The organism is Chloroflexota bacterium (assembly GCA_013152435.1).
Lineage (GTDB): Bacteria > Chloroflexota > Anaerolineae > DUEN01 > DUEN01 > DUEN01.
In genome coordinates this window covers 1-57,671 of record JAADGJ010000003.1, presented here as the reverse complement: position 1 = coordinate 57,671, position 57,671 = coordinate 1, and the positions used below count along the sequence as shown (strand labels likewise).

The window sequence follows — 57,671 nt, the reverse complement described above, 5'->3', positions numbered from 1 at the left end:
CGGGGCACGGTGAAGCCGCTGGCCCCTCGCGATGCGCCCGAGATGGGGCGTAACACGCAGGGTAAGAGCGTGCTCTCCCTGGCCCAGGGGGATGTGGTGAAGGCGCTGATGCGCCTGGAGGGGGTCGACGGGATCGTCGAGGAGCCGCCGCCGAAGCCGCGCACCCGGAAGCGAAGCGCTGCATCGAAGGCGAAGGCGGAGCCGGCGGCCAAGGCGGAGACGAAGGCCAAGAGCACCTCGCGCCGCCGATCGACGTCCACCAAGGCGAAGGCGGAGGCGAGTTCGAAGGCGAAGGCATCGACGAAGTCGAGCTCGACGCGATCCCGGGCCAAGAAGGCGATCGCTCAGAGCGAGACGGGGAAGGCCCGGAGCTCATCGAGTTCATCCCGACGACGGACCTCAGCCAAGAAGGCGGAGGCCGCATCGGCGGAGAAGAAGGGCACGGCCAAGACGACGCGACGCCGAACTGCGGAGTCATCCAGCGCGAAGGTAGAGAAGACGACGCGACGAGCGAGCAAGAAGACGACGGCCTCGAAGTCGAAGACCTCCGCCAGCGCCGAAAAGAAGACATCGACCCGCACGAGGAAGAAAGAGGCGAAGGCAGAGACGAAGCCGAAGCCCGCGGAGAAGCCTCAGGCGGAATCGGCGGAGAAATCCAAGGCGAAGACGCAGCGTACCGGTCGACGCAAGCCTATGGTGGTCACCTCGGTGCCGCTATCCCAGCGGAAAGGATGACCGCTCTGCGGAAATCAAACGGCCGCGAGAATCCCGATCGCGGCCGTATCATTTCCCCATTCAGTTCATCGGCGGGGCGACGGGATGCTTCCCTTCGCGCCGCCGAATGTATTTCCCCGGATCTACGTCAGGAAGTAAGCCAGCACGACAAGCAGGATCATCAGCGCGATGGCCAGTGTGAACAGGCGGCGCAGATCCTGGATGACGTAGTGGTACTCCTTCGCAAAGTCCACCGTCGCCGTGGACGCCGTCGCGGCGGCCTTCGGCGGCGCGGCCTGCGCGGCGGTGGCGCTGGCTGCGGGCGCGCCCGCCGGCTTCTGCTGACTCGACGCTCGTCGCTTGCTGTATCGCTGTGGCCGGGCTGCCTTGCGTGCCTTCCGTGATCGCTTGGCCATGGAGATCCTCCGCATGGGTGATGAACGATGTCGTCATTATATAGCAGAGGTCGATCCCGGTCAATCGCGACGCAGCCGGCGGGTCGCCATCTCCCACATCATCTTCGTCTCCTCCAGCCGTAGGAGCAGGGTGGTCAGCCCGTAGACGGCCACTGCCGCCAGCCCCCCCATCGCCACGATGGCGAAATCCCCCAACAGCGTCCCGGCCGGCAGGGTCGCCTCCAGCCTGTTCACCAGTTGCCACACCATCAGGCCCATCACCAGGGCGGCTCCCGCCGATCGCGTGGCGACCCGGACGACTCCCTGATTCCCGAGGCCGCCTATCCGGCGGTGCAGCAGGATGAGCATGATGGTGACGTGGGCCGCGTGTTTGGCCGAGTCGGCCAGCACGAGCCCCAGGTATCCCAACGGCTGGAGCAGGATCAGCGCGACGACCAGATACACGCCCACGGAGGCCACGCCCACGCTGGCCGGCGTCAGCGTGTCCTGTTGGGCGTAGAAGGCGTAGTTCAAAGGCCAGTCGACGGCGGCGAAGATCAGGCCGAGCAGGTAGAATCGCAGCGCGGCCACCACGGCGGCGGTATCCTCGGGCCGGAAGGCGCCGTGTTCGAAGATGAGCCGCACGATGGGAGTCGCCAGCACCCACAGCCCAACCGTGGCGGGCAGGATCAGATAGAGCAGCAGGCGCAGCGCTCGGCCCAGCGTCTGCCGATAGCCGTCCCAGTCCGCCGCGACGGCCAGCTGGGAGAGGGAGGGCAGCGAGGCGATGGAGATCGCTACGGCCACCAGACCATGCGGGAACTGGATCAGGGTGGTCGCGTTCTGCATCCAGGCCACGCTGTTGGGCCCCGTGCGGGAGGCCAGGTTCCCATCGATGGTGACCTGGATCTGGCTGATGATCATCCCGGCCCCGATGGGGAGATAGAGCCGGATGATGCGGCGCAGCGCGGGATGGCGCCAGTCCCATAGGAATTGCAGGCGGGCGTCGCGCAGCCCCAGCGTTTGGATCGCCAGTTGGCCGAGGGAGCCCAGCAGCACGCCCAGGGACAGGCTGTACACGTCCAGCCGGCCGGACAGGAGGATCACCGTGATCACGATGCCCAGGTTGAACACGGCGGCGCTGAAGGCGGGGAAGGTGAACCGTTTCAGCGCGTAGAGGACGCCCATCAAAATGCCGGCCATGCCGAAGAAGAACACGGCGGGCGCCAGGATTCGCAGCGATCGGGTGAGCACCTCCAGCAACGGGGCGTCGAACCCGCCGCCCAGGAGCCAGGCGACCTGCGGAGCGAACAGCTCCAGGATGAGCACGAACAGCGCCAGCGAGACGCCCAGGACGCTGATCAGCACCGACGCGGCCGGCCAGAGCTCGCGGCGTCGCTCGGGGCGGGCGTAGTCGCTGAGCACCGGCACCAGCGCCGCGCTGAGCATGCCGCCGATGAGCAGATCGTAGGTCATGAGGGGGACCCGGCTGGCCAGTCGGAACGCGCTCACCGGCCCCGTCGCCCCGAACAGGTCGGCGATCAGCGTCTCCCGCACCAGGCCGAGCACCCGGCTGGCCACGCTGCCCAGCGCCAGGATACTCGCCGAGCGGGCGATCTCCCCCGTCGCCGCGGGCTGAGAGGAACTCGCCGGCGCGCTGGCCAGCTCACTCACCGGCCTCGCTCCCGGACGTCATGTGCTGGATGATCCGCTGGACGAGCGCGGTGGTGGAGTAGCCGGGGAGGTAGGGGAGATAGCGGACGGCGGCGCCGACGGCCTGAGCGGCCTCCAGCTCCGGCGGGCGCTTGCCGCCCGGTTGCCCCCAGTCGCCCCCCTTGGCGTAAATATCGGGGCGTAGCGCCCGCACCAATGCGATGGCGGTGTCCTCCTCGAAGATGACGGCCAGATCCACGGAGGCCAGCGCGGCCACCAGGGCCGCGCGCTCCGTCGCGGGGACCAGGGGGCGGCCGGGCCCTTTCAGGCGGCGCACGCTGGCGTCCCCGTTGATGCCTACGATCAGCGCGTCACCCAGCGCCCGCGCCCGGGCCAGGTAATCCACATGTCCCATGTGCAGCAGGTCGAAGCAGCCGTTGGTCAGGACGACCGTCTTTCCGCGCCAGTCCTCTCGCCGCTCGATGGCCTCGGTCAGCGTCACCACGTCGCCCACGGTTGGCACCTCCGGGCGGCATTGTACCCGATGGGACGAGGGGAGGCAATTGAGAGATAGTATCCAGTCGGTTGACATGCAGCCCGACTTCCGATATACTGCTTTTCTGATAGACGGATTTACGGAGGTGCATCGTGACGGATACGATGGTGTTGCGGATCTCGAGTCGCGGGGTGGTGACTCTCCCGAAGTCCTTGCGTCAGGCTTATCATCTGCGCCCTGGTGATATGCTGACGTTGCTCGACTTGGGGGGCGTGTTCGTGCTCAGCCCGCGTCGTTCAGAGGTCGATGCGCTGGCCGATCGCATCACCCAGGCTCTTATCGAGCGTGGTGAAACCCTAGAGGGCATGTTACAGGCCTTGCGGGAGGAGCGCGAGCGATATGCCGACCAGGGTTAACGTCTTCCTCGACACGAGTGCTCTCTTCGCGGGCATTTGGTCCGCCGAGGGAGGCGCTCGCATGATCCTGAAGTTGGGCGAGGCCGAGGCTATCCGCCTGTTGGTCAGTTCCCAGGTGCTGGAAGAGATGGAGAGGGCCCTGCGTCGGAAGGCGCCCGCTTTGTTGGGCTTGTTAGCGATGCTGCTGGATCGCGGTCGAGTGGAGGTGGTCCCTTCACCTACGCCTCAGCGGGTGGAGGAGAGTCAGGCACTCATGGGACATCCAGGCGATGCTCAGGTACTGGCGGCGGCTTGGGACGCTCATACGGACTACTTCGTCACACTGGATCGGGAGCATTTCTTGGAGAACACCGCCTTGCAGGAGGCCATCCCGTTCCCAATGGGCACTCCGGGCGATTTTCTGGCCTGGTATCGGACGTATCTCTCCAAGAGGGCCGCGGACTAGTTAGAATGTGTTTGAGAAAGGCCGTCTAAGCTGTTGTTAAGCCTCAAAGATACCAAAGAACTTGGTTTTTGATAGGGGCATGGCGGCGCCGTGCCCCATTGGTATCGACTTAAGCGATATGGAAGCGTGGCTCTGCATCTCTGGGGTGGCCCGGAGGGGCGTCAGCTCCTCCGAAGAACTCTATTTTCAGCCCCTCGCCTGCCCCGTGGGGCCGGAGGCCACCGGCCGAAGCCCCAACCAGGCGGGGAAAAGACGAGAAAAAGAGTTTTCCTGCGGAGGGGAAGCCCCTCCGCACCTCCCCTTTCAGGTGCGACCGCCCGCGGAGGGAAAAGGCGACAGGTGGGGGCCTCGCCCATGCTGTTCAGTTGATGCGAATAGGGCACGGTGTCGCCGTGTCCCTTACTGATAGACAGATGTTCCGGCGATGATGAATTCTCGGACTTAGGATTGCTCATATCGCCGAAGCGGGGGAAGCCGCTGGTCAGACAACGCCCATACATGCTTGAGGAATCGGCTCTGCGGCGGATCGGGGCAGGGTGTCGAGGTCCGGACGCTCTCGTTCCCTCATGGTCCGCCAAACCTTACCGCCGCAGGATTTCCAACATTCCCATCAGTTTATGCTTACGCTGATGACGACGGATGAGTTGCTCCAGGTAATCTCGCCACTCCTCCTCGCGGCCAGCGGCCTGATAAGCCGCCTGGGCCTTCTCCAGCCAGTGTACGGCGTGGTGATAGTACCGGGACCTTCCCTCCTCGATGATGGGTTCCGCCTGCTGGAGGCAGGCGCGAATGGCCCAGTCAGGGCGGCTCTTGACGGCCGCGTTCACCACCCGTTCGATCACCGCGTAGTTTGCGCTCTTCTCCACCGCGGCGATGGCGTCGTCGATCAGTCCCTCTTGCAGGAAGATATCCACCTGGGCTTCTGAGTAACCCGGGACCTGGCGCAAGTGAGCTAGCAGCTCCGCACGCAGCTCTGGCCAGTGCTCGCTGGCCAGCTCCTGGATCGCCTGGTAATCGGCTTGGCTGGGGCTCTCCCGGAAGGCGATCAGCGCGGCGTCGAGTGCCCGCTCGGTTTCCCCGACGCTTGTGGCGAGGTCGCGCAGCCAGCGCGCCAGTGGTGCTTTCTTCCCTTGCAAGGTGAGGCCATGCTCCGCGATGCGCAGAGCTTCTTTTATGGCGCCCCGTTTTCGCAATGCCTGGGCCAGGGCCAGTGCTTCCCCGGCCGTCGATAAGTATTGCAGCCCTTCCTCTACCGCTTCCTGTATCTGCCCTAGTTGCGCCAGCATGGCCAGACCGAGTTCTATCTGGCCCTCCGCCTTGGCCAGATAGATGTACTCCTGGTGACGTCCCTGGCGGGCCAACACGTTGAGCCGGGCGATGGCCAGTTCGTCGGCGTACCAGGGCGCCTCTCCCTCCCAGGCCCCCAGTTTGGTGATCTCCCCCTGCAGCACGCGCTGGAGAGGAGGATAGTCCCAGCCTTGCAGCGCGGCCGCCTGAGCCGCGTCAAAGACCGCCTCCATGCCGTAATCATCCAGCTCGTCTTGCCACCTCGTCAGCTGATCGGCCCACTTTTTGCGCTCCTGGGGGCTCAGATCAGCGGTCAGCAGGGCCTCGATCCAGGCGGGCCCCAGGTCGTAGAAGAAGCCGCTGGCTTCACCGTTGGAATCATCCAGCATCGTCCAGTCCTTCGTGTATGCCTCGGTGATAGCCTCCAGGATGACCAGGGCACTGTGGCCGTCCCCTGCCTCGATGAAGGACCACGCCTGATCCAGGACTCGGCGTACTTGGTTTACTACCTCGCCGACATGCCAGTACGCTTCAGAGGGGCGCATATAGTCCAGGCTGTGCAAGATGGCGCGGACCTGACGGCGGAAGGCCTCCGGGTTCAGCGGGGTACGGCGCTGGCGTGGCCTGTCCTGGGAAGCCTCCCACTCCGCCTGGGCTCGGAGGCTTTGCACATGTGCTTCGACAAGGTCTACGAGCTCTGGCCGCTGTTCAGCCAGCTCCAATATCAAGGCCTGCAGCTGGTCACGGTCCAGGTCGGCCAGCAGGGTTTTGAGGGATGGTCGCTCCTCGATTGCCTCCGGCGCGTGGATACAGGTCAGCAGCGTGGCTACGATGTGCTTGCACCAGCCGCCCCAGTCGTATGGACAGCTACAGGCGGCATCCAGGATGCCGCCCGCGTCGAAAGTGATGCGCACCTGATAGGGCAGATACTGGCTGCCCTCCACCTCGGCCAGGAGCTGTTGCCCGCGGCGGATCACCGAGAGCACCGCGCCCTGCTCGTAGTAGTCTAGGCCGCGCTCGTAGGATTGAGGGGAGGCATATTCGTGGATCATGGCCTCAGTTAGTTGAGGCAGAGAACTTCTCCCATGTGCACTTCGAGTCATCGCTCATTGCTCTGTCATGGCGGGTGCAACGCACTTCCAAAGTGCGTTGCACCGCTTATCGTTCCCAGGTATTCAAAGCGTGTCTGAAAATTTACCGGCAAGATGTCTGAGATGTCTCCCTCAACGGTCAGCTCCACAGGGGGAGGTGTGGAGGGGACCTCCCCTCCATGGAAACCCCACTTTTCCGGCCTGTACCTGCCTTTCTCGACCCTTCCCGAAGGACTCGGGCCGAGGCCGGGCAGGTCAAAGGCAAAAGAAGAGCTTTTTCCGGAGGAGCGGAGCCCCTCCGAGCCTCTCCACAGCGGAAGCAACGGCATTCCTCAGGCACACTCTCAGGATAGGTCTTTAGTCCCTCTGGTAACTGTCTCTCGGCCGGGCGATCCGCTGCAAAAGGCACGAGCCCGTCTCCGACATCTGGCCCTCTCTCCCGTTTCAGTTGCGCGAATCGGGCGAGCGGGGCGGTTGCCCGCCTAGGATGGCCGTGATCCCGCCGTCCACGTAGATGGTCTGCCCGGTGATGTATTCCGCCGCCTGGCTGCACAGGAACAACACCGCGGCGGCCACGTCGATCGGCTGCCCCACCCGGCCCCAGGGGATCGGCTTGCCCCACGCCTCCGGGTCGTACGTCGGGTCCTCCCAAAACCGCTCCACCTCGATGGCGCCAGGGCTGATGTTGTTGACCGTGATCCGATACGGCGCCAGCTCCTGCGCCATGCCCATGGTGAGCAGCTTCAGCCCGCCCTTGGTGGCCGCGTAGTGGGTGAATCGGGGCACTGTGCGCGCCCCATGCACCGATCCGATGTAGATGATCCGGCCGCCTTCCCCCTGGCGCACCATCACCCGGGCGGCCGCCTGGCCGCAGAGGAAGGCCCCCTTTAAGTTGACGCCGTGGGTGATGTCCCATACCTCCTCCGTCAGCTCCAGGAATGGGGCGGGCATGGTGACGCCCGAGTTGTTCACCAGGATGTCCAACCGGCCGAACTCGGCCACGACGGCGTCCACCATGGCGTTCACCTGGGCCGACTGGGACACATCCGCCTGCACGGTCATGGCGCGGCCGCCCGCCTGCCGGATACCTTCCGCCACTTCCTCGGCTCCCTCCGCGCTGCGGTGGTAGTGCGCGGCGACCCAGGCGCCCGCCTCCCCCAGGGCTCGCGCCAGTCCCGTTCCGATCCCACGTCCCGTCCCCGTGACGAGCGCGACCTTGCCCTCAAGATTCACGTGCAGATCCATGTTCTTCCTCCGATCGGTCGGATCCCTCCGGCGATAGCCTGGCCCTCATGCGGTAGTACCACAGCCCATCATCCCCCAGAAACGTGCCGTATCGGACGAAACCGCGCTTCTGGTAGAGGCGCCACGCCCTCTCGTTGTCCGTCACTACCGTCAGGATCACCGTCGCCAGCCCACGGGCCCTTGCCTCGGCCATCACCCGGTCCATCAACGTGCTTCCCAGGCCCTTGCCCTGATACGCATCGGCGACGGCGAGCCCGAACGTGGGCTCCGGGGATTTCAGGTCCCACAGGAAGCACCAGCCGATGATCTCCCCTTCGGCCAGCGCGATCAGGTCGAACTTCTCGTCCGCCTCCGGGCGGTTGGCACGAGCGACCTCCCGACAGATCTCCGGCGTGGTCTTCGGCCCTAGCGGACGAAACATCCGCTTCGACTCCTCGCTGAGCCCGTTGTAGAATCGCGCCAGCGCCTCGGCATCCTGTGGGGTCAGCCGTCGTATCTCCATCTCGATCCCCGCAAAACGCCCGGTTTAGCCCTTCTGTCGCTGGGTCTGGAGGCGTGAGCAACCGTTGTCACCCGATCGCTCGGCCAGCGGCACGGTCATGAACCCCATTGTGTACAAACGGTAATAGGCACCTCGCCTGGCTAGAAGCTCCTCGTGGGTGCCCTTCTCCACGATGCGGCCGTGCTCCAGCACCACGATCTGGTCGGCCCGCACGATGGTGCTCAGCCGGTGGGCGATCACGAAGGCGGTCCGCCCCTTCAGCAGCCGCTTCATGGCCTCCTGGATCAGCCGCTCGGTCTGCGTGTCGATGCTGGAGGTCGCCTCGTCCAGAATGAGGATGCGCGGGTCGGCCAGCAAGGCCCGGGCGAAGGCGATCAGCTGTCGCTGCCCGACGGAGAGGATGGCGCCGCCTTCCTCCACCTGGGTGTAGTAGCCGCTGGGCAGGCGCTCGATGAACTCGTGAGCCCCGATCGCCTTGGCCGCCTCAATGACCTCCTCGTCGGTGGCGTCCAGACGGCCATAGCGGATGTTGTCCATCACCGACCCGCGGAACAGGAACGTCTCCTGGAGCACGATACCCATCTGGCGTCGCAGGGAGGCCAGATCCACATCCCGGATGTCGTATCCATCGATCAGGATCCGCCCGGAGTCGATCTCGTAAAAGCGGCCCAACAGCGAGACCAGGCTGCTCTTGCCCGCGCCGGTGGCCCCGACGAAGGCCACCATCTGGCCGGGCCGGACGTGGAGGTTGATATCCTGCAGGACGGGCACCCCTTCCTCGTAGGAGAAGGAGACATGATCGAAGATCACCTCGCCCCGGATGGGGGGGAGCTCGATGGCGCCGGGCTTGCTCTGGATCTCGGGCGGTCGATCGAGCAAGTTGAAGATGCGCTCGCCGGCGGCCATGGCCACCTGTAGCGTGTTGTAGCGCTGCGCCAGGTCGCGAATGGGGTTGAAGAACCGGTCGATGTAGAGGATGAACGCCACGAGCACGCCGGGCGTGATCTGCTCGCCCAGGACGGCCGAGCCGCCGAAGCCGATGGCCAGCGCGATGGCCATGGAGCCCAGGAAGTCCACGCCTGGGAAGAAGATGGCGGACAGTCGGGCGGCCCGGAGCTGCGCGTCCAGGTAGTTGTGGTTCACCTCCTCCACGAAGCGCTTCAGATTCAGCGCCTCCCGGGTGAACGCCTGGACCACGCGCACGCCCTGGATGTTCTCCTGCAGGTAGCCCAGCAGGCGGCCGTTATAGTAACGGACCCGCCGCCAGTTGTCCCGGGCGCGTACCCGCCAGATGGCGGTGATGAGGAACATCACCGGCAGGACGGTGAAGGTGATCATGGAGAGGTAAGCGTTCAGGGAGACCATGGCGATGATGATGCCGGCCAGCATGAACAGGTCGGCGGCCGTTCCCACGATGGCCCAGGTCACCAGGTCCTGCAACCGGTTCACGTCGGAGGTCACCCGGGACATGAGCACGCCCACGTCCGCCCGATCGAAGAAGCTGAGCGATTGCCGCTGCAGGTGCTCGAAGAGTTGCTTGCGGATCTGATAGATGCTCATCTGGCCGGCCTCGGCCACGACGGCGACCTGGGCGGCGCGGGCCAGCCAGGCGACGATGTTGACGCCCACGTAGGCGGCCACCAGCCAGCGCAGGAGCGGAAGGTTCCCCTTGGCGATAGCATTGTCCAGGGCGAACTTGATCAGATAGGGGCCGGCGAGGGTGGCGCCGGTGACCATGCCCATCAGCAGCAGCGCCAGCACCATCTGTCGCCAGTACGGCTTCACATACCCCAGCAGCCGGCGGGCGATCCGGCTATCGTACTGCTTGTGTTGCAGATGCTCCGGGATCTCGAAGTCCAGCTCCTGGGCCTCGCGTGGTCCGAATAGCCGCCTCAGCCATGCCTTCACCGTGTCCTCCCTCCCCGGGCGGGCTGTGCGGTGCGGGCGACCGCCGCCGCGGCCTCTTCCTGATCCCGTAGCTGCAGATCGTAGATCTCCCGGTAGGGGCCTGGCTCGCGCAGCAGCTCCTCGTGCGTGCCCCGCTGCACGATGCGGCCGTGGTCCAGCACCAGGATCTGATCCGCGTTCTTCACCGTGGTCAGCCGCTGCGCGATGACGAAGGAAGTGCGCCCTTTCATCAGCGTCGTCAGGGCCTGCTGGATCTTGTACTCCGTCTCCGTGTCCACGCTGGAGGTCGAGTCGTCCAGGACGAGGATGCGTGGGTTCACCAACAGCGCCCGGGCGATGGCAATCCGCTGGCGCTGTCCGCCCGACAGGGTGATGCCGCGCTCGCCCACCTCCGTATCGTATCCCTTAGGGAAGGACATGATGAACTCGTGGGCATGGGCGGCCTTGGCCGCCGCGATCACCTCCTCCTCGGTAGCATCGGGGCGGCCGTAAGCGATGTTCTCCCGGATGGTGGTGGCGAAGAGCAGCGTATCCTGAAGCACCAGGCCGATCTGGCGGCGCAGCGATTTCAAGGTGACCTTGCGCACGTCGTAGCCGTCGATGGTGACGCGGCCGGCCGTCACATCGTAGAAGCGTGGGATCAGGTTGATCAGCGTGCTCTTGCCGGAGCCCGTGTGCCCCACCAGCGCGATGATCTCCCCCGGCCGGGCGTGAAAATGGATATCCCGGAGCGCCGGGTACTTGTCATCTGGGTATTGAAAATCGACGTGCTCGAACCGCACGTGTCCCTCGACGGGGGGCAGCTCTATCGCGTCCGGGGCGTCGTGGATCTCCGGCGGGGTATCCAGCACCTCGAAGATGCGATCGCCGGCGGCCAGCGCCTCGGCCGTCAGATTGACGATGAACCCCAGCCGCTGTACCGGCATGGCCAGCATGAGGACGTATCCGTTGATGGCGACCAGGGTGCCCAGGGTGACGTCCCCCCGGGCGACCATGGGGCCGCCGAACCACAGGATGAGCGCCGTGCTGCACGAGATGAGGAACATCATGAAGGGGAAGTTCGTGCCCCAGAAGCGGATGGCGCGCAGCCGCAACTTCATGTATTCCCGGTTCGTCTCGTCGAACTTTCGCATCTCGAAGGGCTCACGGGCGAAGGCGCGCACGACTTGGGCTCCGGTGAGGTTCTCCTGCAGCACGCTGCTCACCTCGGCGAACTGTTGCTGCACCTGGCGCCACAGGGGGCGCATGTGACGGGCGAAGTAGAGCACGAAGACGGCCAGGAAGGGGATTGGGATAAGGGCGATGAGCGCCAGGCGCCAGTTCATGCGCAGCAGGATGGCGATGATGCCGAACAGGAGCAGCAGGATGTTGAGCGCGTCCAGCAGGCCCATCCCAACGAAGCGTTGCACCGAGTTGACATCCTCGGCTGTGCGCGACATGAGTTGCCCGGTCTGTGAGCGGGTGTGAAACGAGAAGCTGAGACGCTGGATGTGGTCGTAAAGCTGGTTGCGTATGTCGTATGCGACCCACTGTGATAGCGCCTGTACGCCGTAGCGCTGTCCGAAGGAGAAAATCGTCCTGACCAGGCTGATCCCGACGACGATGAGCGCTGCGTGGATCAGGTATCGGTGCTCGCCCCGGGTCAGGCCGATGTCGATGACCTGCTTGATCAGCCAGGGGATGATCAGGTTCAACCCGGTGACGGCCATGAGGCAGAAGTACGTGAGTATCAATCGCCTACGGTGGGGCCTCAGGTAGGCGATCAATCGAATCAGCGTCTCCATGGCTCCCCTTGTCCTATCGCGGCAGGGAGTGCTCCCCGCATGGAAGTGCGAAGGGCACCCGATGGCGCCCGCGCGGGCATGATAGCATCGTCTCCGGGGAGCGTCAACTGATTGTGCGAAAGCGAAGGATTTCGGCTCAGACCGGATATCCGCGATCACGCAGGAGATCCAGCGCCATGAAGATATTCGCGATGCTGGCCAGGCCGCTGATCTCGCCTGCGTGGGCCATTGCGGAGACCTTTGTTATGGGGAACAGGCTCACCTCGATCTGCTCGGTTGGGTCCAGATGTTGCGTTCCGTCTCCCGTAACGCCGAGGGCCAGGAACAGGTGAGCCTGGGTGGTGCCTCGGTTGCTGTCGATGGTCGGGCTGCCCAGGTGATGCCATTCGCCACCGTGGAAGCCCGCTTCCTCGGCCAGCTCCCGTTGTGCGCAGGCCAGGGGATCTTCGTCGTCGCTGTCCAGGTATCCGGACGGCAGGTCGTAGGCCAGCCGGCGGAGGCCATGCTTGTATTGGCGGACCAGGGGGACGTGGCCATCGTCCGTGACGGCGAAGACCATGGCGTATGGGCGGGCCTCGGCCAGCAGGTAGCCATCGATTCGATAGCCGGAGGGGAGGAGCACGTCCTCCTCCCACAATGTGAGCCATGGCCGGCGGTCGAGCAGGAGCTGCCGTCGCAGCGTCTTCCATTGGAAATCTGGGATGTGATCTGGATTACTTGACATAGGGTCGCACCTTCAGTAGAGTAGGATGGGCTTGTGTAATCGGATGGACATCATCCCCCGCACGGAGGTCGTCATGCGCTCTGTTGCCCCTCTCGTCTTAGGATTCCTCCTGGTGTTGGCGCTGGCATGGACGCCGATCGCGGGCGTGCAAGCCCAGGATGGAGTCCATGTCGTGCAGCCGGGGGAGACCCTCTCCACGATCGCGCAGCGCTATGGCGTCGACGTAGAGGATATCGTGCGGGCCAACCGCTTGGCAAATCCGAACGCCATCTATGTAGGGCAGAAGCTTCGTATCCCCAGCACTACCGGGGAAGAGGCCTCCTCTGATAACGCACCCGGGGTTCACATCGTTCAACCGGGCGAGACCCTGTCCTCCATTGCGGCGCAGTACGGGGTGACCGTTCAGGAGATCGCGGATGCGTCGGGGATCGCCGTTAGCGCTATCCTGCGGGTGGGGCAGCGGCTGACGATCCCGGGGCAGGCCCCCGCGGCGGAGTCCCCGGAGACGCAGCCTGCCGCTCCGGAGCCGGAGCTGGAGCCTCAGGTGTACGTGGTCCGGTCGGGGGACACGCTGGAGGGGATCGCCCGCCAATTCGGGACCTCCGTGGCTTCGCTGGCGCGGGCGAACAACCTGAGCAGCCCGTCGTTGATCTTCCCCGGGAGGCGATTGATCATCCCCAAGTCGAAGGTGGCTCAGCCCTATGGTGGTGGCAAACGGGTGGAGGTGAGCATCTCCCGCCAGCGATGCTACGTATATGACGGCGATACGTTGCTGTACGAGTGGGTATGCTCCACGGGACGGCGTAGCTCGCCCACGAAGCCGGGCACCTATTACGTGCAGAGCAAGATGCGCAAGGCATATGGGTCGGCCTGGAACATCTGGATGCCGTACTGGTTGGGGGTGTATTGGGCGGGTGGCACGGAGAACGGGTTTCATGGGCTGCCGTGGAACGCCACCACCGGCCTGGAGACGTGGTCGGGGCTGGTGGGAACGCCCATCACTTTTGGGTGTATCATGTTGAGCGATGAGAACGCCAGGATGCTATGGAACATGGCGTACATCGGGATGCCCGTCATCATCGACTATTGAAGGCGGAACGCTTATACGAGATGGAATGGCGACGCCCCGGCCACATGGCCGGGGCGTTTTCGTTCGGCCGTTGCGCCCGTTACCGCCGGGGGCGCCGGGCGGCGAGGGCAGCCAGCCCCGTCAGCCCGCTGGCCAGCAGGGCCAGTGTAGTGGGCTCGGGGATCTCCACCGGCGGCGACTCGGGCACCGGCGTGGGGGTGCTCTCCCAGGCGGGCGTGTAGCTCGGCGTGGGAACGGGCGAGGTGCTGGTGGGGGTGGGCGTGTATGTCGCGGTGGCCGGCGTGCCGGTCGCCGTGGGTATGGGCGTGTAAGTCGGCGTCGCGGTGGGCGGCAGGCGGGTCGTTATGGGCGTTGGTGTATTCGCAGGCGTCGTGGGTGAGGCGGTCGCCGTGGTGGTGGGCGTACCCGTCGTGGTTGCGGGGGGTGTTCCCGTTGTCACCGCCGTCGTAGTCGCGGTGGGGGTGCTCGTCGGGATGGGAGTGGGCGTGTCCGTCGCGATCGGCGTGTTCGTCCAGGTGGGCGTGGGAGTTGGCGTCGCCGTGTAGCAGATCAGCACGGGCGTGGGCGTGTTCTGGGGCGTCGGCGTGTATGTGGGCGTGGGCGTGGATTGTTGAAGCCCAAATGCCGTCTGATCGTTGAACTCGCAGGCGGCTAACGTCCAGGTGTAGGACGTGGCGGTCGTCGCCTGATAACCCTGGGGGACATCGATCCATACGGTGTACGTGCCGCCCGGCACCAGGAAGCCCCAGAAGCCGCTGGGCGTGTTGGACGTCTTGGAGCGCCCGTCGCTCAAGTGGACGGTCACGCCGCCGATGCCCGGCTCATGGAAGCGGTCGCGGACGCCGTCGCCGTTGATGTCATAGAACACGAACCCCACCAGGGAGGCGAATCCGCCCGGCGGACAGGGGGTGGGCGTCGCCGTGGGGGTGGAGGGCGTGGGCGGCGGGACGTACGGCGTGGGTGTGGGCGTCGGCGTGTCCGTGGGCGGGGGCGGCAGCGTCGGGGTGGGCGTCGCCGTGAAGCAGACGAGCGGCGGCGTCTCCTGCGGGTTGGGGGCCGCCAGGGAGGTCTCGGCGGCCGCGAGATGGGGCACGCTCAAGAGCAGGATGATCGCGAGGGCGATCAGGATCAGGCCGAGGTTCCAGGTGCGTACGGATATCAGGCGTCGACGTGGCTTCCAGTGCATCGGCAATCTCCCTAACTGGGGTGTTAAGCGGGTGATCCCGGAGCAAGGTCCTCTGCATCGGGCTCGACGAAGGTCAGGTCGAAGGCCACACGTTTATGATCCAGGAGCTTTTCCCCTTTCTCGGTGAGGATCAGCTCTGCGGTATATCGGCCGCCGGGTTGCGGCGCGCGGCGGAGGTGCAGGGTGAGCGAGACGTAGGGGTCGCGCCATTCGACCAGATACATGCTGGTCGCCACCTCCCCGTCGGGATCGTGCACGATCACTTCCAGATTAGGTGGGGTGGTGAATGGGGAGAGCTCTGCCCGCAGCCAGAGCTTGGTCAGGTCTGGATAGGGGTAGAGCCGCGCCCTCCGGATGTGCACGGATTGGGCGGCCGATGGTGTGGATGAGGCACTTGACTCGTCGAGCATGGTCTTCTCTTTACGAAGGATTCGATCGGGATGAGGCGCAGCATCCTACAACTATATTATACTGCAAACTTTTCCGGTTGCCCAACGCGGTGAGGGCGGTCGTGCATCCATTCCTCCCGCGCATGATTTTTGACAGCCCCGGGCTTGTGTGGATAATGTGTGAACGGGTGTTCATGGAATGATGCCTGGCATGGCCAGATTTCTGGAAAGGAGTGGTGGATGGGATCGCGTTCAGGTTCAGCGGCCACCGGCGGCGCGGCCGCGTTTTGCACGCAATGTGGTGCTAAGATAAAGCCGGGGGCCCGGTTTTGCACATCGTGCGGCGCCCCGGTTCGATCGGCTAGGTCCTCAAAGTCGCGCAAGCGCTCCTCTCAGCGGAGCCGGGCGCGCCGGGTGCAACGCCGTTGGTATATGACGCCCAGGACCTGGGCGTGGGTGGGCGGCGTTGTGGTGGTGTTGGTCGTGGCCCTGGTCTTCTTCAGTTTGAATCGAAGTGCGCCGACCAGTTCCGACTTGCCCGATTATCACGATGAGAGCGGCATCCCCTATCCTGATGTGCCCCGTATCTCCCTGGCGGAGGCCAAAGCCCGGTACGATGCCGGGGCGGCGTTGTTCGTAGATGTGCGCAGTCAGGAGGAGTATCGCACGGCCCACATCCCTGGGGCGGTCTCGCTGCCTTTGACGGAGCTGGACGAGCGTTATCAGGAGTTGCCTCGGGACGCGGAGATCATCACTTACTGTACCTGACCGAACGAGGAATCCAGCGCCCGTGCGGCGCTTATCCTCATGAACAAGGGATACAAGAACGTCAAAGCGATCCGGGGTGGCCTTCGCGTCTGGGAGGAGGCCGGATATCCGGTGGAGAGCGGGCCATAAGCGGTCGCTGGCCTTTAAGACGGCAAGAGAGGCAACGCCTGGCGTTGCCTCTCTTCGTTTGCGCTTGTCCGTGCGCTTCTAAGCGGGTGGAGCTTCCATGCTTCATCCGCTGTTATGGCGACCGTGGCCCCGTTAAATCCCCCTTCGCATTCCGGGGGTGGCTACGCCTCCAGGGCCTGGCGCATTTGTTCGTATTCCGCCTTGCTGATCTCGCCGCGGGCGTATCGTCGTCTCAAGACCTCCAGCGGGGTCTCCGCTGTGCTTGTGCGCGACGTGGCCCTTTCTGGCGACGCCGTGTTGGTGATCCGGGGGAAAAGCCCGCCTACCAGCCAGACCACCAGGCCGATTACCACCACCCAAAGGAACAGCATGAAAATCAATCCGAAGCCGCCTAGGCCGAATCCCATCATCATGTTCCGCCTCCTTTACACTCTCTTGCAGTGTCCCGCCGTGGCCCGTTTCGGGGCCGGGCGGGATATCTTTCTCAGGTCAGTTCCATTGTATCCGACCGTCGTGACGGGCTCTTGAAGGAAGTGTAAAGGTTTGATGAATGAGGGATCAGGCGGCGCGAGGGAGGGTGAAGGTGAAGGTGCTGCCGCGACCGGGCCCGGGGCTCTCCGCCTGGATACGCCCGCCATGGGCCTCGATCAGATGTTTGGCGATGGTCAGGCCGATCCCACTGCCGCCGCCGGCGCGGGACCGGGACTTGTCCACGCGGTAGAAGCGCTCGAAGATGTGGGGCAGATGCTCGGCTGGGATGCCGATGCCCGTGTCCTGCACGGCGATGGTCACCTCCCGGTGATCCGCGCGGCCGCGCACGGTGACGCGGCCGCCGGAGGGGGTGTACTGCAGGGCGTTTCCCAGCAGGTTGATCAACACCTGAGTGATGCGGCCGGGGTCGACCCATACCTGTGGAAGGTCTGGGGGGAGATCCAGGACGAGTTCGACGCCCTTGTCCTGAAATTGCGGCTGCAGGCGCTCGGCTGCGGAGCGCACCAGATCGGTCAGGGAGACGAGGCGAAGGTCCAGGGGGATCTGCCCGGCCTCGGCGCGGGAGAGCTCCTCCAGGTCGTGGACCAGGCGCTGGAGTCGGGCGACCTCCCGCAGGACGTTCTGGAACGTGGCGGGCTCCGGCGGCAGTACGCCGTCCATCAGCCCTTCCATAATACTCCGGATGCTGCTCAGCGGGGTACGCAGCTCATGAGCCACGTTCCCGATGAGCTCCAGCCTCCGTTGCTCCGTGCGCTCCAGGGTCTCGGCCATCTGGTTGAAGGCTTGCGCCAGGGCCCCCAGTTCGTCCTCGCTGGTGACCTGCACGCGCTCCCGGTACTCGCCGGCGGCGATGCGCTGGCTGGCCTCCATCATGGCCCGGACCGGCTGCACGATTCGGTGGGCGGTGAACATGCTCACCAGCAACGCCGCCAGCGTGGCCATCATGGCGGCCACCGCCAGGACTTCGTTAACGGCAGCCATGAAGTTCTCGTGCAGGTCGGCCGCCAGAGCCGGGTCGTCGCCCAGGACCTCTTGCATCCGGGCGATGTGGCGTGCCAGCGCGGCCGGCGCATGGAATTCGGCCGTGCTGGCCAGCACCACCACGCCGACAGCCACGATGACCAGGTGGGAGAGGAAGAGCTTCCAGCTCAGTCGCTGGTGCAATGCCGTCCGTATCCTCATGCGGGTTCCCCCTCGAACCGGTATCCGATGCCTCGGGCGGTGATGATCCATGTGGGATGCGCCGGATCGTCCTCGATCTTCTTGCGGATGCGCCCGATGTGGACATCTACCACGCGCTCGTCGCCGTAATAATCGTATCCCCAGACGTGTTCGATGAGCTGCTCCCGGCTGAGCACCCGGCCACGATGGCGCGCCAACGCCAACAGGATGTCGAATTCGATGGGGGTCAGTTCCACGGGGCGGTCGTCCTTCCAGACCTGGCGCGCCTCCGGATCGATGCGCAGGCGGTGAAAGTTCAACGGGGCCTCGTCCTGGCCGACGCCGCGCCCGCGGCGCAGGATCGCCTTGACCCGGGCGACCAGCTCTCGGGGGCTGAAAGGTTTGGTCAGGTAATCGTCGGCTCCCATGGTGAGGCCCACGATCTTGTCCGTCTCATCGGCCTTGGCCGTCAGCATGAGGACGTAGACGTTGGACTCCTGGCGGAGGCGCCGAAGCACCTCGATCCCGTCCAGGCCAGGCAGCATGATGTCGAGCACGATGAGGTCCGGCCGGTATGCCCGGGCGGCTTTCAGGGCGGAGAGCCCGTCGGCGGCGGTGTAGACGGTAAAGCCCTCCTGTTGCAGGTACGCCTGGACGACGCTGAGGATGTTGGGTTCATCGTCCACTACGAGCACGGTTGCCTTCGACATCGATCCTCCTCTCCTCATGTTCAAGCGGCCTCTCGGTTTGCATCATACCATTGGGGGGCGAGCGCGTCCAGCTTTCTCGGCGTCCTCAGGAAAAGGATCTTTAGGGGCGCCCCTTGTGGGCGCCTGAGGCAGCCACAAGGACTGCCTCTACAAGATCTAAAGTAATGTCCGAGCTCCTAGAGGCGTATTGGGTAGGGGGGCAACGCCGTTGCGTCCCTTGGGTATCAACTTAAGCCCCACGAGGGCATGCTTCCACGTTCCCAGGGAGGCTCAAGGGGGCACAGCCCCTTTATAGAGTCATATCCCGAGTCTTTGCACCTGTCCATGCGTGCTCCAAGCGGACAACAGTCCGCTCTGTGTCGCCGGACTGTTGTCCGGCGGGAGCTTAGGCTATAGGCCAGAGCCCCTGCCTCAGCCGGGCAAGGCAAGATTGAGAAGAGTCCTTCCGTTGATGCGAATGGGGGTGACCCGTTGATCGCCCCATTGGTATCAGATTAAGCGATATGGAAGCGTGGTCCCGCATCTCTGGGGTGGCTCGGAGGGGCGGCAGCCCCTCCGAAGAGATCTATTTTCAGCTCCTCACCTGCCCCGTGGGGCCGAAGGCCGCCGGCCAAAGCCCCAGCCGGGCAGGTGAAAGGCGAGAAAAGGCGTTTTTCTGCGGAGGGGCTTCCCCTCCGCGCTTTCCCTTTCAGGTGCGGCCGCCTGTGGAGGGAAAAAGCGACAGGCGGGGGCCTCGCCCATGCTGTTCAGTGGATGCGAATAGGGCGCAATGCCGTTGCGCCCCTACAACGCCCTTTCCCAAGTGAGGCGAGGCTGGTTTGAGGTGCCCGGGGAGAGTCTCCGTTAGATTTTTGAAAAGCCCTGTCACCGCATGTGCCACTATTGACACCTGGGGACCTGCATGGTATATTGATAGCGAAATACGGAAGCGGATGCTACGGTGCTGAGGATGGCACCGCCTGCTGATGATGGGCGCCATTCTGTCCCGAAGTGGGAAGGGACAGATGGCGCTTTTTGTTTCGTCGCTCCTTGTCCTCGCGCCGGTCACTGTACTTTAGAATGTCAACGGGAGTGGGGGAGGTTTCTGTGCGGCCGTGTTGGGAGGTGCGAGCTTGGTGTGCGCTGCGCGTGGGAAGCCAGAGCGCCTCATGGCCCTTGCCGTGCGAGCGATGCGAGGCTTACCTCTCGCGTACACCGTGCTGGGAGCTCGGGAACGGCGACCGTCACTGCTGCGCGCCTCCATATATCACGTGCGACTTCTGTGAGCTGTATCTGATCCATCAGCAGGACCTCCGGGAGCAACGGCAGGGCGCTGCCACACCACCGGGAGCGCGAACCGTCCCCTTGCCCTACGATGCCCTGGAAGGGGAGCCGGCGTCTATGTCTGGTCGCTCGATGCGGTTTGGCGTTCCGAAGGAAGTGCGGGATCTGGAGATGCGCGTGGGGCTGACCCCCGCGGGCGTGCACGCCCTGGTCGATGCTGGACACACCGTATATGTGGAGCGCAACGCCGGGTTGGGGGCCGGTTTCTCCGACGAGGACTATCGGGCGGCCGGCGCGGAGATCGTCTACTCCGCGGAGGAGACCTACGGCCGGGCCGAGGTGATCGTCAAGGCCACACGGCCGACCCGAGCAGAGCATCACCTGCTGCGGTCCGGGCAGACGTTGTTGTGCTATCTGCACCTGGCGGTGGCCTCGCGAGACCTGACGGAGACGCTGGAGATGCGCGAGGTCACGGCCATCGCCTACGAGATGATTCAGGAGGACGATGGCACGCTTCCCGTGCTGATGCCGACCAGCGAGCTGGCCGGTCGGTTGGCCCCCATGATCGCCAGCGAGCTGCTGTCCAGCCACATGGGCGGGCGTGGCATCCTGCTGAGCGGCATGCACGGAGTGCCTCCGGCGGAGGTGGTGATCCTGGGCGCTGGCGTGGTGGGCTCCCATGCCGCCCGGTGCTTCTCCGGGCTGGGAGCGCACGTGACCGTCCTGGATCACAACCCGCGGCGCTTGCAGCATGTCGATTCCATGCTTCGGGGGCGCATCGTCACCCTCTTCACCAGCCCTTACAATCTGCATAAGGTCGTGCGTTTCGCCGACGTGTTGGTGGGGTGCGTGCTTGTCCCCGGCGCCCGATCGCCGGTGCTGGTCACCCGAGAGATGGTACAGAGCATGCGGCCGCGGGCGGTGATCATCGACTTCTCCATCGATCAGGGCGGTTGTGTGGAGACCAGCCGGCCGACCACCCATCGGGACCCGTTCTACATTGAGGAGGGGGTTGTGCACTATTGCGTGCCGAATGCCCCGGCGCGGGTGGCTCGCAGTGCCAGCCATGCCCTGACCAATGCGGCCCTGCCCTATCTCCTGTTGATCGGTCAGTACGGTGTCGACGGGGCGTTGGAGCGCTCCACGGCTTTACGGCGCGGCGTCAACGTCTTGCGTGGGCGATTGCTCCATCCGCACATCGTGGAAGGACAGCCCACGGCGGAGGACACGGCGGCCTAAAGGAGGGCCCTGTCCCCGTATCGTTCGAAGAGGATAGACTCGTAGCAAAGGAGGAGCCAGCGATGTCAACAGTACCCAGTGATCTCGAAATCGCCCAGGCGGCCGAGTTGAAGCCGATCCTGGAGATCGCGGCTTCTGTGGGCCTGGAGCCGGACGATCTGGAACTGTACGGCAAGTACAAGGCGAAGGTCCAGCTGGAGGTCCTGGAGAAGTTCAAGGACCGGCCGCAGGGGAAGTACATCGACGTGACGGCCATCACGCCCACCCCTCTGGGCGAGGGGAAGACGACGACCACCATCGGGCTGACGCAGGCGTTGGGGCGTCTGGGCAAGCGCGTGATGACGTGTATCCGTCAGCCATCCATGGGCCCGACGTTTGGCATCAAGGGCGGTGCGGCCGGCGGCGGCTATTCCCAGGTCGTGCCCATGGAGGATTTCAATCTGCATCTGACCGGCGACATCCACGCGGTGGGGGCGGCGCATAACCTGCTGGCGGCCGCCATCGACGCTCGCATCCTGCATGAGGACAACTACTCGGACGAGCGGCTGGCCAAGCTGGGATTGAAGCGCCTGAACATCGATCCCTATACCATCACGTGGAACCGGGTGGTGGACGTGAACGACCGGGCGTTGCGCAACGTCATCATCGGCCTGGGCGAGAAGACTGACGGACGGCCGCGCCAGAGCGGGTTCGACATCACGGTGGCTTCCGAGGTGATGGCCATCCTGGCGCTGACGACCGGCCTGAAGGACCTGCGTGAGCGGCTGGGCCGCATCGTGATCGGGCAGAGCAAGTCGGGCGAGCCCATCACGGCCGAGGATCTGGGCGTGGCCGGGGCTATGACGGTCCTGATGAAGGACGCCATCAAGCCCAATCTGATGCAGACGTTGGAGGGCCAGCCCGCCTTTGTGCATGCCGGCCCGTTCGCCAACATCGCGCATGGGAACTCCTCCATCCTGGCCGATCAGATCGCGCTGAAGCTGGCGGACTATGTGGTGACGGAGTCCGGGTTCGGCGCCGACATCGGCATGGAGAAGTTCATGAACATCAAGTGCCGCTACTCCGGCCTGGTCCCCAACTGCGTCGTCATGGTGGCCACGGTACGGGCGCTGAAGATGCATGGCGGCGGCCCGCGCGTGGTGCCCGGCCGGCCGCTGGATCCGGCGTACACCGAGGAGAACCTGGAGCTGCTGGAGAAGGGGTGCGAGAACCTGGTGCGCAACATCGAGATCGCCAAGCTCTTCGGCGTCCCGGTGGTGGTGGCGGTGAATCGCTTCCCGCACGACACCGATGCGGAGCTGGCCCTGGTCAAGCGAGTGGCCGAGGAGGCCGGCGCGGACGCGGCGGCCGTCTCCGAGCATTGGGCCCGCGGCGGCGAGGGGGCGCTGGAGCTGGCCGAGGCGGTGGTGGCCGCCTGTGATAAGCCGTCCAACTTCCAGTTCCTCTATCCGTTGGAGTGGTCCATCAAGCAGAAGATCGAGGCCATCGCGACCAAGGTGTACCTGGCGGACGGTGTGGACTATGAGACCAAGGCGGAGCGCCAGATCGCGGCCTATGAGAAGGCGGGCTATGGGAATCTGCCCATCTGCATGGCCAAGACCCATCTCTCGCTGAGCCACAACCCCGCCTGGAAGGGGGTGCCGCGAGGGTATCGCCTGCCGGTGCGTGAGGTGCGGGCCTCCGTGGGTGCCGGGTTCATCTACCCGCTGTGTGGGGAGATGCGGACCATGCCCGGGTTGCCCTCTCGACCCGCCTTCATGAACGTCGATATCGACGAGAACGGCCGCGTGGTCGGGCTCTTCTGATCTGTGAGCGGTGGGAAGGGGGACGGCGCGCGCGTCGTCCCCCTGAAGGCTTTCAAGAGTAAGGAAGGGGATTGCGAGCGTGCGTATTCTGGCGATTGTTCAGGGGGAATATGGGCGTCGGATTGCGGAGAACGTGCGGCGGCATATGCCGCTGGATTGGCGTCTGGTGATATGGAATGCGCCGGCCACGATCTCTCTCGACGAGGCGATGGATGAGCCCGAGGCGTTTGTGCCGCCGGGGTTGCCGCCGGCCGATCTCATCCTGTCGCTGGGACAGGTGCCCGCGACGGCCGTGTTGCTGCCGGAGTTGGCCGAGGCGGTGGGCGCCCAGGCGGTCATCGCTCCCATCGATCGCGAGGAGTGGCTCCCCTCGGGGCTGGCGCGTCAGATAGCGAGTTGGCTGAAACAGGCGGGCGTGGCTGCTGTCTTCCCGAAACCATTCTGCTCCCTCACCGAATCCAGCTATAACGTGCGCTCTTATGCGCGCTCGTATGATCACCCCGTCATCGCCGCCTTCGCGAAGCGGTTCGGCCGACCTGATCTGCGCATCCACGTTGGGGAGGACGGCAAAACGATCGAATCGGTCGAGGTGATCCGGGATGCCGCGTGCGGGTGCGCCCGCTTCGTGGCGGAGAAACTGGTCGGCGTGCACGTGGATGAGGCGGAACATCAAGCGGGCATGTTTCATCATCATTATCCCTGCCTGGCGAGCATGGGCATCGACCCGGACTTCAACGACACGCTCATGCACGTCTCCGGTGATATCATGCGAGGCGTTGTACGTGATCAGGCCGCTCCGTACCGCACGCCGCCGGTCTACCTGCGACCGCACGGCCGGGTGGATGACGACGCGGATGCTGAGGCGTCCCCGGACTCGGAGTGAGAGGGCGACGCGATGCTCTCCGCATCGGGTGGCGCAGGGACGCTTTTGAAGACAAAGGTCCCCAGGATGTTTCCTAAGAGCTACGGCGCAAGGAGGTAATGATATGGAAAAGGTCGTGTTGGATGTCCCCTCCCTCTGGGCGGACCATCATGTTCTCAAGGTGCGAGACGTGATGGCCGACCTGGACGGGGTCGAGGAGTTCTACATCAGCTCGGCCTGGAAGCAAGTCTTGGTCACCTATGATCCGGCCAAGATCGATCGTGCGGCCATTGAGCAGGCCCTAGCCGATGCTGGCTACCCGGTGGGCGAAGGGGAGCCCCCCATCCTCGTGCAACCCACCGAGAAGCGTCGCGATCCGAAATGGGAAGTGCTGGGCTTCCGGATGACCGAGACCAATCAGGCGGATATTGAGATGTCGGGAGAGTTTCGTAGATACTAGAAGAGTTGACCCCCTGTGTGAGGAGGATAAGACATGGCGAAGAAGAAGATACGCAGGCCCGAGGAGGCCAGCCGAGACGAGGCTGCGATTGCCCTTCTGGAGCGGGCGCTCCAGCTGGAGGTGGAGACCGCCTTCGCCCGGGCCGACGAGATCGTTCCCTGTCCCATCGGCGCGGAGTCGCTGTGTTGCCGGAACTGCGCGATGGGCCCCTGCCGGCTGGTGGGCAAGACTGAATATGGCGTGTGCGGGGCGACGCGAGATACGATCGTGGCCCGCAACTTCGCCCGCGCTGTGGCGGTGGGCGTCGCTTCCCACTCAGACCATGGCCGTGACCTGGCCTACACCTTGTTGGAGGCGGCCAAAGGAGACGCCCCCGACTATAAGATCCGTGATCCGTACAAGCTGCTGGAGGTCGCCGGGTATCTGGGCGTCGAGACCGGCGGACGGGAGATCTCGGAGATCGCCCAGGATGTGGCCCTGGCGGCTCTGAAGGAGTTCGGACGCATCGAGGGGGAGATCCTCTACCTGAAGCGCGCCCCGGAGAAGCGACAGAGGATCTGGCGTGAGCTGGGGCTTGCCCCTCGAAGCATCGACCGTGAGGTGGTGGACCTGCTGCACCGTACGCACATCGGCAACGACCAGGACGCCGAGCATCTGCTGGACCAGGCGATGCGCTGCGCGCTGGCCGATGGGTGGGGCGGCTCCATGCTGGCTACCGATCTCTCGGACATCCTCTTCGGCACGCCCGCCCCGATCCGATCCGAGGCGAACCTGGGGGTGCTGCAGAAGGACATGGTCAACATCATTATCCATGGCCATGAGCCCACCCTGTCGGAGATGATCGTCGCCGCGGCGCAGGACCCCGAGATGATCGAGTACGCCAAGAGCAAGGGGGCCAAGGGCATCAACCTGGCGGGCATCTGCTGCACCGCCAACGAGACGTTGGTGCGGGAGGGCGTCCCCCTGGCGGGCAACTTCCTCCAGCAGGAACTGGCCATCCTCACCGGGGCGGTGGAGGCGATGGTGGTGGATGTCCAGTGCATCATGCAGGGATTGGTGCCTGTGGCGGAGCAGTTCCATACGGAGCTGATCACCACCTCGCCGAAGGTGAGGATCACCGGCGCCACCCACATCGAGTTCGATGAGCGCAACGCGCTGGAGATCGCCAAGGAGATCATCCGGCGGGCCATCGATCGCTTCCCCGAGCGCGGGGAGACCGTGATCCCCGACGTGCGCAGTTCGTTGGTGCCGGGCTTCTCCCACGAGTACATCGACTATGCCCTGGGCGGCTTCTATCGGGGCTCCTTCCGGCCGCTCAACGACGCGATCATCGCGGGCCGCATCCGGGGCGTGGTGGCCAACATCGGCTGCAACAACGCTCGGATCTGCCATGATTCGCTCCATCGTTATGTGGTGACGGAGTTCATCAAGAACGATGTGCTGGTGGTGGAGACCGGCTGCGGCGCCATCGCCAGCGCCAAGCAGGGGTATATGACCCCCGAGACCGCGCTGGAGCTGGCCGGGCCCGGCCTGCGGGAGGTCTGCGAGGCCATCGGCATCCCGCCGGTGTTGCACATGGGCTCCTGCGTGGACAACTCCCGGATCCTCACCGTCCTCTCTCAGATGGCCACCGAGACCGGGCTTGGAGAGGACATCGCCGATATCCCGGCGGTGGGCATGGCGCCGGAGTGGATGAGCGAGAAGGCTCTCGCCATCGCCACCTACTGTGTGGCCTCTGGGGCTTACGTGATCATGGGCGGTGAAGGGCCCGTGCGCGGAAGCGAGGAGGTGACCCGGCTCATCAGCGAGGGCTGGGAGAAGAAGGTCGGCGGCAGGCTGGAGTTCGTCCCGGAGGCCGAGGAGATCGTCCGCCGAGCGCTGGCGCATATCGATAAAAAGCGAGCTGCCTTGGGCTTGCCCGAGTATGATCCGTCCAGGTGGGGGAAGAGCGGTGATTGGCGCATGCCGGAACTGCTGGAGCTCCCGTTGGAGGAGCGGATCGAGGCGGTTTACGGGCAAGTGGCTAAGTAAGGGAGGTGGGGGAAAATATGTCCCGATACATTGCGACACGAGCCATCCGTGGGGCCAATGCCCTCGTCGCGGAAGCGGAAGCGCTGCTCCAGAAAGCCATCGCCGAGAAGGGAGGGGATACCCCGGTTGCCTTCCCCAATACGGCTTACTATCTGCCCGTCATCTACGGTATGTTGGGCCAGGAGGTCACCAAGCTGGATGACCTGACGCCGGTGCTGGAGCACGCGAAGAAGCTGCTGCACCCGGTGCCGGACGGGAACCTGTGGACGCCCTATCTGGGGGAGACGCTGGACTCCGGTATGGCGACCCTGCTGGCCATGGAGGCCATCGAGGGGATCCGCTTTGCTCTGGGGGAGCAGCCAGAGCCTTATCCGGGGTTCCAGTTGGCCGGTGGCACCTCCTTTACCAGCCCCGAGTTCGAGGGCGAGGCCACCGATGGGCATCTCAACGGCCCCATTGACGATATCCAGCTGCGTTCCTGGGGAATCCAGCTGGTGGACGGCCGCATGCCCGGCTTCGCTGCCATCGTCGGCGCGGCCCGGAGCAACAAGGCGGCCGTCGCCCTGGTGCGAGAACTTCAGCAGCGGAACATCCTGGTCTTCCTCTCCGGCAACGTCAATGGACGCTCCATCATCGACCAGTTGCATGAGGAAGGGGTGGAGATGGGCTACGATACCTATATCGTCCCCTTTGGGCGCGATACCATCTCCGCCATCTACGCGCTGGGGTTCGCCACGCGATCGGCGCTGACCTTCGGCGGCCTGAAACCGGGGCAGTGGCGGGATATCCTCCTTTACAACAAGTTCCGCGTCTTCGCCTTCGTGTTGGCGCTGGGGGAGGTGGACGACCTGAAGTACGCCGCCGCCGCCGGTGCCATCTCCTACGGGTTCCCCACCATTGCGGACACCGTGATCCCGCAGATCCTGCCTACCGGCGTCACCCGCTACGAGCACGTCATCTCCATGCCCTGGAACGAGATCGACGCGGAGACGGAGGAGGAGCGGGCGGCCCGGCTGGTGCAGCGGGCCATCGAGGTGCGCGGCGTCAAGGTGCGCATCACCGAGGTGCCCATCCCGGTGCCGTACGGCTCCGCCTTCGAGGGCGAGGTGGTGCGCCGTAAGGACATGCGGGTGGAGTTCGGCGGCAAGTACTCGCGGGCGTTCGAGTACCTGCGCATGGCCGACTGGGATGAGGTGGAGGACGGCAAGATCGAGGTCATCGGCCCGGAGTACACCGAGACAGAGGTGGGCGGCGCGATGGATCTGGGCATCGTGGTGGAGGTGGCCGGCCGCAAGATGCAGCACGACTTCGAGCCGGTCCTGGAGCGCCAGATCCACTACTTTATCAACGGCGCCTCCGGCATCCAGCATATCGGCCAGCGGGACATCACCTGGATCCGCATCAGCAAGGAGGCGGCGGAGAAGGGGTTCTCGCTGCGGCACTTCGGTGACATCCTCTACGCTCGCTTCCACGCCGACTTCGGCGCCATCGTGGACAAGGTCCAGGTGAAGATCCTGACCGATCCGGAGCAGATCCAGACGTGGCTGGCGCGAGCGCGCGAGGCTTATCACGAGCGGAACATCCGTCTGGCTGGGATGGTCGATGAGTCGGTCGACGCCTTCTACTCGTGCACGCTGTGTCAGTCCTTCGCCCCGAATCACGTCTGCATCATCAGCCCGCAGCGGCTGGGGCTGTGTGGGGCCTATAACTGGCTTGACTGCAAGGCATCCCATGAGATCAACCCCACGGGGCCCAATCAGCCGATCCCGAAGAAGGAATGTTTGGACCCGGTGAAAGGATATTTCACGGGGGTGAATGAGTACGCCCGGCAGGCCTCTCACGGCACGGTGGAGCAGGTGGCCATGTACTCCATCATGGAGAACCCGATGACGGCCTGCGGGTGCTTCGAGTGCATCGTCATGGTGATCCCCGAGGCCAACGGCGTCATGGTCGTCAGCCGAGAGGATCCCAGCATGACCCCCGCCGGCATGACCTTCTCCACCCTGGCGGGTATGGCGGGCGGCGGCCTGCAGACGCCGGGGGTCATGGGCGTGGGGAAGTTCTACCTGACCAGTCCCAAGTTCATCTCCGCCGACGGCGGCTTTAAGCGGGTGGTGTGGATGTCCTCGATCCTGAAGGAGACCATGGCTGAGGAGCTGAAGGCCGTCGCCGAGCGGGAGGGGATGCCGGACCTGATCGACCGCATCGCAGACGAGCGGGTGGCGACCACGGTGGAGGAGCTGCTGCCGTGGTTGGAGCAGCATGATCATCCGGCGTTGACCATGCCGCCGATCTTCTGATCAGGCGGGACGCGTGACCGGAGTGATGAGGCGGCAGGGCAAAGCCTTGCGCGTTTGCCGTCATTCATGGCACACTTTGGGTGATAGGGTTCGGCGGTGAGGGAGTCATACAAGGAGGTCTGATCTTGCCGAAGTATATCACCTGGGTGCTGGTGGCGATCGCGTGGGTTGGGTTGGTGAGCGGAAGCGCCGCCCGAGAGGCCCTGCCGCCCTCTATGTGGATCGTGCGCCTCCACTGCGAGGATGGCTGTGCCTCGTATGTCCGGGAGGTGCGTGCCCGGCTTGAGCCGCGGGAGGATCTGGGACGCGTGAACGTCCTCTCGCACCCGGGCTATCCGGAGATTCTGTTCCTGGTCGGCGCGGATGATGCGGCTGCCCGGCGGCTCTCGGCGCTTCCTTTTGTGGAGGACGTCCGTCCGGCCGCCCCGGCCCGGCCGCAGGAGGGCGCCCTGGAGACGTATCGGATCGCCGGGCAGGTGGTCAGCCAGAGCGGGGCGCCCATCGCCAACGCGTGGGTCTCGGCGACGGAGTTCCGGACCGGGTCGCTGGCCAGCGGGCTGTCGGACCCTTCCGGCGCCTTCTCGCTGCAGGTGAACCTGCCGGGGGACTGGCTGGTGGTCGCACAGCAGTTGTTCGACCACGGCTTCGCCGACCCCGTCTGGGTGCACGTGCCGCCTGAGGTCACGGATGTGCGCCTGGTGGTGAGGGAGAACGATCGTCTCATCACCGGCGTCGTGCGGGATGCCGATGGAAAGCCGGTGAGCAACGCCTCGGTGGCGGCGGAGGCGCTGAGGTGCGCGGAGGGGAACATCTACCGGGCCTACACGGATGAGACGGGTAGCTATCAGTTCTCGGTGCCCGCCGGGGAGTATGAGGTCTCCGTGGAGACTCTGCCTCAGCCCCTGGCCCGCCGGGTGGATCTCCGGGAGGCGCAGACGGCGACGCTGAATTTCCAGATGCCCGCCGCGTACCGGGTGACCGGCCGGGTGATTGGGGATGGTGACCAGCCCGTGTGGAAATCCCGGGTGCGGGCGAGGCCCATGAGCGCCTGTCGTGACGTCGATCGTTGGGCGGACCGGGACGAGACGGATGGGGGAGGGAATTATGCCCTTTCCCTGGGGGGCATCTCCTATTGGGTGCGTGCGACGTGGCCCGGGGATGCCATCTATGGGGTGGTGACCACCACCATCTCGCCACAAGCGGACGTCGCTGGCCTGGACCTGCGGCTGCCTGAGGTATACCCGGTGCGTGGAAACGTGCGCACCCACTCCGGCGGCTCGCTGTCCGGCGCGTTCGACGTGGTCGCGCTGACGCCCGGCGGCGAGGAGGTCGCTCACACGCGGCCGGATAGCTCGGGGGCGTTCACGTTTACGCTCATGGCCGGGCGGTATTCGCTCGCATCTGTGATCCAGGGGTATCCGGATCCGGCGCCGGTCGTAGTCGACGTCGCGGGGCCGGTTACCGACGTGGAGCTGCGGGCGCCGGAGGCCTTCCAGGTGACGGGCCGTGTGCTGGATCGGTCCGGGGGGCCGCTGACGGGGGCCACGGTCATGGCGCAGCCGGTCGGCACGGGGGAGGCGGAATCCACGCCGCTGAAGAGCGACGCCAGCGGCGCGTACACGCTGACCGTGCCGGCGGGCGTGTACGAGCTCCGGGCCGTGGCCGACGTGCCGTTCCCCTCGCAAGTGGTGACGGTGACCCAGGACATATCCGGCATTGACTTCACCTATCCGACGACGTATCGTGTCAGCGGTGTGGTGCGGGATGCCTCTGGTCAGCCGATCACCCAGGGGATGGTGTACTATGTGGTGCCGGGCCAATATTCCGGCCACGAGTACGTGCAAAGCAAACTCATCTACTATGATGGGTCCTTTGCGTTCGATTTGCCGGCGGGCACGTATGAGGTGGAGGTGGAGGCGTGCGGCTATGCGAGCGCCCGGCGCCAGGTGACGGTGCCGCCGGATGCCTCCCTGACGCTGACGCTCGACCCGCTCTCCCAGCGGATACGCGGGCGGGTCACCCTGGTCGGGGGCGCTCCGGCGTGTGGCGTACCCGTGGTCGCCCAGGCTGGGGACGTGTCCTATGAGACCGAGACGCTGGCGGATCGGGTGTACGGCTGGGGCGCGGGCGCGTATGAGTTGCGAGTGGGACCGGGTAGTTACCTCGTGCGTCCTGCATCGAAGCGATATCCGAGCAGCACCCCGCCGCAGCGGCGGGTGACGGTGCCGCCGGATGTGACGCACGCGGATTTCGTGATCCATGGTCTGTTATCTCAGAGAGTATATCTGCCAATCTTGCTGCGCGACGGGAAATGAGCGTGCCGTCGCGAGGAGGGAATGATGCCAGAAGTAGCCATTCCAAAGGAGACGTGGACGGGACGGGTGCGTGAGATCACGTTGGGGGCCACTGCGGCCGAAGGTGGTACGCGCAGTCACACCGTCACGATCGGGGGCGCATCGACGCTGCCCTTCCTGCACGATGAAGGGGAGATGCCGCATCCGCCACGCATCGCTATCGAGATCCAGGATCGCCGGCCGGAGGAGTGGCCCGCTCCCCTGTTGAACGCCTGGGGGGATGTGGTGAACGATCCGGTGACGTGGGCGCAGGCGGCGACGGAGCGGGGCGCAGATCTGATCCTGCTGCGTCTGACGGCGCCCACGGGCGGGAACGGCTCCCCGCCATCGCCTGACGCGGCCCGGGCCACGGTGCGGCGTGTGCTGGAGGCCACGGGGCTTCCCCTGCTGGTGTTCGGGCCGGGGCAGGCGGACCTGGACAACGATCTGCTGGTGGCGGTGGCTGAGGAGGCCAAGGGCGAGCGGCTGGTGTTGGGTGTGTGCGAGGAGAAGAATTATCGCACCATCGTGGCGGCCGCGCTGGCCCATGGCCATCTGGTGGACTCCCGCACTCCCATGGACGTGAACCTGGCCAAGCAGTTGATCATCCTGATCCACGACATGGGGCTCCCTCTAGATCGCATCCTCATGGATCCCACCACGGGGGCGCTGGGATATGGCATCGAGTACGGCTACTCCGTCATGGAGCGGCTGCGTCTGGCGGCCTTGCAGGGCGACGTCATGACCCAATCGCCGATGCTGGTGACCCCGGGTGAGGAGGCCTGGCGCTCCAAAGAGGCTCGGGCCAGTGAGGGGGTGCCCGCCGCCTGGGGTGACTGGGAGGAGCGAGCCATCGTTTGGGAGACGCTGACGGCGATCACGCTGGTGCATGCTGGGGCGGATGTGCTGGTCATGCGCCACCCGGAGGCGGTGCAGCGCGTGAAGCGCATGATCGAGCGGCTTATGGCCGGCGAGCCGGTGCCCAGCTAAGCCGCCAGGGGGGCCAGACGCATGTTCGGCGAACGAGGTATCATGCGGGCCGGCGCGACGTCGGCTTTGGCGGCGGCCATCCTCACTATGGTCTGGCTGGTCATGCTGCTGGCATTGCCGGCCCCGCCGGCCGAGGCGACGCCGGCCGAGGAGCTGCAGTTCATCGTCGAACATGAGGCGGCCCATGTGGTGTTGTACGCGGGCGTCTTCCTGTTGACGCTGGTCCAGGTGCCCTTTCTCATCGCCTTGACGGTGCTGAGCTACCGGAGGCGGGGAGGGCTGGCCCTCGTGTGGGGCGCGTTGGGACTGCTCTATGCCGTCTTCTCCCTGTTCGCCTATTGGACGCAGTTGACGGTCGTCCGGGGGCTTGCCGATCTCTTCGCTCATTCCGAGGACGCCGTCCTGCGAACGGCGGCGTTGGGCGGCTACCTGACCTGGGGATACAGCGGTCGGCTGTCCGCAGCTCCCTACGCCCTGGATCTGTTGGGGTATCTGTTGTACAGTATGGCCCTTCTGGGCTTTGGGCTGATGTTGGTGCGTGAGTGGGGTGTGGACCTGGTGTCCGGTGGGCTATTGATCCTCTCGGCGGCTGCCGGGTTGATCGGCGTCATCGGGTATCTGGGACAGAACCCTTTGCTGGAGAACGGGATCGTGCTCTCCGGCGCCTTCATCATGCCCGCCTTCTTCACGCTGGCGTATCGGTTCCAGCGTGAGGCCGGATGGGCTGGATGGAGATAGGAGGCCTTTCGTGAGCGAAGCGGAACAGCCGGTCGAGTTGACCCTGGAGATGCTCATCGAGCAGATCAGTCAATACCTGGAGGCCAACCACGGCGGCAGCGTGGAGCTGGTGAGTTACGAGAACGGGGAGGTGCAGGTGCGGTTCGGCGGCCATTGCGTGGGGTGTCCGTTCATGCAGGCCACCCTCTCGCAGGGGATCGAACGAGCCGTCCGGCACTACTTCCCGGAAGTGGAGCGCGTGGTCGCCGTGTAGGGTTTCCGAATTCTATATAGGGCCGAAGGGCCCGGGAGGTCACGATGGCATTAAGCGGCTTGCAGATCTACAAGCTATTGCCCAAGACGAACTGCAAGGAGTGTGGTTTCCCGACCTGCCTGGCCTTCGCTATGAAGCTGGCGGCTAAGCAGGCCGAGTTGAGCGCTTGTCCGTATGTGAGTGAGGAGGCCAAGGCGCAGCTGGCGGCGGCGGCGGCGCCACCGATCCGCCTGATCACCTTGAGCAGCGATGGGTACAAGGTCGAGGCGGGGAACGAGACGGTGCTCTTCCGCCATGAGAAGACCTTTTACCACAAGCCCGGCCTCTTTGTGCGGGTCCGAGACACGCTGCCCGCCGAGGAGATCCAGTCGCTGGTTCAGCAGGTGCGCGACTACGAGGTTGAGTATGTTGGCATCTCCCTGACCCTGGACGGGGTGGCGGTGGAGGCGGCCTCGGGCGATCCGGCCACATATGCGGAGGCGGTGAAGCAGGCGATGCAGGCGGAACGGCCGCTCATCCTGTTGGCGCCTGATCCCAAGGCGGCCGAGGCCGGCCTGGACGCGGCCGCGGGCGTCCGCCCGTTGCTGTGGGGCGCTACCGCGGAGAACTGGCAGCCGTTGGCGGAGCTGGCCAAGGCGCACGGCGCGCCGCTGGCCGTGCGGGGGGATGGCGATCTGTCCGCCCTGGCCGAGCTGACGGAACAGATCAAGTCGGCGGGCGTGGAGGACCTGGTGCTGGATCCGGGGCCGCGCGATCCGCTGGGCACGCTGACGACGTTCACGTACATCCGGCGGCTGGCGCTGAAGCAGAACCTGCGGGCGCTGGGCTACCCGATCATCGCCTTCCCCGGCGAGGGCGTGGACGATCCGGGGGACGAGCCGTTGTTGGCGGCTCAGCACATCGCCAAATATGCGGGGTTCGTCGTGTTGGATCGCTTCACCCCGGCCTCGGCGTATGGCCTGCTGGTGTGGCGGGAGAACATCTTCACCGATCCGCAGAAACCGATCCAGGTGGAGCCGGGCATCTACGAGATCAACAACCCGGGACCGGACGCGCCCGTCATGGTCACCACCAACTTCTCCATCACCTACTTTGCCGTGGCCAACGAGGTGGAGTCCAGCGGCCATCCGGGGTGGCTTCTGGTGGCCGATGCAGAGGGCATGAGCGTCCTCACGGCGTGGGCGGCCGGCAAGTTCGACGCCGAGAAGATCGCCAAGACGGTCAAGGGGACCGGCATCGAGTCCAAGGTCAACCATCGCAAGGTCATCATCCCTGGCCACGTCGCCGTGCTGTTGGGCGAGCTGGAGGAGGAGTTGCCGGATTGGCAGGTGCTGGTCGGGCCGCGTGAGGCGGTGGATCTACCGGGCTTCCTGAAGCTCTGGTCGCCCAACTGACCACGCCCCACGCGACACGCAATACGCAACACGCAATACGCAACACGTAACACGTAACACACAACACGCAAATCGAGTAAATCATGGCTCTCCATACAGTACGCTTTCTGCCCGCGGATGTGACGGTCCAGGTTCCCACCGGGACGCTGGTCACGGAGGCCGCGCAACGGGCGGGCATCGATCTGAACATGCCCTGTGGCGGCCAGGGACGATGTGGACGCTGTGCGGTGATCGTGCAGAACGGCGATGTGCGGCGGCGGGTGACGATCCGGCTGTCCCAGGATGATCTGGCGGCCGGGTACGCGCTGGCCTGCCAGAGCGTGATCGAGGGGGATGCCGTCATCGAGATCCCGCCGCAGGAGCGCATCGAGCGGCGGCTGACGACGGAGAAGGCCGCCCGCCGTGTGGTGGTACCCTTCCCCTACCAATGGCGCGAACACCAGCCCATCCATCGTTACTTCGTGCAGCTCACGCCGCCTACGCTGGATGATCAGACGGATGATTGGGCGCGCCTGCAACGGGAGCTGGCCCGGCAGTACGATGTGCGTGGCCTGACGGCCGACCTGGCGACGCTGCAGCGCCTGGGCACGACGTTGCGCTCCGCCGACTGGGCGGTCACCGCGACGGTGGAGATGGACACGTGGGATCGCCCCCAGGGGCCGCCGCGCCTGGTCGATATCCTGCCGGGGGACCTCAGCGGCGAGAGCTGGGGGCTGGCCGTGGATATCGGCACCACCACCGTCTCCGCCTATCTCGTGGACCTGGTCAGCGGCCAGGTCGTGCAGCAGGCGGCCGAGTACAACGGCCAGATCGCTCGCGGGGAGGATATCATCTCCCGGATCATCTACGCCTCAAAGGGGGATGGCCTGGCCGACCTGCGGGATAAGGTGCTGGAGACCATCAACCAGCTCATCGATCGCGTGACGCGTCGGCAGCGAATCCGTCCGGAGCACATCTACAAGGCGACGGTGGCCGGGAACACCACGATGATGCACCTGTTCCTGGGGGTGCCGCCGGAGCCCATTCGCCTGACCCCCTACATCCCCACCGTGAACGACTGGCCCACGCTGCGCGCCGAGGAAGTCGGGCTGAATATCTGTCCCACCGCCACGGTGGACTGCCTGCCGGGCGTGGCGAGCTATGTGGGCGCGGATATCACGGCCGGGGTCCTCAGCTCCGGGCTGGAGGAGCAGGAGGAGCTGACGCTCTTCATCGACGTGGGGACCAACGGCGAGACGGTGCTGGGCACGTCCGAGTGGATGCTCTCCTGCGCCTGCTCCGCGGGGCCCGCCTTTGAGGGGGCGGGCGTGGAGCACGGGATGCGGGCCACCACTGGCGCCATCGAGGAGGTGTGGATCTCCAGCCAGACCTATGAGCCGACATACCGGGTGATCGGCGGGGGGAAGCCGCGAGGGATCTGCGGATCCGGGCTGATCTCCCTGCTGGCGGAGCTGTTCATCACCGGCGTGTTGGACAAGGCCGGGAATCTCCATCTCGAGCTGGGCACTCCTCGCGTCCGTGAGGGGGAGCACGGCCTGGAGTACGTGGTGGCCTGGGGGGAGGAGACGGAGCACGGGCATGACATCGTGATCACCAAGGTGGACATCGACAACCTGATCCGGGCCAAAGCGGCCATCTACGCCGGCTTCACAGTGCTCTGCGATAGCATCGGGCTGAGCATCCAGGATGTGGAGCGGGTGCTCATCGGCGGCGCGTTCGGGCAGTACATCAACGTGGAAAAGGCGATCCAAATCGGCATGTTGCCGGATCTCCCCTGGGATCGGTTCCAATTCCTGGGAAATACCAGCGTCCTGGGGGCGTACATGGTGCTCCTGCATCGGGATGTGCGACGACGGCTGGTGGATATCGCCCACAAGCTCACATACGTGGAGCTGTCGGCGGACAACCGCTTCTACGAGCGGTTCACCTCGGCGTTGTTCCTGCCGCACACGGATATCTCGCTGTTCCCCTCCGTGGCGGAGACGCTGGCGGACCGGGTGTCGTGAGGGTTGAGGAAGATCGAGAATTAGGAAAGTGGCCAATATGGATGGTGGATGAATGGCGAAGACGATCGCGTTAGCTGGTAAAGGGGGGACGGGAAAGACATCCATCGCCGCGTTGCTCATTCGCACCCTGACAGAGCGGGGTGTGGGGAGCATCCTGGCGATCGATGCGGACCCTGCCAGCAACCTGCATCTGGCTCTGGGATTGCCGTTGGGGCAGACCGTCGGCGATATCCGGGAGGACACGTTGCAGGAGGCGCAGGGTGGCGCGCTGCCGACCGGGATGGCTCGCCGGGATTGGCTGGATTACGCGGTGCGTCTGGCGGTGGAGGAGGGAGACGACGTCGATCTGTTGGCGATGGGGCGGCCTGAGGGGCCCGGATGCTACTGTGCGGTCAACCACCTGCTGCGCCAGATCGTGGACGCGTTGGGGCAGGGGTATGACTACGTGGTGATCGACAACGAGGCCGGGATGGAGCACCTCAGCCGCCGCACGACCCGGGATGTGGATGTGTTGCTGCTGGTGAGCGATCCCACGCTGCGCGGGGTGCTGGCGGCCGGCCAAATGGCCCGGCTGGCGGAGTCGCTCCACATCCGGGTGGGACGGACGTACCTGTTGCTGAACCGGGTGGCGGGCTCGCTTCCGCCGCCGTTGCAGCAGGCCATCGACGAGACCGGCCTGGAGCTCCTGGAGACGATCCCCCAGGACCCGGTGCTCGCGGAGTTCGACAGCACCGGCCGGCCCATCGCCGAGCTGCCGGATACCTCCGCGGCCTACCAGGCGGTGCGCTCGATTACCGATCGACTACTGAACGGACGATGAACGTCCTGGAAAGGAGGCCAACGTGTACATCATCGGTGAGAACATCCATATCATCTCCCCGCGCGTGAAGAAGGCGCTGGCGGAGAAGGATAAGAAGTTCTTCCAAGAGCTGGCGGTGAAGCAGGTGGAGGCGGGCGCCCAGGCGCTTGACCTGAACATCGGCCCGCAGAAGCGCGCCGGGCATGAGATCATGCCCTGGCTGGTGGAGACCGTCCAGGAGGTGGTGGACGTCTCGCTCTCGCTGGACACCACGAACCTGGCCGCGATCGAGGAGGGGCTGAAGCGGGCCAAGAACCAGGCCATCATCAACTCCACGTCGGCTCAGCCGGAGCGTCTGGAGAAGGTCCCGCTGTTGGCCAAGAAGTACAACGCCAAGCTGATCGCGCTGACGATGCGGGATGGCGGCATCCCGGTGGAGGCGGATACCCGGGTCAGCATCGCCCTGGAGTATCTGATCCCGCGGGCGCAAGAGCTGGGCATCCCCATGGACGACCTTCTGATCGATCCGTTGGTGCTCACGGTCTCCGGATGCCAGGAGTATTGCCCGGAGTGCATCCAGGCGGTGAAGATGCTCAAGCTCGTGGCTGATCCGCCGCCCAAGGTCTCCGTGGGCCTCTCCAACGTCTCCAACGCGGTGCCCAATGAGCATCGGTCGCTCATCAATCGCACATACATGGTGATGTTGATGGCCGCTGGCCTGGACTGCGCCATCGCCAATCCGCTGGACGAGAAGCTGAAGGAGTACATCCGCATCGTGGAGGAGCGGGACGACAGCACACCTCTGGGGCGGCTCCTGCTGAAGCTGTACGACGCCACAATGGCGGATGAGGAGCTGAAGCCCGAGGATGTGGACATGGACGACCCGGAGCAGGCGGCGGTGTACAAGACCGTGCAGATCCTCCTGAACAAGGTGATCTACACGGATTCCTACCTGCGGTTGTAGACCGGCTATCCTTTCGTGGTGGCAATGGAGCAAGGGAGGAGTAGATGACAGCCACAATCATTGACGGAAAGGCCATCGCTGCGGAGATCCGCCAGGAGATCAAGGCGGAGGTTGAGCGGCTGAAGGCGCAGTATGGGAAGGTGCCTGGACTGGCCACGGTGTTGGTGGGAAGCAACCCGGCCTCTCAGACGTACGTGCGCATGAAGGGGCGGGCGTGTGAGGAGGTGGGCATCCATTCCGTGAAGCCCACGCTGCCCGACGATGCCACTCAGGAGCAGGTGGAGGGGCTGGTCCGGGAGCTGAATGAGGACCCCAGCATCCATGGCATCCTGGTGCAGCTCCCCTTGCCCTCGCATCTGGATGAGGAAGCCGTGTTGAACACCATCAGCATCGAGAAGGATGTGGACGGCTTCCATCCCATCAATATCGGCCGGCTGGCCATGAAGGGGCGCGATCCGCTCTTCATCCCGTGCACGCCTTATGGCGTCATGGTGCTTCTGGAGCGGGTCGGGGTGAAATTGGAGGGCAGCCGAGCCGTGGTGCTGGGGCGCAGCAACATCGTGGGGTTGCCCGTGTCCTTCCTGCTGTTGCATGCCAACGCCACGGTGACCGTGTGCCATTCCCGCACGCGTGATTTGCCGGCGGTGACCCGGGAGGCGGACGTGTTGGTGGCCGCCGTCGGGCGACCGGAGATGGTCCGGGGTGATTGGGTGAAGCCGGGCGCCGTGGTCATCGACGTGGGGGTGAACCGGGTGGACGATCCCAGCCGCAAGTCTGGCTATCGCCTAGTGGGAGATGTCGCCTTTGATGAGGTCAAGGAGGTGGCCTCGGCCATCACCCCCGTGCCGGGCGGTGTGGGACCGATGACGATCGCCATGCTCTTGCAGAACACGCTGCGAGCCTTCAAGTACACGTTGCCTGAAACATAGGATGGCGTGCTCACGGAGGGCGATGCAAAGCCATTGACATCGATCTGGCATAGTGCTAGAATGCGAATGGGTAAGTGATGACGAGGCGCTGAAGATGGCGCCTCTGGGATCGGGTGATGCCGCCTTCCCCGCCGTCATCTGGTGGGGAAGGCGTTGCTGTCTTGAGGGCTGGCGCGCGGGAGAGGCGGATGGGAGGCGCGGCCCGTCCGGGGTCCTTGCCCCTGTCGCGTTGGCCTCGTGTTGGGATTGTGCGCAGGGCCAGATCCTCTCCGATGGCGGGCGGCGTCGGATGCCCGTCATGGGTAGAAGCGGCACGCTCGTGTTGAAACGGGCACAACATCAACGCGGACGACTGGGAGGAAAGTCGTGCTCGTCAAGGATCGTATGAAGCCTCAGCCCTTGGTCGTTGTCGCACCGGACACCGTTCTCACGGAGGCGCAGCAGCTCATGCAGGATCATGGCCTCCGGCACCTGCCTGTGGTGACCGGTCAGGATCATCTGGTGGGGTTGATCACCCGCCAGTCGATCCTCCAGGCCATTCCCTGGTCGGCCGTGTCCCTGAGCGCCCTGGAGACCCGGTACATCCTCTCCAAGATCCGGGTGGATAAGGTGATGCTGCGCGATGTGGTCACCGTTACGGAGGATGTGCCGGTGGAGGAGGCCGCCCGGATCATGGTGGACCATGGGACCGGATGTCTGCCCGTGGTGCGCGGCGATACGCTGGTGGGGCTGATCACCGACGTGGATTTGCTCTCCACGATGATGGAGATGCTGGGGGCCCGCGAGCCCGGGCTTCGCCTCTCCGTGATCGTTCCCAACCGGGTAGGGGAGATGGCCAAGCTGTCCGCGGCCATCGCCGAGATCGGCGGGAATCTAACCGCTTTCGGCTCCTGGGCGGTGGAACGATCTCCGGAGCGGTTGGGGATCGTCTTGCGGGTGGATCGGGTCTCCAAAGAGCAGTTGCTGGCCACGGTTCAGAAGCTGCCGGAGGTGGAGATCCTGGATGTACGTGAGATGTGATGGGGTGAGAGCAGGATAAGGTTTGACGTGTATACCGGGGGATTTGGAGAGAAACGTGAGGAGAACAGGAGCGCGTGATGGGGGATCCCCGTATGGCAGACATCATCTATGACGATCCGGAGGGGAATCACATTGGCGTGATGGTCGTCGGCGGGGGGGTGGGCGGCATGCGGGCCGCGATCGATCTGGCGGAGGCGGGCCTGCGCGTCGTCCTGGTGGAGTCCCTGCCGAGCCTGGGTGGACGCGTGGCGCAGCTGGGCTTCATGTTTCCCACCCACGATTGCGTCCTCTGTCGGGGGACATCCGATCATGGCTATGGGTGCACACGCCCGGCGATCTCGCCCGTCTTTCTGGACAACAATCTGCACCCCAATATCGAGGTGCTGACGAACGCTCAGATCGTCTCCGCCGAGGGCCAGGCGGGAAACTTCACCGTTCGCGTGCGTCAGCATCCCCGCTACGTGGATGTAGACCGCTGCACCAACTGCGGTTTGTGTACGGTGGCCTGCCCCGTGGAGCTGCCCAGCGGCTTTCAGATGGGGCTTTCGCAGCGGAAGGCCATCTATAAGCCGGCCCCTCGCGCTATCCCTGACGCCTACGTGGTTGACAAGGGGCCTTATTGCGAGGATTGCGGGCTGTGCGTTGACGTGTGTCCCACGGAAGCCATCGATCTTCATCAGGAGCCTGTGGAGCGGGTGATCCACGTGGGCGCCGTGATCCTGGCCATCGGCTATAGCCTGACCGATCTCAGCCAGTACGAGGAGTATGGCTGGGGGCGCTACGCCAACGTGGTGCACAGTATGCAGTATGAGCGGCTGGCCAGCCGCTCGGGCCCCACGGAGGGGATCGTCGTCCGGCCCTCCGATGGCCAGATGCCCCGGCGGATCGCCTGGCTGCAGTGCGTGGGCTCGCGGGATCAGCGGTATCCGTATTGCTCGTCCATCTGTTGCATGTACGCGACGAAGGAGGCCATCCTGGCGCGGCAGCGCCTGCCGGATGTGGAGTGCTCCATTTTCATGATGGACGAGCGGGCCTTCAACAAGGAGTTCAACGCCTATTACGAGCGGTCGAAGCAGGAGTTCGGCGTTCGCTACGTGCGTTGCCGCATCTCCTCGGTTAAGGAGGATCCGAAGACGCGAGATCTCCTCCTGCGTTACGTCCGGCCGGACGGTCAGGTGGTGGAGGAGCGCTTTGACATGGTCGTGCTCTCCGTGGGCACGCAGCCGCCCGCCCTGTCCAGGGCCACCGCGGAGGCGTTGGGTATCGATTTGAACCCGTATGGATTCTGCGAGACGGATAAATTCACGCCGTTGCAGACCAGCCAGCCGGGCGTGTACGTGTGCGGCACCTTCCAGTCGCCCAAGGAGATCGCCGAGACGATCATCGACGCGGCGGGGGCGGCCGGCGATGTGATGCGGCTCATGCGGGCCGCTCTGGGCCAGGCGGAGTCCAGCCGGGAGTACCCGTTCATCTCCGACAACGGGTTCGGCGAGGAGCGGGATGTCTCCGGAGAGCCGCCTCGGGTCGGCGTGTTCGTCTGTGACTGTCATCCCAGCATCGATAGCGTGGTGGACACGGAGGCGCTGGCCCGGTACGCCGCGAGCCTGCCCGACGTCGTTCATGTCGCCCGGGTCGGCTATGGGTGCTTCGAGTCGGGGCAGGCTCAGATCCAGCGAGCGATCGAGCAGCATGGGCTGAATCGAGTGGTGGTGGCCGGATGCAGCCATCGGACCCACGAGTCGCTCTTCCAGCGGGTGGTGCGGGAGGTGGGGCTGAATCCGTACCTCCTGGAGATGGTGAACATCCGGGAGCATTGCGCCTGGGTCCACAGCGCTTACCCCCGGGAAGCCACGCGCAAGGCCATGGAATTGGTGCGTGGCGGGGTGGGGCGTGTGCGGGTTACCTCCCCGGTGCATCGGGCGGCGTTGAATCCCGCTCGCCGGGCGCTGGTCATCGGTGGCGGGGTGGCGGGGATGACGGCCGCGCTCTCCATCGCCGACAGCGGCTATGACGTCGTGTTGGTGGAGCGCGCCGCCGAGCTGGGGGGCAACCTGCGCCATGTCTACTATGTGGCCGAGGGGCAGAATCCCCAGCGGTTGCTGCGCGATCTGGTCAATCGGGTGCGCGGCCACGAGCGGGTGACGGTGTTCACCCGCAGCCAGGTGGTGGAGCACTCCGGCTCGGTGGGGCGGTTCCGGGCCGTCATCCGGACCGAGCCGGTGAACGGCGGGCCGCCGACGGAGTCGGAGGTGGAGCATAGCGTCACCATCGTGGCCACCGGCGGTGAGACGTGGCGGGGGGACGTCTATCTGCTGGGCCGAAACGAGCGCGTCATCACGGAGACCGAGCTGGAGGATCGCATCGCCCATCGGCCGGAGGATATCACCGGTCTGGATCACGTGGTGATGATCCAGTGCGTGCGCTCGCCGGAGATGCCCGACTATTGCAGCCGGATCTGTTGCATGAACTCGATCAAGAACGCCATCCGGATCAAGCTGCTCAATCCCAACTGTCGGGTGACCATCCTCTATAAGGATATCATCACCTATGGCTTCCGCGAGGCGTATTACACCGAGGCCCGGCGGCGCGGCGTGGTCTTCATCCGCTATGACGATGAGTCGGTGCCGACGGTGGAGGAGGTGGACGGACGGCTGCGGGTCCACGTGCGGGAGCCGGTGTTGGGCGAGACGCTGACCTTCGAGCCGGATTTCCTGGTGCTGAACACGGCCATCGCCCCCTCTCCGGGGACGGCGGAGCTGGCGCGAGTGTTGGACGTGCCCCTCTCTCGGGAAGGGTTCTTCATGGAGGCGCACCTGAAGATGCGTCCCATGGACTTCATGGAGGAGGGGATCTTCGTGGCCGGGATGGCGCACTATCCCAAGTTCCTCGAGGAGGTGATCGCGCACGCGCAGGCCGCGGCGGGGCGGGCCATCACGATCCTGGCGAAGCAGCCTCTGTATATCGGCGGGAACGTCGCCGTCGTGGATCAGAGCAAGTGCGTGGGATGCCTGACCTGTGTGCGCACCTGCCCCTTTGGGATCCCGAAGATCCAGCCCGATCGCCCGGGGGTGGGGGGGATCATCGGCGCCGCATATATTGACCCGGCGCTGTGTCATGGATGTGGTACGTGCACCGGCGAATGCCCGGCCAAGGCGATCCAGCTGGTCGCGTACACGGATGATCAGATCCTCGCCCAGGGCGTAGGAGCGTGGGCGGTGGTAGAGAACGAGAGAGTGGGAATTGGGGGCGGCAGCGTCTCTTGAGGGCTTAAGGGTGCTGCAAGAGGCGGAGGTAGTGGCGGATGGGATTTGGCGAGAGGTCTAGGGCGGGAGCCGTTCGTGCGTGAGATAGTTGGGGGACAGCAATCTCCAAGCCGTTGGAGGAAACCGTGGCCGACAATGGGCGGAATGGAACATTTGAACCCGAGATCACCGTCTTTACATGCATTTATTGCGGGTATATGAGTGCGGATACCGCTGGGGCGCTGCGCCTGCAGTATCCGGCGAACATCAAGCTGGTCCGCTTGCCGTGCACGGGCAAGACGGATGTGGGGTATATCCTGCGGGCGTTTGAGGAGGGGGCCGATGGGGTGTATATCGTCGGGTGCCCCATCGGCAATTGTCACCATGTGCGCGGCAACGAGCGCGGAAAGGCGCGAGTGGAGCGGGCCAAGAAGCTGTTGGACGAGATCGGCCTGGGCGGTGAGCGTCTGGAGATGTTCTTCGTCTCCGGGGGCATGGGGGCCACCTTCGCCCGCTATGCGGAGGAGATGACGGAGCGTATCCGGGCGTTGGGGCCGAACCCGCTGAAGGGGGCACAGGGAGGCGCCGCCCGCCGGGTGCCGGAGGTGGAGGCGAAGTAAGGACGGGGACTCCCCGTCCATCCAGCGTTCGCGTGTCATGGGGGCCTACATCGGGGCAGGAGGGAATGAGGTTCGGGTAGAGATCATCGGCGGTCAGTCAGGCGTATAGGATCGGCTTACCCGCGAGGTGCGCGGGCGCGGAGGACGACGCGTCGGGTTGTTGCGGGGCGCTTTCGGCGGGTAGGCCTGTGAAGTCACCAACCGGGGGGAGCGGTATGACTGACAACGGTCGTTCGGGCAATGGAAACGTGGTCGGCGCGGTCATGGTCGTGGGCGGCGGCATCGCCGGGATGCAGGCGTCCCTGGACCTGGCCGATGCGGGCTATAAGGTGTACCTGGTGGAGGCCAAAAGCGCCATCGGCGGACATATGGCGCAGCTCGACAAAACCTTTCCCACCAACGACTGCGCGATGTGTACCATCTCCCCCAAGCTCGTGGAGGTCGGGCGCCATCGGAATATCGAGCTGCTGACCAACGCGGAGATCCTGGATCTGAAGGGAAGGGCTGGCGACTTCACGGTGACGGTGCGGCGCAACCCCCGTTACATCGATCCGGAGAAGTGCACCGCCTGTGGGGATTGCGCCAGCGTGTGTCCGGTGGTCATCCCGGATCTCTTCAACGAGGGGCTCTCGCAGCGTCGGGCCGCCTACAAGCTGTATCCGCAGGCGATCCCCAACGCCTACGCCATCGAGAAGCGGGGCATCGCGCCCTGCCGCGATGCCTGTCCCGCCCATCAGCGGGCCCAGGGGTACATCGCCCTGATCCGGGAGGGGCGCTATGAGGACGCCCTGCGGGTGATTAAGGAGGACAATCCGTTCCCCGGCATCTGCGGGCGTATCTGCAATCATCGCTGCGAGGATGCCTGCAATCGGGGTAAGGTGGATGATCCCGTCAACATCCACGCCCTCAAGCGGTTTGTGACGGACTGGGTGTACAGCCGCCCCCGGGTTCCGCCGGAGCCGGCCGAGCGGAAGTACAAGGAGCGCGTGGCGGTGATCGGGGCGGGGCCCTGTGGCCTGACAGCGGCCCAGGATCTGTGCAAGATGGGCTACAGCGTGACGGTGTTTGAGGCGCTGCCCATGGCCGGCGGGATGCTGCGGGTGGGCGTGCCGGAGTTCCGTCTGCCCAGCTGGATCGTGGACCGGGAGGTCCAGGACATCGTGGACTTGGGCGTGGAGCTGCGTCTGAACACCCGGGTGGACAACCTGGACGACATCTTCGCCGAAGGGTTCGATGCGGTGCTCATCGCCGTGGGCGCCCACGAGGGGCGGAAGCTGCCGATCGAGGGTGTGGATCTGGAGGGGGTGCTGGTCAACACGGTCTTCCTGCGGGACGTGCGGCTGGGCAACCCTCCCGACTTCTCCGGAAAGCGCGTGATGGTGCTGGGCGGGGGGAATGTGGCCATCGACGTGGCGCGCACGGCCGTCCGGCTGGGAGCGGCTGAGGTGCACATGGCGTGCCTGGAGGAGCGGGAGAAGATGCCCGCCCACCCGTGGGAGATCGAGGAGGCCGAGGCCGAGGGCGTGATCATCCACCCGGGCCGCTCCTTCAAACGCATCTTGGATGATGGGCATGGGCGGGTCGCCGGGCTGGAGTGCCTGAAGGTCACGTATATGGAGTTCGACGAGGAGGGGCGGCTGATCCTGGAGACGGAGCCGGGGTCGGAGCACGTGATCCCCTGCGACATCGTCATCTTCTCCATTGGGCAGCGGGCCGGCCTGGCCTTCATCCCGGAGAGCAGCGGGGTGGGCATCACGCCGCGCTCCACCATCGCGGTCAATCCCAACACGCTGGCGGCGACGCGGCCGGGCGTCTTCGCCGCCGGTGACGCGACGACGGGAACCGCCTTCGTGATCGAGGCCGTCGCCAGCGGCCACCGGGCGGCGGAATCCATCCACCGCTACCTGCGGGGCGAGGAGCTGGAGCCGGCGCCTAAGCCGGAGCTCCCCGTCGTCCATCTGACCCAGGCCGAGATCCAGGACCGCATGCAGCGGGGTGAGGTCAAGATCACACCCCGGGTGCCGATGCCCATGGTGCCCGTTGAGGAGCGGCTTCGGGGCTTCACCGAGGTGGAGAAGGGGTACACGGAGGAGCAGGCGCAGGAGGAAGCCGCCCGGTGTCTGGCCTGTGGCATCTGTTCCGAGTGTTTGAGCTGCTGGTATGAGTGTAAGGCGGGGGCTATTCATCACGATGAGCCGCCTCGCACCGAGCAGATCCGGGTGGGGGGCATCGTGTTGGCGCCCGGATATGAGGTGTACCACGCCGAGATGTCCGAGGAGTACGGGTGGGGACGCTATCCCAACGTGGTCACCGCGCTCCAGTTCGAGCGGCTGCTGAGCGCCTCCGGTCCCACGGAGGGACACGTGGTGCGCCCCTCCGATGGGAGGCCGGCTCGCAAGATCGCCTTCCTGCAGTGCATTGGCTCCCGCGATCAGTCTCATGACTACTGTTCCGCCGTCTGCTGCATGTACGCGGCCAAAGAGGCGATCATGGCCCGTGAACATGACGCGGAGGCGGAGATCACCGTCTTCTTCATGGACATCCGGGCGTTCAGCAAGGGGTATGAGAGCTACTATCGACGGGCTCAGGAGCAATATGGCGTCCGGTATGTCCGCTGTCGGGTCTCCTCGGTGAAGGAGGATCCCCATACGCACGATCTGATCGTGCGCTATGTACGTGGCGATGGCCGGAACGGCGGAGGCGAGGGAGGGATCGTCGAGGAGCCCTTCGATCTGGTGGTGCTCTCCGTGGGAATGGAGATCTCGCCGCAGGTGCGGGATCTGGCCCGTCGGCTGGGGATCGAACTGGACCCATATGGATTCTGTCACACAGTCCAGTTCCAGCCCCTGCAGACCAGCAAGCCGGGCATCTATGCGGTGGGGCCGTTCCGGGAGCCTAAGGATATCCCGGAGACGGTGGTGGAGGCCAGTGGTGCGGCCGCGCTGGCCGGCGGTCTGCTGGCCTCGGCCCGGGCGACGTTGATCACGCCGCCGGAGTATCCGCCGGAACGGGATGTGAGCGGCGAGGAGCCGCGCATCGGCGTCTTCGTCTGTCATTGCGGATCGAACATCGGCGGCTTCCTGGACGTGCCGGCCGTGGCCGAATACGCCAGGACGCTCCCCTATGTGGTGCATGCGGAGCACAACCTGTACACGTGCTCGCAGGATTCCATCCGCCGCATCACCGAGAAGACGAAGGAGCTGGGGCTGAACCGCGTGGTCGTCGCCTCCTGTACGCCGCTGACGCACGAGCCGCTGTTCCAGGACAGCATCCGGCAGGCAGGGCTCAATCCCTATCTCTTTGAGATGGCCAATATCCGGAATCACTGCTCGTGGGTGCATTCCCACGACCGGGAGGCGGCGACGGAGAAGGCCAAGGAGCTGGTGCGCATGGCGGTCGCCCGGGCGGCCAGGCTGGAGCCGTTGCATCCCATCGATGTGCCGGTGACGAAGCGGGCGCTGGTCATCGGCGGCGGGGTGGCCGGGATGCACGCCGCGCTGGCGTTGGCGGAGCAGCAGATCGAGGTCGACCTGATCGAGCGAGAGGCCGAGCTGGGCGGGAACCTGCGGCATGTTCGGTTCCTGGTGGAGGCCAGGGCGCCGGAGGGGGACGGGAATGGGAGCGTCTCGCTCCGATGGCGTGATGCGCAGACCTATCTCCGGGACCTGATCGAGCAGGTGCGTGCGAACCCGCTCATCACCGTCCATTTGAACGCGGAGCTGTTGGATACCCGAGGGTATCGGGGGAACTTCACCTCGACCGTGCGCACCTCCGAGGGGGAGCTCTCCGTCCGACACGGGGCCACGATCATCGCCATCGGCGCGCAGGAGTATCGGGGGACGGATTACGGCTATGGGAGCGATCCGCACATCCTCACCCAGCAGGAGTTTGAGGCGTTGTTGGCGACGTGGTCGGCGGGGCTCCAGGGTGATGAGGCGCCGCGCTCGTCGGCCGCTGATCTCCAGTCCCCGCTCCAAAGCGTGGTGATGATTCAGTGTGTGGGGCCGGCGGAGCGTTATTGCAGCCGGACCTGCTGCACGATCGCCCTGAAGAACGCCCTGAAGCTGAAGGAGCTCAATCCCGCCGCCCGGATCACCGTCCTGTACCGGGATATCCGCACGTATGGCTTCAAGGAGCGGCTGTATACGGAGGCGCGCCGGAGGGGCGTCCTCTTCGTCCGGTACGATGCCGACCGCAAGCCGGAGGTGCATCTGCCGGAGCGGGAGGGCGGTCGGCCGGAGGTGCGGGTCTGGGAGCCCGTGTTGGAGCGGGAGATGACGTTGCATCCCGATCTGTTGGTTCTCAGCATGCCCATGGTGCCGGTGGAAGGGGCCGAGGAGCTGGCCAACCGGCTCAAAGTTGGGGTGGACCTGGACGGCTGGTTGATGGAGGCGCACGTCAAGTTGCGGCCTGTGGACTTCCCCACGGATGGGTTGTACATGGCCGGCGCGGCCCACTACCCCAAACTGCTGGACGAGGCGATCGCTCAGGCGCAGGCGGCCGCGGCCCGGGCCGCGACCATCCTGACCCGAGATGCATTGCAGGTGGGGGGCATTGTGGCGCAGGTCCGCTCGGAGGAATGCGTGGGGTGCCTGACCTGCGTGCGCATCTGTCCCTTCGATGTCCCGCAGGTCCGGGAGGACCTTGTGGGGGCCGGCGGGATTCAAGGGGCGGCCTACATCGAGCCCGCTCAATGCCAGGGGTGCGGCATTTGCGCCGCCGAGTGCCCGGCGAAGGCGATCCAGCTCATGCATTATCGGGACGTCCAGATCGAGGCGAAGCTCGACGCCCTGTTCGGAGGCCCGCCCGCCGGGTTGCCCCGTGTTGCTGAGATGGCGTGATCGTGATCCTTTTTGAGATGTTCGCGGTGAGGAGGTGACCATTTCATGTCCGGGATCGATTTCTTACCCGAGATCATCGCCTTTTGCTGCCGTCATTGCGCCTATGCCGCGGCGGATCTGGCCGGCTCGTTGCGGATGCAGTACCCTCCCAGCATCAAGATCGTGGAGGTGCCGTGCACGGGGCGGCTGGAGGTCGTCGAGGTGCTCCACGCCTTTGAGCGCGGCGTTGACGGCGTGATGGTGGCCGGTTGACTGCCCGGCGATTGCCATTACCTGGAAGGTAATCTAAACGCCAGAAGGCGAGTTGCATATATCCAGGATCTGCTGACGCAGATCGGCCTGGAGAGCGATCGGATCGAGATGTTCCACCTCTCCTCGGCGATGGGGCCGCAGTTCGCCCAGTACGCTGCGGAGATGACCGAGCGCGTGCAGAAGCTGGGGCCGTCCCCGCTGCGGGAGGGGCAGCCGTCGGCCGCGACCGGTCGCCGGAAAGAAGGAAACGTTGATGATTAGAGGGAGGAACGGGCGATGATTGTTGCGGAACAGAAGCCGTTGGAGGAGATCAAATCGTTCATCGCGGACGCCGAGCGGGTGCTCATCGTCGGCTGTGGGACATGCGTCACCGTGTGTTTCGCAGGGGGGACCAAGGAGGTCGGCATCCTGGGCTCCGCGCTGCGCATGGCCACCCGGCTGGACGGCAACGGCAAGGTGATCGACGAGGTGACGGTGCAACGTCAGTGCGAATGGGAGTACATCGATCCCTTGAAGCCGCGTTTGGATGACTACGATTTGATCCTCTCCCTGGGCTGCGGCGTCGGGGTGCAGACGCTGGCCGAGCGGTTCCCGACGAAGCGGGTGGTTCCTGGCCTGAACACCAAGTTCATGGGGCTGCCCGTGGAGCAGGGGATATGGGAGGAGCGCTGTCAGGGTTGTGGGAACTGCATCTTGCACCTGACCGGCGGCATCTGCCCCATTGCGCGCTGCTCGAAGCAGCTGCTGAACGGGCCGTGCGGTGGCTCGCAGGATGGGAAGTGCGAGGTCAACCCGGAGACCCCGTGCGCGTGGCAGCTGATCTGGGAGCGGATGAGCGCGTTCGGGATGCTGGATCAGCTGTTGGAGATACAGCCGCCCAAGGATTGGTCGACCAGCCGGGATGGCGGCCCGCGCCGCATCGTTCGAGACGATTTGCGGCTGCCGGAGGAGTACCAGGAAGGGTAAGCGTAGAGTATTGCGCAGTACGCGGCACGCAACACGCGGCACGTAATGCGTCTTAATCCTGCGGAGGCGAATATGGCCGAGGTTTCGACCAATGGGTATAAGTCGGGAAGCAATCTGGAGCGGTTGATCCGGGCGGGGCATTTCGTGGTGACCGCGGAGCTGGGCCCGCCGAAGGGCTGGCAGCGGGAGGTCATCGAGCGGAAGGCGGAGCTGCTTCAGGGCGTCGTGGACGCGGTCAACATCACGGATAACCAGACGGCCATCGTGCGGATGTCCAGCATCTCGGCCGGGTGCATCCTGGTGCAGCTGGGGCTGGAGCCGATCATCCAGATGACCTGCCGCGATCGCAACCGCCTGGGGATCCAGAGCGACCTGTTGGGCGCCGCCGCGTTGGGCATCCGCAACGTGCTCTGCCTCACAGGGGACCATCAGAGCTTCGGCAACCACCCCACCGCCAAGAACGTGTTCGACATCGACAGCATCCAGTTGATCCAGATGGTCGCGCAGATGCGTGAGGCGGGGTGCTTCCAGTGCGGGGACAAGATCGTGGGAGGGCCTCCGCCCTTCTTCATCGGCGCGGCGGCCAACCCCTTTGGCGACCCCTTCGACTTCCGGCCGTATCGGCTGGCGAAGAAGGTGGCGGCCGGGGCCGACTTCATCCAGACCCAGCTCGTGTACGATATCCCGCGCTTCAAGGAGTACATGAAGCGCGTGGTCGACATGGGCTTACACGAGAAGGTGGCCATCCTGGTCGGCGTGGGGCCGCTGAAGAGCAGCGGCATGGCCCGGTATATGCGGGATCAGGTGCCGGGGATGATCGTCGACGACGAGTACGTGAAGCGGATGCAGGCGGCCGTGGCGGGCATCCCCAAGGAGGACAAGGCCGCGCGGCGAGAGGCATGGCGCGCGGAGGGGATCAAGATCTGCATTGAGCAGATACAGCAGTTGCGGGAGATCGAGGGTGTAGCTGGCGTGCATATTATGGCGATCGAGTGGGAGGCGGCGGTGAAGCCCATCGTGGAGGGCGCGGGATTGTTGCCCCGGCCGACCGTCAACGGCAGTGATGCCTGATGGTAGGGATCGAGAGGTGTGATATGGCGACCCTGGAAGCTGCCACCGCGGAGGAGCTGGCCCAGATCGTTCAGCGCGAGATCGGGCAGAATGTCTATCTCTGCTATCAGTGTGCCAAGTGCAGCAGTGGCTGCCCGCTGGCCGATTATATGGATATGCTGCCCAACCAGGTGATGCGGGCGCTGCAGTTGGGCGAGGATCGGGTCCTGGAGTCGAAGACCATCTGGCTGTGCGCGGCCTGTCAGACCTGCACCACGCGATGCCCACAGGGGTTGGACATCGCGGGCATCATGGATACGCTGCGCATCGAGGCTCGACGACGGGGGATCCCACCCGCCGTCCCCGAGGTGGAGAAGTTCAGCGATCTGTTCCTGCGCGATATCAAGCTGTTGGGGCGGTTGTATGAAGTGGGGCTGATGGCCGGGATGAACCTGATGACGGGGAACCTGTTGAAGGACATGGACATGGGGCTGGAGATGTTGAAGCGGCGGAAGCTGAAGCTCCTCCCGTCCTTCGTCCGGCCGCCCCGCAAGGTGGAGCCGGTGGAGCCGGCCGAGGGCAAGGTCGCCTACTATCCCGGTTGCTCACTTCACTCCACCGCCGCCGAGTACGATCAGACGGTTCGGGCCGTCGCCCGGGAGATCGGCCTGGAGCTGGTCGAGCCGCCGGGATGGATCTGCTGCGGCTCCAGTCCGGCCCATTCCACGGATCATGTCCTGGCCACGGTTCTGCCCATGCGCACGCTGGCCGTCATCGAGCAGATGGGGCTGGACACGGTGACCGCCCCATGCAGCGCGTGCTTCTCCCGCATGCGCGCGGCCGTTCACACGGTGACGCACGACGACGAGATGGCGCGAGAGGTCGAATCGCAGATCGGCTATGCCTATCAGGGGCGGGTGACCATCCAGCACCTGCTGGACACGTTGGTGGAGCGGGCGGGATTGGATCGGATCGAGGCCCGCGTCGAGAAGCCGCTGACCGGGCTCAAGGTCGCCTGCTACTATGGCTGCCTGGTGACCCGGCCGCCGAAGATCACCCAGGCCGAGCACCCCGAGTATCCGATGCGCATGGATTACCTGGTGCGCTCGCTGGGGGCTGAGCCGGTGGACTGGTCCTACAAGACCGATTGCTGCGGTGGATCGCTGGGCATCACCCAGACGTCACTGGCCCTGGAGATGACGCGGCGGGTCCTGCAGAACGCTCGGGATTGCGGGGCGGATGTGATCGTTGCGGTCTGCCCCCTGTGTCATGTGAACCTCGACGCCCGGCAGGGTCAGATCGATCTGGATTTCCAGATGCCCATCCTCTACGTGACCCAGTTGATGAGCCTGGCCTTTGGCTTGGGGCCGGAGACATCCGCCTTGCACAAGAACATGGTGGATCCTCGGCCGCTGTTCGAGGAGAAGGGGCTCCTGTCGTAGGGGCATGTGCGCTTGGGAAGGGATAGATTTAAGTGAGGAGAGGATAGGGGACGTCCATGACGAAATTGGCGATTACGGGAAAGGGTGGGGTGGGGAAGACGACGTTGTCCAGCGTGCTCGCGTATCTGTATGCGCGTGACGGGCGGCGGGTGCTGGCGATCGATGCGGACCCGGCTGCCAATCTGGCGTTGTCGCTGGGTTTCCCGCCGGAGCTGGCCGATGCGATCGTGCCCATCGCGGAGATGGACGATCTGATCTACGAGCGGACCGGCGCGAAGAGGGGGACCGTCGGCGGTTGGTTCCGTCTCAACCCGCGGGTGGATGACATCCCTGATCGCTTCTCGGCGGAGCATCGGGGGATCCGATTGCTGCGGCTGGGCACGGTCAAGCAGGGGGGCAGCGGCTGTCTGTGTCCGGAGAACGCGCTGCTGCGGGCGCTGGTCACGCATCTGCTCCTGGGGCGGGACGAGGTCGTCATCATGGACATGGAGGCCGGGGTGGAGCATCTGGGCCGGGCGACGGCCCAGGCGGTGGACGCCCTGATCGTCGTCGTCGAGCCGGGGCGGCGCAGCCTGGACACGGCGCGCCTGATCCGCGGGCTGGCCGGCGACATCGGCCTGCGTCGCGTCTTCCTGGTGGCGAACAAGATGCGGAACGACCGCGATCGGGAGTACATCGAGTCCCGGGCCCAGGCGGAGGGCTTTCAGGTGCTGGGGTATCTTCCCGCCGATCCCCAGGTGGTTGAGGCCGACTTCACCGGCCAGGCGGTGTTCGACTGCGCTCCGGACCTGGTGCGGGCCGCCGAGGAGGTGCAGCGTCGGCTGGATGCGCTGACGGCGTCTGCGGAGGAGGCGTAGCAGGGCATTGGAGTGAGGGACGGCCTGGCCTTATGGGCCGGGCTTAGGGGAGGAGGATAAGAGCTCGTGAGAGGGGTTTGCGGCGGTGCAGCGCCGTTGTGTCGCCGCAAGTCCCTCCGCTATCCTGGAGGGCGTGCCTCTGACGCATGTCCGGCCGCGCGGTGGCAGGAAGCCGGCCGGGATTCTGCGTTGGCTTCACATGATCTCCCTCCCTGAGGCCCTCGCCTGCGATCCTCCCACTCCGACGATGGTCGCACGTGATGCCCATCGAAAGGATGCACCACCCATGTGACGGTAGTGTATCTTTTCGGTGGGAATACGGCGGGGAGCCTTGAGAGGCACAGCCTCTCAAAAGAAGCTTCCCTGTTTCGGCCCCTTACCCGCCTCGCCCGGCCTTATCCGCCCGAATTAGGCCGAGAGAGGGCAGGTTCGGAGCCGAATTGGATGCGCCACCCACGTGACTCATTGATGTACAGACGCGTGAAAAAGTGATATAATATCGGTAGATGCTATGATGGATGGCATCGCATTTCGGTGTGGTGATCAAATGTGAAGGGAGCACCTCTGTAGCCATCGGGGAGCCCTCCCAGGGAGGCATGGGAGATGGCTCCCTCCGAGTTCCCTTTCCTTCTGCCTTTGTCCGCCCGGGCCTGGCCTGGCTCGCCATCGGGGCCGAGTACAGTGGGCCAGGGGCGGTATTCCTCGCATTCATGGTGATGTCCGGCGCGTTGCGTCCAAACGACCCCCGATTGAGTGCATGAAGAAAGGAGGCAGAGATGTCGGGTAAAGGACGGTGGTTCAGCCTGTTGGTCGCGGGAACTCTGGTGCTGGTGTTGTTGGCGTCGTGTGCGCCACCAGCGGCGGCACCGGCCCCAGGTGGGGAGGAGGCTGCTCCTCCTGCTGAGCAGAAGGTATTGCGGGTGTGGATCACCTGGGGGGATAACCCGGCGCAGCTCCAGTCGCTGTTCGACAAGTATGGGGAGGCGAACAACGTCCGGGTGGAGGTGAACTCCCCGGTGGATGACGACAAGGTCATCGCGGGCCTCTCCGGCAGCCAGCCGCCGGATATCCTGGTCCTGGGCGGGCCTGACAGCGTGGGTACCTGGGCGCGTGAGGGCCTGATCACCCCATTGGATGACTTCCTGGCGGGCGGCGAGGTGGATCTGAACGACATCTTCGAGGCCCCGCTGAGCCAGTGCAAGTACCAGGGGAAGTATTACTGCCTGCCGTGGGGCACGGACACCTACGCGCTCTTCTGGAACAAGGACCTGTTTGAGGACGCCGGGTTGGATCCCGAGCAGCCGCCGCAGACGATGGAGGAGCTGGTGGAGTACGCCAAGAAGCTCACCAAGTTCGATGAGAACGGCAACATGGTCCAGGTGGGCTTCATCCCGGACTTCTCCTGGTCGCATCTGGGGCTGTACGTCGCGATGATGGGCGGCTACTGGTATAGCGAGGACGGGACGAAGATCCTCTTCACGTCCGATCCGGTGGTGAACGCCCTGAAGTGGGAGCAGCAGTTCTATTGCGACTATAACGTGGACGAGGTGCTGCGCTTCACCTCCGCCTTCGGTGGCTATATGTCGCCGGACAACGGCTTCTACGCCGGGAAAGTGGCCATGATGGTGGAAGGTGAGTGGCAGCCTGGCCCCAACTTCATCCAGAAGTACAAGCCGGAGCTGTACTACGGCGTGGCACCCTTCCCGCCGCCGCAGGATCACCCCGAGCGCAAGAACACCAATCTGGTGAGCGGCACCGTGGCGTTGATCCCCAGCGGCGTCAAGGACAAGGCCGCTGCCTGGAAGCTGATGGCGTGGATGATGTCGCCGGAGATCGTGGCCGAGGAGATGGTCGCCAACTTCAACCTGCCGTCCAGCAAGAAGGCGGCGGAGGACCCGCGCTTCCATGAGAACGAGAAGTTCGAGGTCTTCCTGAAGCTGATGGCGGATCCGAACGCCAAAGCGCCTATCCTGACCCCCATCAACGCCGAGGTGGAGACCGAGCTGGGACAGATCGAGGAGCAGGTGCTGCACACATGCGCCGATCCTCTGCCGCTTCTGGAGGAGGCTCAGGCCAGATTGCAGCCCATGCTTGACAAGGCGCTCTCGGACTAGCCTTTCGGCACGCTTAACGAGAGCCCTGCTCCCAGCAGGGCTCTCGTCCTTTTCCGGGCCGGGCGTGCGGCGAAAGGCGGATGGCCGCCGGCTGCTCATCGCCGGATATCCCTTGACGACATCCTGTGTGAGGAGGTGGCGTGTGACGGCGATTACGAAGCGTTCCACGCGCTCGGGATCGTCTTCCCTTTGGTGGGGATGGAGCCGACAGACTCGGCGTCGCTTCATCACCGGCATCCTGTTCATCTCGTTGTGGATCATCGGCTTCTTCGCGTTCACGTTATATCCCATGGCCGCGTCCCTCTACTACAGCTTCACCGAGTACCACATCAAGCGGGCGCCGGAATGGATTGGGCTGAGCAATTATGTGAGCCTCTTTCGCGACCGATTGTTCTGGAAGTCGCTGTACAATACGGGATACATGGTCGTCATCGGCGTTCCCCTCTCATTGCTGCTGTCGTTCGTCTGTGCCCTCCTGTTGAACATCAAGATCCGGGGGCAGTCCGTCTACCGGGTGGTCTACTTCCTCCCCTCGATCGTGCCCACCGTGGCGAGCACGTTGCTGTGGCTGTGGATCCTCAACCCGAATAGCGGTCTGCTGAATACGCTGCTCAGCCACGTGGGCATTCGCGGCCCCAACTGGACGCGGGATCCGACGTGGTCTAAGCCGTCCCTGATCCTGCTGGGCCTGTGGGGCGTGGGGAACACCATCGTGATCTATCTGTCCGGCCTTCAGGATGTGCCGGTGGTGCTGATGGAGGCGGCGGAGCTGGACGGGGCCAACTGGTGGCAGCGCCTGTGGGCGGTCACCATCCCCCTGGTGTCCCCCATCACGCTCTTCAACCTCATCATCGGGGTGATCGCCACTTTCCAGTATTTCGCCCAGGCTTACGTCCTCAGCGCGGGGGTCAGCCCTGTGGGGAGCGGCCTGGGAGCCCCGTTGAACTCGACCCTGTTCTACAGCGTGTATCTCTACCAACAGGGTTTCGTATACCTGAAGATGGGGTACGCCTCCGCGCTGGCCTGGATCCTGTTCATCGTCATCATGATCTGTACGTTGGTGCTTCTGCGCTCTTCCGAGCATTGGACCTATTACGAGGGAGGGTGAGCCGATGGCCCAGGCTGTCCTATCACCGACTGCTCGCCGTCCCCTGTGGCGGCGTCAACTGCGTCGCCAGCTGGGACATCTTGCGGCGCACTTGGCCATCATCGTCGTCGGCATGTTCTTCTTCATCCCCTTTCTGTGGATGCTGTCCACCGCGCTGAAATCGGATCAGGATGTGTTCCGGGTCCCGCCCTCCTGGTTGCCTCATGACAATCTGCGGGTGACCATCAATGGGCAGGAGCTGCCGATCTATGAGGTGCAGATGGATGGTCAGGTGAAACGCTTGGCGCTGCTGGACATCGCCGAGGGGTATGGGACGTTCGTGGACCCTGCCGACCCCGCGACGACCATGAAGATCCGCATGAAGTACGCGGAGCCGGTGTTGGTGGTCGGCTTTCGGTGGCGCAACTTCCCGGATGCCATGAACCGTGCCACCCGGCCGGGGCTGGGGGTGAACTTCTGGACCTACGTGAAGAACAGCCTGATCATCGCCATCTTCTCGATCATCGGCACCCTGATCTCCTGTGCGCCGGCCGCGTATGGCTTCGCCCGCATCCGTTGGCCGGGCCGAGACCTCGTCTTCGTGGTTGTGCTGGCCACCATGATGCTGCCGTTCCAGGTGACCATGATCCCCCTGTACATCTTCTTCACCGACAAGCTCGGATGGGGGAACACCTTCCTGCCGCTGATCGTCCCGACCTTCTTCGGCAACGGGTTCGACATCTTTCTGCTGCGCCAGTTCTTCCGCACCATCCCGGAGGAACTGTGTGACGCCGCTCGGGTGGATGGGGCCTCCGAGTTTCGCATCTTCTGGAACGTGGTGTTGCCTCTGTCCGTGCCCGTGCTGGCGACCATCACTGTGTTCACGTTCCTGTGGGCCTGGAACGACTTTCAGGGGCCGCTGATCTATCTGACGGACCCGCGCCTGTTCACTATGGCGCTGGGGTTGCAGGACTTCCAGGGACAGCACACGGTGGCGTGGAACCTGCTCATGGCCGCGGCCACCGTCTTCACCGTCCCGATCGTGATCCTGTTCTTCTTCGCCCAGCGGACCTTTATCCAGGGGGTGAAGCTGACCGGGCTGAAGGGATAGCGGATCGCGTGGGTGCCGGACTTGAGGGGCCGAACGGAGAGTTCGGCCCTTCTGGTTCTTGCGGCGATGGTTTGTCCTGGCGTCGATTCATGGTTGTATGGAATCAGGGCCGCAAGAG

General features: G+C 64.8%; 45 protein-coding genes and 1 pseudogene (1 of these 46 running past the window's edge). 32 read left to right on the top strand and 14 right to left on the bottom strand.

The genetic code is table 11. The features are described from left to right. On the top strand, positions 1–735 hold the end of the coding sequence (gene gyrA, locus GXP39_00295; GenBank protein NOZ26476.1) for a DNA gyrase subunit A. The gene continues 2,334 nt to the left of window position 1, outside the view; the window shows 735 of its 3,069 coding nt (coding positions 2,335–3,069); its start codon lies beyond the left edge, outside the window; it ends in the stop codon at positions 733–735. A gap of 122 nt (positions 736–857) precedes the next feature. Here the strand turns inward: gyrA and GXP39_00290 are convergent, their stop codons facing one another. The 3 genes from GXP39_00290 to GXP39_00280 are packed head-to-tail and all read right to left on the bottom strand — an operon-like array spanning position 858 to position 3,354. Continuing rightward, positions 858–1,130 carry a hypothetical protein gene (locus GXP39_00290; protein ID NOZ26475.1) on the bottom strand — a complete coding sequence of 91 codons (273 nt, stop codon included), beginning with the start codon at positions 1,128–1,130 and terminating at the stop codon, positions 858–860. Between the two features lie 60 nt (positions 1,131–1,190). Then, positions 1,191–2,783 (bottom strand): murein biosynthesis integral membrane protein MurJ, encoded by a 1,593-nt coding sequence (gene murJ, locus GXP39_00285; protein NOZ26474.1) that lies wholly within the window; start codon positions 2,781–2,783, stop codon positions 1,191–1,193. Further along, positions 2,776–3,354, bottom strand: coding sequence for an adenylyltransferase/cytidyltransferase family protein (locus GXP39_00280; protein ID NOZ26473.1), 579 nt, complete (start codon positions 3,352–3,354; stop codon positions 2,776–2,778). Before GXP39_00280 ends, murJ begins: the two co-directional genes overlap by 8 nt. Positions 3,355–3,410: 56 nt before the next feature. Here GXP39_00280 and GXP39_00275 point away from each other — a divergent pair, with 56 nt between their 5' ends. Both GXP39_00275 and GXP39_00270 read left to right on the top strand, forming a co-directional pair. Then, complete coding sequence (locus tag GXP39_00275; protein NOZ26472.1) at positions 3,411–3,674, top strand: AbrB/MazE/SpoVT family DNA-binding domain-containing protein; 264 nt, start codon at positions 3,411–3,413, stop codon at positions 3,672–3,674. Continuing rightward, the gene (locus tag GXP39_00270; GenBank protein ID NOZ26471.1) at positions 3,658–4,119 is read left to right on the top strand and encodes a PIN domain-containing protein; all 462 of its coding nucleotides are present in this window, start codon (positions 3,658–3,660) and stop codon (positions 4,117–4,119) included. The genes GXP39_00275 and GXP39_00270 overlap by 17 nt, the downstream gene beginning before the upstream one ends. Positions 4,120–4,700: 581 nt before the next feature. On the opposite strand, the gene GXP39_00265 is transcribed toward GXP39_00270, so the two are convergent. The 6 genes from GXP39_00265 to GXP39_00240 all read right to left on the bottom strand — a co-directional run bounded on the left by GXP39_00265 (position 4,701) and on the right by GXP39_00240 (position 12,660). Then, positions 4,701–6,458 carry an SWIM zinc finger domain-containing protein gene (locus GXP39_00265; protein ID NOZ26470.1) on the bottom strand — a complete coding sequence of 586 codons (1,758 nt, stop codon included), beginning with the start codon at positions 6,456–6,458 and terminating at the stop codon, positions 4,701–4,703. A 483-nt stretch (positions 6,459–6,941) separates the two neighbouring features. Further along, on the bottom strand, positions 6,942–7,742 hold the full coding sequence (locus tag GXP39_00260) for a glucose 1-dehydrogenase (GenBank protein ID NOZ26469.1): 801 nt from the start codon (positions 7,740–7,742) through the stop codon (positions 6,942–6,944). Then, positions 7,720–8,244 (bottom strand): GNAT family N-acetyltransferase, encoded by a 525-nt coding sequence (locus GXP39_00255; GenBank protein ID NOZ26468.1) that lies wholly within the window; start codon positions 8,242–8,244, stop codon positions 7,720–7,722. Before GXP39_00255 ends, GXP39_00260 begins: the two co-directional genes overlap by 23 nt. Before the next feature lie 24 nt (positions 8,245–8,268). Beyond that, positions 8,269–10,008: an ABC transporter ATP-binding protein gene (locus GXP39_00250; GenBank protein NOZ26467.1), complete on the bottom strand. Its 1,740-nt coding sequence runs from the start codon at positions 10,006–10,008 to the stop codon at positions 8,269–8,271. Between the two features lie 140 nt (positions 10,009–10,148). Then, on the bottom strand, positions 10,149–11,936 hold the full coding sequence (locus tag GXP39_00245) for an ABC transporter ATP-binding protein (protein NOZ26466.1): 1,788 nt from the start codon (positions 11,934–11,936) through the stop codon (positions 10,149–10,151). 136 nt (positions 11,937–12,072) lie between these two features. Further along, positions 12,073–12,660 (bottom strand): NUDIX hydrolase, encoded by a 588-nt coding sequence (locus GXP39_00240; protein NOZ26465.1) that lies wholly within the window; start codon positions 12,658–12,660, stop codon positions 12,073–12,075. A gap of 73 nt (positions 12,661–12,733) precedes the next feature. Here GXP39_00240 and GXP39_00235 point away from each other — a divergent pair, with 73 nt between their 5' ends. Then, positions 12,734–13,750, top strand: coding sequence for a LysM peptidoglycan-binding domain-containing protein (locus GXP39_00235; protein NOZ26464.1), 1,017 nt, complete (start codon positions 12,734–12,736; stop codon positions 13,748–13,750). A 79-nt stretch (positions 13,751–13,829) separates the two neighbouring features. Here GXP39_00235 and GXP39_00230 read toward each other — a convergent pair whose 3' ends face one another. Beyond that, positions 13,830–14,936 (bottom strand): PEP-CTERM sorting domain-containing protein, encoded by a 1,107-nt coding sequence (locus tag GXP39_00230; GenBank protein ID NOZ26463.1) that lies wholly within the window; start codon positions 14,934–14,936, stop codon positions 13,830–13,832. 23 nt (positions 14,937–14,959) lie between these two features. After that, positions 14,960–15,346 carry a hypothetical protein gene (locus tag GXP39_00225; GenBank protein ID NOZ26462.1) on the bottom strand — a complete coding sequence of 129 codons (387 nt, stop codon included), beginning with the start codon at positions 15,344–15,346 and terminating at the stop codon, positions 14,960–14,962. A gap of 219 nt (positions 15,347–15,565) precedes the next feature. On the opposite strand from GXP39_00225, the gene GXP39_00220 reads away from it, so the two are divergent. After that, on the top strand, positions 15,566–16,093 hold the full coding sequence (locus GXP39_00220; GenBank protein NOZ26461.1) for a zinc-ribbon domain-containing protein: 528 nt from the start codon (positions 15,566–15,568) through the stop codon (positions 16,091–16,093). Between the two features lie 290 nt (positions 16,094–16,383). Here GXP39_00220 and GXP39_00215 read toward each other — a convergent pair whose 3' ends face one another. From GXP39_00215 to GXP39_00205, 3 genes and pseudogenes are all read right to left on the bottom strand, one after another. Beyond that, positions 16,384–16,635, bottom strand: a complete 252-nt coding sequence (locus GXP39_00215; GenBank protein ID NOZ26460.1) for an SHOCT domain-containing protein — start codon at positions 16,633–16,635, stop codon at positions 16,384–16,386. A gap of 12 nt (positions 16,636–16,647) precedes the next feature. Further along, positions 16,648–17,896: pseudogene (locus GXP39_00210) on the bottom strand (HAMP domain-containing protein). Then, entirely contained in the window at positions 17,893–18,585 is a 693-nt protein-coding gene (locus tag GXP39_00205; GenBank protein NOZ26459.1) for a response regulator transcription factor, read from the bottom strand. Before GXP39_00205 ends, GXP39_00210 begins: the two are co-directional and overlap by 4 nt. Before the next feature lie 1,395 nt (positions 18,586–19,980). Between GXP39_00205 and ald the strand changes: the two genes are divergently transcribed. The 27 genes from ald to GXP39_00070 all read left to right on the top strand — a co-directional run bounded on the left by ald (position 19,981) and on the right by GXP39_00070 (position 57,553). After that, positions 19,981–21,087: an alanine dehydrogenase gene (ald, locus tag GXP39_00200; GenBank protein ID NOZ26458.1), complete on the top strand. Its 1,107-nt coding sequence runs from the start codon at positions 19,981–19,983 to the stop codon at positions 21,085–21,087. Between the two features lie 62 nt (positions 21,088–21,149). Next, positions 21,150–22,892, top strand: coding sequence for a formate--tetrahydrofolate ligase (locus GXP39_00195; protein NOZ26457.1), 1,743 nt, complete (start codon positions 21,150–21,152; stop codon positions 22,890–22,892). A 79-nt stretch (positions 22,893–22,971) separates the two neighbouring features. After that, positions 22,972–23,775, top strand: a complete 804-nt coding sequence (locus GXP39_00190; protein ID NOZ26456.1) for a hypothetical protein — start codon at positions 22,972–22,974, stop codon at positions 23,773–23,775. Positions 23,776–23,878: 103 nt separating this feature from the next. Next, positions 23,879–24,214: a heavy-metal-associated domain-containing protein gene (locus GXP39_00185; protein NOZ26455.1), complete on the top strand. Its 336-nt coding sequence runs from the start codon at positions 23,879–23,881 to the stop codon at positions 24,212–24,214. A gap of 33 nt (positions 24,215–24,247) precedes the next feature. Then, on the top strand, positions 24,248–26,245 hold the full coding sequence (cooS, locus tag GXP39_00180; GenBank protein NOZ26454.1) for an anaerobic carbon-monoxide dehydrogenase catalytic subunit: 1,998 nt from the start codon (positions 24,248–24,250) through the stop codon (positions 26,243–26,245). Positions 26,246–26,262: 17 nt separating this feature from the next. Next, positions 26,263–28,545 (top strand): CO dehydrogenase/CO-methylating acetyl-CoA synthase complex subunit beta, encoded by a 2,283-nt coding sequence (gene cdhC, locus GXP39_00175; protein NOZ26453.1) that lies wholly within the window; start codon positions 26,263–26,265, stop codon positions 28,543–28,545. Positions 28,546–28,670: 125 nt separating this feature from the next. Next, on the top strand, positions 28,671–30,860 hold the full coding sequence (locus GXP39_00170; GenBank protein ID NOZ26452.1) for a carboxypeptidase regulatory-like domain-containing protein: 2,190 nt from the start codon (positions 28,671–28,673) through the stop codon (positions 30,858–30,860). Positions 30,861–30,884: 24 nt separating this feature from the next. Then, complete coding sequence (locus tag GXP39_00165; protein NOZ26451.1) at positions 30,885–31,868, top strand: acetyl-CoA decarbonylase/synthase complex subunit delta; 984 nt, start codon at positions 30,885–30,887, stop codon at positions 31,866–31,868. A gap of 21 nt (positions 31,869–31,889) precedes the next feature. Then, positions 31,890–32,606, top strand: a complete 717-nt coding sequence (locus GXP39_00160) for a hypothetical protein (protein ID NOZ26450.1) — start codon at positions 31,890–31,892, stop codon at positions 32,604–32,606. A gap of 49 nt (positions 32,607–32,655) precedes the next feature. Then, positions 32,656–32,859, top strand: coding sequence for a NifU family protein (locus GXP39_00155; protein NOZ26449.1), 204 nt, complete (start codon positions 32,656–32,658; stop codon positions 32,857–32,859). 44 nt (positions 32,860–32,903) lie between these two features. Further along, positions 32,904–34,253, top strand: coding sequence for an acetyl-CoA decarbonylase/synthase complex subunit gamma (locus GXP39_00150; protein ID NOZ26448.1), 1,350 nt, complete (start codon positions 32,904–32,906; stop codon positions 34,251–34,253). An 83-nt stretch (positions 34,254–34,336) separates the two neighbouring features. After that, positions 34,337–36,259, top strand: coding sequence for a DUF4445 domain-containing protein (locus GXP39_00145; protein NOZ26447.1), 1,923 nt, complete (start codon positions 34,337–34,339; stop codon positions 36,257–36,259). A 52-nt stretch (positions 36,260–36,311) separates the two neighbouring features. Continuing rightward, positions 36,312–37,079 (top strand): AAA family ATPase, encoded by a 768-nt coding sequence (locus GXP39_00140; GenBank protein ID NOZ26446.1) that lies wholly within the window; start codon positions 36,312–36,314, stop codon positions 37,077–37,079. Between the two features lie 22 nt (positions 37,080–37,101). After that, positions 37,102–38,022, top strand: coding sequence for a dihydropteroate synthase (locus GXP39_00135; GenBank protein NOZ26445.1), 921 nt, complete (start codon positions 37,102–37,104; stop codon positions 38,020–38,022). Between the two features lie 44 nt (positions 38,023–38,066). Continuing rightward, the gene (folD, locus tag GXP39_00130) at positions 38,067–38,951 is read left to right on the top strand and encodes a bifunctional methylenetetrahydrofolate dehydrogenase/methenyltetrahydrofolate cyclohydrolase FolD (GenBank protein ID NOZ26444.1); all 885 of its coding nucleotides are present in this window, start codon (positions 38,067–38,069) and stop codon (positions 38,949–38,951) included. A gap of 366 nt (positions 38,952–39,317) precedes the next feature. Then, positions 39,318–39,971, top strand: coding sequence for a CBS domain-containing protein (locus GXP39_00125; protein NOZ26443.1), 654 nt, complete (start codon positions 39,318–39,320; stop codon positions 39,969–39,971). A gap of 92 nt (positions 39,972–40,063) precedes the next feature. Beyond that, the gene (locus GXP39_00120) at positions 40,064–43,234 is read left to right on the top strand and encodes a CoB--CoM heterodisulfide reductase iron-sulfur subunit A family protein (GenBank protein NOZ26442.1); all 3,171 of its coding nucleotides are present in this window, start codon (positions 40,064–40,066) and stop codon (positions 43,232–43,234) included. Between the two features lie 113 nt (positions 43,235–43,347). Continuing rightward, on the top strand, positions 43,348–43,833 hold the full coding sequence (locus tag GXP39_00115) for a hydrogenase iron-sulfur subunit (GenBank protein NOZ26441.1): 486 nt from the start codon (positions 43,348–43,350) through the stop codon (positions 43,831–43,833). A gap of 215 nt (positions 43,834–44,048) precedes the next feature. Next, on the top strand, positions 44,049–48,674 hold the full coding sequence (locus tag GXP39_00110; GenBank protein NOZ26440.1) for an FAD-dependent oxidoreductase: 4,626 nt from the start codon (positions 44,049–44,051) through the stop codon (positions 48,672–48,674). A 45-nt stretch (positions 48,675–48,719) separates the two neighbouring features. Next, positions 48,720–49,187 (top strand): hydrogenase iron-sulfur subunit, encoded by a 468-nt coding sequence (locus GXP39_00105; GenBank protein NOZ26439.1) that lies wholly within the window; start codon positions 48,720–48,722, stop codon positions 49,185–49,187. 15 nt (positions 49,188–49,202) lie between these two features. Next, positions 49,203–49,892, top strand: coding sequence for a hypothetical protein (locus tag GXP39_00100; GenBank protein ID NOZ26438.1), 690 nt, complete (start codon positions 49,203–49,205; stop codon positions 49,890–49,892). 72 nt (positions 49,893–49,964) lie between these two features. Continuing rightward, entirely contained in the window at positions 49,965–50,963 is a 999-nt protein-coding gene (locus tag GXP39_00095; protein ID NOZ26437.1) for a methylenetetrahydrofolate reductase, read from the top strand. A gap of 23 nt (positions 50,964–50,986) precedes the next feature. Beyond that, positions 50,987–52,384 (top strand): hypothetical protein, encoded by a 1,398-nt coding sequence (locus GXP39_00090; GenBank protein ID NOZ26436.1) that lies wholly within the window; start codon positions 50,987–50,989, stop codon positions 52,382–52,384. Between the two features lie 56 nt (positions 52,385–52,440). After that, positions 52,441–53,241 (top strand): AAA family ATPase, encoded by an 801-nt coding sequence (locus tag GXP39_00085; protein ID NOZ26435.1) that lies wholly within the window; start codon positions 52,441–52,443, stop codon positions 53,239–53,241. A gap of 776 nt (positions 53,242–54,017) precedes the next feature. Continuing rightward, entirely contained in the window at positions 54,018–55,355 is a 1,338-nt protein-coding gene (locus tag GXP39_00080) for an ABC transporter substrate-binding protein (protein NOZ26434.1), read from the top strand. A gap of 151 nt (positions 55,356–55,506) precedes the next feature. Then, positions 55,507–56,463, top strand: a complete 957-nt coding sequence (locus tag GXP39_00075) for a sugar ABC transporter permease (GenBank protein ID NOZ26433.1) — start codon at positions 55,507–55,509, stop codon at positions 56,461–56,463. Between the two features lie 259 nt (positions 56,464–56,722). Next, positions 56,723–57,553: a carbohydrate ABC transporter permease gene (locus GXP39_00070; protein ID NOZ26432.1), complete on the top strand. Its 831-nt coding sequence runs from the start codon at positions 56,723–56,725 to the stop codon at positions 57,551–57,553. Positions 57,554–57,671: the final 118 nt, after the last annotated feature.

Coding starts and splice junctions, on each gene's coding strand:
- GXP39_00290 (NOZ26475.1), bottom strand. CDS start 1,130: ATGGCCAAGCGATCACGGAAGGCACGCAAGGCAGCCCGGCCACAGCGA.
- GXP39_00280 (NOZ26473.1), bottom strand. CDS start 3,354: ATGTCAACCGACTGGATACTATCTCTCAATTGCCTCCCCTCGTCCCAT.
- GXP39_00270 (NOZ26471.1), top strand. CDS start 3,658: ATGCCGACCAGGGTTAACGTCTTCCTCGACACGAGTGCTCTCTTCGCG.
- GXP39_00265 (NOZ26470.1), bottom strand. CDS start 6,458: ATGATCCACGAATATGCCTCCCCTCAATCCTACGAGCGCGGCCTAGAC.
- GXP39_00260 (NOZ26469.1), bottom strand. CDS start 7,742: ATGGATCTGCACGTGAATCTTGAGGGCAAGGTCGCGCTCGTCACGGGG.
- GXP39_00255 (NOZ26468.1), bottom strand. CDS start 8,244: ATGGAGATACGACGGCTGACCCCACAGGATGCCGAGGCGCTGGCGCGA.
- GXP39_00250 (NOZ26467.1), bottom strand. CDS start 10,008: ATGGTGCTGGCGCTGCTGCTGATGGGCATGGTCACCGGCGCCACCCTC.
- GXP39_00245 (NOZ26466.1), bottom strand. CDS start 11,936: ATGGAGACGCTGATTCGATTGATCGCCTACCTGAGGCCCCACCGTAGG.
- GXP39_00240 (NOZ26465.1), bottom strand. CDS start 12,660: ATGTCAAGTAATCCAGATCACATCCCAGATTTCCAATGGAAGACGCTG.
- GXP39_00235 (NOZ26464.1), top strand. CDS start 12,734: ATGCGCTCTGTTGCCCCTCTCGTCTTAGGATTCCTCCTGGTGTTGGCG.
- GXP39_00230 (NOZ26463.1), bottom strand. CDS start 14,936: ATGCACTGGAAGCCACGTCGACGCCTGATATCCGTACGCACCTGGAAC.
- GXP39_00225 (NOZ26462.1), bottom strand. CDS start 15,346: ATGCTCGACGAGTCAAGTGCCTCATCCACACCATCGGCCGCCCAATCC.
- GXP39_00220 (NOZ26461.1), top strand. CDS start 15,566: ATGGGATCGCGTTCAGGTTCAGCGGCCACCGGCGGCGCGGCCGCGTTT.
- GXP39_00215 (NOZ26460.1), bottom strand. CDS start 16,635: ATGATGATGGGATTCGGCCTAGGCGGCTTCGGATTGATTTTCATGCTG.
- GXP39_00205 (NOZ26459.1), bottom strand. CDS start 18,585: ATGTCGAAGGCAACCGTGCTCGTAGTGGACGATGAACCCAACATCCTC.
- ald (NOZ26458.1), top strand. CDS start 19,981: ATGCGGTTTGGCGTTCCGAAGGAAGTGCGGGATCTGGAGATGCGCGTG.
- GXP39_00195 (NOZ26457.1), top strand. CDS start 21,150: ATGTCAACAGTACCCAGTGATCTCGAAATCGCCCAGGCGGCCGAGTTG.
- GXP39_00185 (NOZ26455.1), top strand. CDS start 23,879: ATGGAAAAGGTCGTGTTGGATGTCCCCTCCCTCTGGGCGGACCATCAT.
- cooS (NOZ26454.1), top strand. CDS start 24,248: ATGGCGAAGAAGAAGATACGCAGGCCCGAGGAGGCCAGCCGAGACGAG.
- cdhC (NOZ26453.1), top strand. CDS start 26,263: ATGTCCCGATACATTGCGACACGAGCCATCCGTGGGGCCAATGCCCTC.
- GXP39_00165 (NOZ26451.1), top strand. CDS start 30,885: ATGCCAGAAGTAGCCATTCCAAAGGAGACGTGGACGGGACGGGTGCGT.
- GXP39_00160 (NOZ26450.1), top strand. CDS start 31,890: ATGTTCGGCGAACGAGGTATCATGCGGGCCGGCGCGACGTCGGCTTTG.
- GXP39_00155 (NOZ26449.1), top strand. CDS start 32,656: ATGCTCATCGAGCAGATCAGTCAATACCTGGAGGCCAACCACGGCGGC.
- GXP39_00150 (NOZ26448.1), top strand. CDS start 32,904: ATGGCATTAAGCGGCTTGCAGATCTACAAGCTATTGCCCAAGACGAAC.
- GXP39_00145 (NOZ26447.1), top strand. CDS start 34,337: ATGGCTCTCCATACAGTACGCTTTCTGCCCGCGGATGTGACGGTCCAG.
- GXP39_00140 (NOZ26446.1), top strand. CDS start 36,312: ATGGCGAAGACGATCGCGTTAGCTGGTAAAGGGGGGACGGGAAAGACA.
- folD (NOZ26444.1), top strand. CDS start 38,067: ATGACAGCCACAATCATTGACGGAAAGGCCATCGCTGCGGAGATCCGC.
- GXP39_00120 (NOZ26442.1), top strand. CDS start 40,064: ATGGCAGACATCATCTATGACGATCCGGAGGGGAATCACATTGGCGTG.
- GXP39_00110 (NOZ26440.1), top strand. CDS start 44,049: ATGACTGACAACGGTCGTTCGGGCAATGGAAACGTGGTCGGCGCGGTC.
- GXP39_00100 (NOZ26438.1), top strand. CDS start 49,203: ATGATTGTTGCGGAACAGAAGCCGTTGGAGGAGATCAAATCGTTCATC.
- GXP39_00095 (NOZ26437.1), top strand. CDS start 49,965: ATGGCCGAGGTTTCGACCAATGGGTATAAGTCGGGAAGCAATCTGGAG.
- GXP39_00090 (NOZ26436.1), top strand. CDS start 50,987: ATGGCGACCCTGGAAGCTGCCACCGCGGAGGAGCTGGCCCAGATCGTT.
- GXP39_00085 (NOZ26435.1), top strand. CDS start 52,441: ATGACGAAATTGGCGATTACGGGAAAGGGTGGGGTGGGGAAGACGACG.
- GXP39_00080 (NOZ26434.1), top strand. CDS start 54,018: ATGTCGGGTAAAGGACGGTGGTTCAGCCTGTTGGTCGCGGGAACTCTG.
- GXP39_00070 (NOZ26432.1), top strand. CDS start 56,723: ATGGATGGTCAGGTGAAACGCTTGGCGCTGCTGGACATCGCCGAGGGG.